We start from the raw sequence: 56,215 nt of genomic DNA, 5'->3' as shown, positions 1-56,215 counted from the left end.
CGGAATGCGTACGCCGGCGGGGACGGCCTTGTGCGGCTGCGCGTGGCAGCGATGGTGGCGGCAAGAGCGGGTCTATTGTGCGGCCTGCCCTCGCGCCGGGTACGTGGAGTGGATAACGCGCCGGGCGCCGGTTCTGTTGACGCGCCCGGTTGATTTTTTTGCCGGTCAGGCCGTGGTATTGACGTTCTTGCCCAGGTGTTCCGGCAGGTTCTGCGCCGGCTGCACGGCGTCCAGCAACTGGGTGGCGGTGGACGCCTGGAGCTCCTGCGCACGCTTGAGCATGGCGATGCTGACATCCTGGCGGATACCGGTGTCGGCAATGCTGGTGGAAAGCTTGGCAATTCCCATGACGTCCATGACGGTCTCCTGGTGGTGGGCCCAATGCGGGATATCCCTGTAACGGCAGGTCCGGCAAAAACTTTAGGGCGCGCTCGCCAGGCGTTGTTTTATCCAGTGCAATACCGCCGCCGGCTGGTCCAGGTCGAGCCAGGCGACATCCTTCGCCAGGCCGGGCGGCGCCGGGACGGTGGACGCCACCGCGGCCACATGGACGTCCTCCGGGTAGAGCGGCGTACGGCCGAGCTCGGGACGGAACACTTCGATCTTGGGAATCGCGGCCCACTTGTAGCCCTCCACCAGGGTCAGGTCGGCCGGCGCCAGGCGCGCCAGGAGTTCCTCGAGCGAAGGCTCGGCGGCGCCGCGCAGTTCGTGCTGGATCGCGAAGCGGAACGGCGAGGCGATCATCACCTCGGCCGCACCGGCCGTGCGCAGGCGCGCGCTGTCCTTGTGCGGCGGCTCGAGCACGATATCGTGGTGGCTGTGCTTGATGAGGTTGACGCGCAAGCCTTCGGCCGCCAGCTGGCCGACCAGGTATTCCAGCAGCGTGGTCTTGCCGCTGCCGGACCAGCCGACCACGCCCAGCACCAGGCCCTGCTCCGCCCGGCCGGCCGCGCCGCCCGCGTCAGTAAGCGACACGGTAGCGCACGCCGCGGTAATTCATCACCGCCGCCTTCGGCAGCAGTTTCTCCAGCACCAGTCCGGGCGCGACCTCCTCGCCTTCGTGGCGCAGGGCCTTGTCGACCAGCAGCAGGCGGTCGGCCGGGTTGGCCGAGTACATATAGCCGCCGAAGCTCACGCGCGGCACCTCGCGCTGGATCGCGTCGGGCAGCTGGTGCAGGTAGGGCAGGCTGTCTTCCGGCGCCGGAGCGGGCGGCGCGACCGCGGCGCGCGGCGCCGGGGCAGCCGGCGGCGGAACCACCCGCGCGGCGGCTGCTGCCGGAGCACGCGGCGGCGCGGCGGACGCCAGGCTGTCCGTCCCTGCCCTGCCGGCGGCCGGCGCTGCGGCGGGCGCGGACGGCTCGGCCGCATGTGCGGGACGCGGCGGCGCCGGCGGCGCGCTGACGATCAGCGTGTCCGCGGCGCCCGTCGCCGTCTTCGGAGCCGGAGCGCGGGCAGCGGGCATCGGGGCGGGAGCACCGGCTGGCGCGGCGGCGACCGCTGCGTCCGGCCTGGACTGGCCGGAAGGCACAAGCACCGCGGCAGGCGCTTGCCCACCCGCCTGCCCGCCCGCAGTACCGGCAACTGGCGCGGCGACCGGCGCTGCCGGCGACGGCCCGCGCTGCCACACGAACAGCGCACCGGCGGCAAGCACCAGCACACCCGCCCCCAGGCCGATCAGCAGCGGCTTGCGGCTGGCGCCCGGGCCCGGCTGGGCCGCCTGCGCCGGCTGCGGCGCGTGGATGGTCGGCGCGTTGCCCAGCTGGCGTTCGGCCTGCGCCTTCTTCAGGGCTTCGAGGATGTATGACATATTATTTTCCCGTTCCGGCAGCCAGCAGGCGCGGCTCGTCGACCCCGCTCAGCTGGTTCAGGCGCATATAGGTGCGCGGGCCGGCCACGCCGTCCGCCTTCAGATTCTGCCTGGCCTGGAAAGTGCGCAGCAGGCGGCGCGTGGCCTCGTCGAGCGGCTGGTCGGTGCGCGGCGGCGCCGCATCGTTCAACTCCGCCAGGCGGCCGGCGATCCAGTCGGCGTCGGGACCGGCGTCGCCGGGATGCACTTCCTCGCGGAAGGCGCGCGGCACTTTCCATAAAGTCGTGTACTCGCCGTCGAAGCGGGTTGCCAGCGCGCCCAGGCTGACCGTCTGGCGCTGGCCGTTGACGCTCAGGGTGGCGCTGTTCTCGTCGATCGCCGTGAGCACCGCGTAGCCCAGCTTCTGGCCGTCGTGCAGGGCGATGATGGCCGGACGGTCGAGCAGGCGCAGTTCGTACAGGCCGCCGCGCCCCTGGTAGCAGCGCAGGTTCAGCTTCGGCGCGCCCTGGCAGGGTTCCTCGGTCGGCAACTGCTGGCCCCACAGCGTGCCCAGCTCGCGCAGGGCTTCGGTCTGGGTGGCCAGCAGCAGCGGCCTGGCCGGCGCCGGCTCCGCCGGCCCGGGTTTGGCGATGGGCTGGGGACGCGGCTTGGCCGCGGTGGCGACAGCGGCGGGCGCGGGCGCCGGCGCATGCGGCACCGCCTGCCAGGCCGCCGCGCTGATCGCGGCCCCGGCCAGCACCCCGCCCGCCACCAGCGGCCAGCGCATCGGCGCGCGCTGTGGAGCGGCTTCGCCGGCGAACACTTCCTGTGCGGCGCGGCGCAGGATCTTCGGCGTCACCTCGCGGCTGTTCTCGACATAGGCGCCGAGCAGCGCGCGGTCGCACAGCAGGTTGATGCGGCGCGGCACCCCGTTCGTGAGGCGGTGGATCAGCGGCGCCAGCGCGCCCGGGATCGGATTGCCCGGATGCGCACCCGCCACCGTCAGGCGGTGCGCGACGTAGGCGCCGGTCTCGGAAGCGGTGAGCGGGCCGAGGTGGTAGCGCGCGATCACGCGCTGGGCCAGCTGTTCCAGTTCGGGCTGGGCCAGCATGGTGCGCAGCTCGGGCTGGCCGATCAGGATGATCTGCAGCAGCTTGCGCTCGCTGGTCTCCAGGTTGGTCAGCAGGCGCAGCTGCTCCAGCACCTGCGGCGACAGGTTCTGCGCCTCGTCGATCACCAGCACGTTGTTGTTGCCCTGGGCGTGGCTGTCGAGCAGGTAGCCGTTGATGGCGTCGACGTAGCCCTTGACGCCCAGCGTGCCGGCGGACGCCGGCGGCAGCGCGATGCGGAACTCGTCGCAGATCGTCAGCAGCAGCTCCTCGACCGTCAGCTTCGGGTTGAAGATGTAGGCCAGGCGGCAGTTGTCGGGAATCTGCTCGATGAAGCAGCGGCACACGGTGGTCTTGCCGGCGCCGATCTCGCCGGTGAGCAGGACGAAGCCGCCGCCGCTGCCGATCCCGTACAGCAGGTGGGCCAGCGCCTCGCGATGGCGCTCGCTCATGAAGAGGTAGCGCGGATCGGGCGCGATCGAGAACGGCTGTTGCTTCAGGTTGAAGTAGTCGGTGTACATGCTAGCGCCCCTGCGGCAGCGGTTTGAACTTCGCGCAGTATATTTTGCTTTTGCCATTGTAGTAGGCGATCGTGCTGCCGGGGGCGGATATGCGCAAGGGATAGGGAGATCCATCCGCCGCCAGGTGGCGCACGCCGGCGGCGGCGCGGATCGCCTGCTCGAGCTGGTCCGGCGGCGCCTCGGCCACCGCGGCCACGAACACCGTTTCGCTGGTGTCGTCGCCGACCATCACCTCGGTGACGGGCGTGCCCCACAGCGTGGCCTCGCCGGTGCGGAACCAGTAGGCCCCGCCCTCGTGCCTGTACGGCGCCCCGAAATGGGCGGCCAGCCAGGAATGAAAATACCGGTTGTCGATCTGGTCCCGGCACAGCAGCGCGTTGCCGATCACGGTGCCGAAGGTGGATGGCTGCTTGTCCTGGGCGGACGCCAGGCCGGGCGCGCATGCAAGGAGCAGCGACAGGAGCGCCGTCCTGGCCGACAGGGTCACAACCTGGACAGCCATGCCCGATTGGCGGCGATCTTCGCCTTCACCGATGCCGGCAGCGCATCGTAGCAGCCGGGATGCTGCTTGAGGGCGTGCTCGCGCACTTCCTTCTCCATGCCGTTGACGATGAATACATAAACGGAGGCACCTTCCGCATTCTTGCGCGTGCCCAAATAGCGAATCACTTGTGGTCTCCTTGCACTAGCCATCCATTATGACATTCGCACCGGAATCCGGCCACGGGCGGCACGCCAGCGGCTTCAGGCCGGCGTGCTGCCGATCTCCCGGACGGCGGCGTCGTTGCGCTCGAGCCACATCTGCAGGAGGGCGCGATTGTCATGCTGCCAGGGATGGAAGCGCGGCGACAGGTAGTCCAGCCCCGGCTTCAGCAGGTGCCAGATCAGGCCCCGGCGCCCGAACCAGGTGCGCGCCGCGCTGGCCCAGGTGCTCCGGCGCAAGGCCGCGCGGTCGCGCCGCAGGTTGTGGATGGTCTGGCGGCCGCTGTCCCAGAAAAAGATCAGGCAGACGTGCAGGTACCAGAGCACCCGCTTCCGGTAGCCTCCTCCCGCGGCGCGGTAGACGTCGAACGCCACGGCCTTGTGCTCGCTCTCCTCGGCCGCGTGCCACGTCCACAGGGTGCGCATGTTGGCGTCGGCGCCGTCGAACCAGTCCGGATGGCGCAGCACGTAGTCGGCCAGCATCGCCGTGAAATGCTCGAAGGCGCAGGTGATGGCGAGGCGGTCGAGCGGCGGCAGCTTCGAGACCAGGTCGATGCGCCTGCGGATTTCCGGCTCCAGCGTGTAATCGTAGCCCTGGCGCGCCAGTTCCGCGTTGACCTGCCGGTGGACGAAACGGTGGCTGGCTTCCTGGCCGACGAAGTCCTTCACCTCGGCACGCAGGGCCGGATCGCGGATGGCCTCCGGCGGCGCGGCGCGCACGCTGTCGATGAACATCTGCTCGTCGAGCGGGAAGCTCATCGACAGCGCATTCAGGAAGGCGGTGCGATAGATGTCGCCCGCCAGCCAGTGGCGCGCGAAGCCCCTGGAGAGGTCGACGTTCAGCTTGCGGACGGTCAGCGTGGACATGTGCCGACTATACACCGTTCAGCATCGCTCTTTTGCAGTTGATACCCCGTTTTTGCGCGTCCGTCGGTTTCCGCATGCAGACGCGCCGGGCTTGCCCTATCGTTCGGACTCCCGGCAGCGCCGACCATTCCTTCGATAACGACAAGAACGAGACCATGAAGACCGCCATCAAGCTCACCGCCATTGCCGCCGCCATCGCCTGCGCCAGCATCGCCAGCCACGCCAGCTTCGCCCAGCCGCAAACGCAGGCCCAGGGCACGAACATCGTCACCGAACAGCGCCAGGTGGGCGCCTTCAGCGCGATCGAGCTGTCCGGCCCCTACCACGTCGTGATCGATGCCCAGGCCCGCCAGGCGGTGCAGGTATCGGGCGAACGCAAGCAGCTCGACGAGATGGAAGTCGTGGTCCGTGGCGGCACGCTGGTCGTGCGCCCGCTCCAGAAGATCAGTTTCACCTTCGGCTTCAACAAGCGCCGCGAGATGGTCCCCACCGTCACCATCGGCGCCGCCGGCCTGAAGAGCCTGCGGATGAGCGGCAGCGGCGACGTCGAACTCGACCAGGCCAGCGGCGAGCGCTTCAGCGTCACCAGCACCGGCCCCGGCGACCTGCGCGCAAGCGGCGCGGTGCGCCAGCTGGCGCTGGAGAGCAGCGGCAGCGGCGACCTCGACCTGCGCCGCCTGCAGGCGGGCGACGTCGAAGTCGACATGCACGGCCCCGGCGACGTGCGCCTGTCCAACGTCGGCAACCTGCTGGCCGCGCAGCTGAGCGGCTCCGGCGACCTGACCGCGGACGGCCTGCGCGTGGCGAAGGTGACGGCCAGGATGCGCGGCCCCGGCGACCTGAAACTGTCCGGCACCAGCCGCGAACTGAACCTGGAGAGCAGCGGCTCGGGCGACTTCGAAGGCTGCGAGCTGCAGGTCGAAGGCGCGCGCACCGTCCAGCGCGGACCGGGCAATGCCTGCATCGCCGGGAACATCCGCAAGTTCGACGCCGAAGTCCATGGCTCCGGAGAACTGAGCGCGCGCGGCCTGCAGGCGGGTTCCAGCCAGGTGCGCCTCGGCGGCCCCGGCAACGCCCAGCTGGACGGCAGCATCGGCGACCTGACCCTCGAAGTGAGCGGCTCGGGCGACCTGAACGGCGAGCGGCTGAAGGTGAACAAGGCCGTCGTGCGCAGCCGCGGCCCGGGCGGCGTGCGGCTGCAGAACGTCGCCGACACCCTGGACGCCGAACTGCACGGCTCCGGCGGACTGGCCGCCAGCATGTCGGGCAAGCGCCTGCTGCTCAAGCTGGACGGCCCCGGCGACGCCCGCATCGACGGCAGCGTGGCCCAGGTGAGCGCGCAGATCAGCGGTTCCGGCAGCCTCGAAGGCCGCCGCCTGAGCGCGGGCCAGACCGACATCACGGTGCGCGGCCCGGGCAGCGCGTCGGTCAACGTGGTCGGCAAGGACGGCAAAGGCAACACCGACCTGCTGGTCGACCGCAGCGGTTCGCACCATATGGCGAACTGACGGCGGCGCTTTCCAGGCGCGTCCTTGTGCTAATGTATTGGTGGCAACACTTCGCCCCGCTACAAGACCAAGGACGCCCATGAAGTCACCCTGCACCCGTCTCGCCATCGCCTGCGCGCTGGCCTTCGCCGGCCTCGCCCACGCGCAGACGCCGCCACAAGCGGCCCCGGCCCCGCAGTATCCCGCCCTGCCCTCCGAGACGCCGGCCGAATTCACGGCCCCGACCGAAGGCTTCAACTACGTCAAGCGCAGCGTGATGATCCCGATGCGCGACGGCACCCGCCTGAACACCGTCATCATCGTGCCGAAGGGCGCGAAGAACGCGGCGATCCTGCTGACCCGCACGCCCTACGACGCGGCCAGCCTGACCAGCCACGCCGAGAGCTCGGACATGGAGAGCATCCTGAGCGGCTACGACAACGCCGCCGACGTGATCGTCCAGGGCGGCTATATCCGCGTGGTGCAGGACGTGCGCGGCAAGTACGGTTCGGAAGGCGACTACGTGATGAACCGCCCGCTGCACGGGCCGCTGAACCCGACCCCGGTCGACCACTCGACCGACACGTACGACACCATCGACTGGCTGGTCAAGAACATCCCCGAGACCAACGGCCGGGTCGGCATCATCGGCATTTCCTACGACGGCTTCCTGCCCCTGATGGCGCTGGTGAACCCGCACCCGGCGCTGAAGGCGGCGGTGCCGATGAACCCGATGGTCGACGGCTGGATGGGCGACGACTGGTTCCACCACGGCGCGTTCCGCCAGATTAACCTCTCGTACATCATGGAGCAGGTGGTCACGCGCGGCAATTCCGCGAAGTGGTATACGACGAACTACGACGACTACGACATGTACATGCGCGCCGGTTCAAGCGGCGAGCTGGCGCGCCGGCGCGGCCTGGAACAGAGCGGCTTCTGGCGCAAGGTGGTGCAGCATCCGGCCTACGACGACTTCTGGCAGCAGCAGGCGATGGACAAGATCCTGGCCAGGCAGCCGGTGACGGTGCCGACCCTGCTGGTGCACAGCCTGTGGGACGCCGAGGACATCTACGGCCCGGTCGCCGTCTACAAGGCGATCAAGCCGAACGACAAGGACAACCTGGTGCACCTGTCGCTGGGCCCGTGGAACCATGGCGGCGCGATCGGCGACGGCAGCAGCCTGGGCGCCCTGAAGTTCGGCAGCGACACCGCCCTGTACTGGCGCCAGGCGGTGCTGCGCCCCTTCCTCGAGCGCCACCTGAAGGGCATGGAATCCACGCCCGAGATCCCGACCGTGACCGCGTTCGAGACCGGCACCAACCAGTGGCGCCAGCTGGCGTCCTGGCCGAGCGGCTGCGCCGGCCAGGCCGGCGGGGCCTGCACGATCACACCGACGGCGCTGCGCCTGACGTCCGGCCAGAAGGCGGTGCTGGGCGCCGCCGCCGATGCGAAAGCCTATGACGAATACGTGTCCGATCCGGCCAAGCCGGTGCCCTTCCGCCAGCGCCCGATCCCGCCCTACGGCTACGACGACGCCAAGGGCCAGACCTGGCCGCGCTGGCTGGTCGACGACCAGCGCGAAGCCTCGGGCCGCACCGACGTCGCCACCTTCGTCTCCGATGTCCTGACCGCGCCGGTGAAGATCAGCGGCGAACCGGTCGCCAACCTGATCGCCTCGACCAGCGGTACCGATTCGGACTGGGTGGTGAAGCTGATCGACGTGTATCCGGACCAGGTGGGCAGCCAGCCGGCGATGGGCGGCTACCAGCTGATGATCTCGGGCGACATCTTCCGCGGCCGCTACCGCGAAGGCTACGACAAGCCGAAAGCCCTGGCCGCCAACAAGCCGCTGTCCTACCGCTTCGGCCTGCCGACCGCCAACCACGTGTTCCTGCCGGGCCACCGCATCATGGTGCAGGTGCAGTCGAGCTGGTTCCCGCTGTACGACCGCAATCCGCAGACCTTCGTGCCGAACATCTTCCTGGCCAGGCCGGAGGATTACAAGAAGGCGACCCAGCGGATCTACCACAGCAGCTACATCGAGCTGCCGCTGGTGCAGGACAGGTCCGCGGCGCGCTGACGATGGCCGCCCTCCAGACCCGGCGCGGCAGCTGCCATTGCGGCGCGGTCCGCTTCGAGGCCGATATCGACCTGTCCCAGGGGACGATCCGCTGCAACTGCACGCTCTGCACCAAGCAGCGCAACTGGGCGGCGATCGTCCCCACGGATTCTTTCCGCCTGCTGCAGGGCGCCGACGCGCTGTCCGAGTACCGCTGCAATACGCGCACCGAGCAGCACTTCTTTTGCGCGACCTGCGGCGTACGCCCCTTCGGCAAGGGCGCATCAAAGCGCTGGGGTCCCTACGTGGCGGTCAGCGTGCACTGCCTCGATGACGTGACGGCCGACGAACTGGCGGCGGCGCCGGTCCGCCACCTCGACGGCAGGAACGACAACTGGGACCTCTAGCGCATCGCCATGCCTTTGTCGCTGCCGTTCAGGGCCGGATCGAGGTAACGGACCTTGCTGCGCACGTAGAAAGGCCGCATGTGCACCGGATCGGTGTAGATCGGTTCGCCGGCCGTGTTCACGGTCGGGCAGATGCCGTCCTTGCAGATGGTGTCGACCGGGTCGATGGGAATCGCGCCGGTCGCCTGCGCGATCTGCAGCAGGCGCTGGCGCGGCGCCGCGTTGTCCTTGTAGAAGCGGTCGACGCGGAACGGCTCCATGTCGGTGCGCGGCTTCATCTCGCCGAAGCGCGAACCGGTGATCATCGAACGCGGATCGAACAGGTTGCCCGAAGGCGGCTGCAGGATCAGGTAGACGCGCTTGCCGGCGCCGACCAGGCGTCCGATCGACTGTTCCAGCGTGGCGTAGGCCGCCTGCTGCGCGCCTTTGGCGGGGAAGGCCTGCAGGCTGCCGCCGACCGGCATCTGGACGTCCACCTGCCAGTCCGCAAAATAGCCGTACCACGAGGCCGCGATCACGACGGTGTCGACGTCCGCCGATGCCGCCAGCCGGTAGGCGTCGCCGACGGACGTCGTGCAGGTCGGATAGCGCAGCCGCGGCAGGCGCACCGCGCCCTCGATCGGCAGGCAGCCGCCCTGGGTGGCGAAGATCACCTTGCCGCGGTCGAAGCGGGCGTCGCGCAAGCCTTCCGAGACCAGCGGCGCATACTGCTCCATGACCGAATCCCCGATCAGCACCGTGGTGCCCCTGCCCTGCCCGGCGAGCTGCTGGAACAGCGAGCCGTGGTAGCGCAGCGGCTTCATCGCCGGATCGGGGAAGCCGAGATCGTTCAGCGCCCCCATGTAGCGGGCCACGCCGGTGGCCTGCATGCGCTCGTGCAGCAGGCCGGCCTTGACCATCATCCCGAGCACCCCGAAGCAGGCCATCGCCACGACCAGTCCCTGGATCGCGCGTCTCCGGTCCGGCGCCTTCTGCACCGGCCGCTCCACCAGGTGCCAGGTCAGGAAGGCCAGCGCCAGCGCCGCCAGCACCAGCGTGGCCTTCATGGCCGGATGCGGCTTCTCGCCTTCGATGATGTAGCCGAACGAGAGCAGCGGCCAGTGCCACAGGTAGAAGGGATAGCTCACCAGGCCGATCTTCACCATCAGCCGGTTGCCGAGCAGGCGCCGGTTGATGAAGGAGGTATTGCCCGCGGCGATCAGGGCGCAGGTGCCCAGTACCGGCAGCAGCGCCCAGGCTCCGGGAAAATCGGCCTGCCCCTTGATGAAGACCGCGCCCAGCGCCAGCAACGCCAGGCCGATCGCCGACACCAGCCAGGGCATCGGCAGCAGCGGGCTTTTCTTGGTCATCGCATACGCCACCAGGCCGCCGGACGCCAGTTCCCAGAACCGCGAGACCGGCGAAAAATAGGCTTCGGCCGGATGATGGAAGGTGGCGTACAGCCCGTACAGGAAGGACCCGGTCAGGGTCAGGGCCAGGAAGGCCAGGATGCCGAAGCGCACGCGAAAGCACAGCGCCAGCATGACCGGCCACACCAGGTAGAACTGCTCCTCCACGCCCAATGACCACAGGTGCAGCAGCGGCTTGGTGACGGATTCGTTGTCCCAGTAGCCGGCCTCGCTCCACAGCACGAGATTCGACAGGAAGGCCGCCGCCGCCGCGATGTGCTTGCCCAGCTGGCTGAATTCCTGCCGCAGCAGCACGTACCAGCCGAAGGCCAGGGTCGCGAGGACGACGGTGATGAGGGCCGGGAAGATGCGCCGGACGCGGCGCACGTAGAAGCCGCGGATGGTGAACTCGCGGCGCTTCAGGTCCTTCAGGATGATCGAGGTGATCAGGAAACCCGAGATGACGAAGAACACGTCGACGCCGATGAAGCCGGAGCGCAGCCACTTCGGCCAGGCATGGAACAGCACCACCAGGCCGACGGCGACGGCGCGCAAGCCGTCGATGTCCGGCCGATAGGTGATCGCGTGTGCGGCGCCTGCTTGAAAGACTCCCGTGCTGTCCCGGCGAACATCCATGTTTCACCCCCACGTGACGCATCGTCGCAGTCTTGCTCAACGATTATGTGGTGTCAAACAAACTGTCTATCGTGCGCGTCAGCCTGTTGGTAACAACTATCGCTGGCACAGGTGGCGATAGCGAATCTCGACCCGATCAGTGAGCAGGATCGGGTACGTTCGAAGGGCATGGCGTGTCTCTGGATTTTGTTGGCAAGTGTAAGATGCATAAGATAACCCATCCCTCGCCACGACCGAACCATGAGCCTGAACACCTCCGCCACCCTGCGCCACGTCGTCCTGTTTGCGTTCAAGGACAGCGCCACCGTCGAACAGACCGATGCCGTCGTCGCCGGCTTCGGCCGACTGAAGGATCTCATTCCCGGCATCACTGCCTATGAATGGGGCACCAACGTGAGCCCCGAAGGCCTGAACCAGGGTTTCACCCACTGCTTCACGCTGACCTTCGCCAGCGAAGAGGACCGCAACGGTTATTTGCTGCATGCGGCGCACCAGGCCTTCGTCGACACGCTGGGCGCCTGCCTCGAGAAGTCGCTGGTGGTCGACTACTGGGCGCAATGATCGCCCGGGCGGCGCCGGTGGCTGACGCCGGCGCCACCTGAACTTCGGTTTTTCCGAAGTCACCATTCCAAAAACTTCCATTTTTCCGATAGCCAGCTTGCCTTATGCTTCCGCCTTGGAAACATAACCTCCATGGGTAAGCAATCATGAAACGCATCTTTCTTTTTCTCGCTACCAACCTTGCCATCATGCTCGTGCTGGGCATCTCGGCAAGCCTGCTCGGCGTTAACCGCTACCTGAGCGCCAGCGGCCTGAACCTGGGCGCCCTGCTCGGCTTCGCGGCCCTGATGGGCTTTGGCGGCGCCTTCATTTCGCTGTGGATGTCGAAGCCGATCGCCAAGTGGTCGACCGGCGCCCGCGTGATCCAGCAGCCGTCCAACGCGACCGAGCTGTGGCTGATGAACACGGTCGCCGCGCAGGCCCAGCGCGCCGGCATCGCCATGCCGGAAGTCGCCATCTACGAGGGCGCGCCGAACGCCTTCGCCACCGGCGCGACGAAGAACGCGTCGCTGGTGGCGGTGTCGACCGGCCTGCTGCAATCGATGACGCACGAGGAAATCGAAGGCGTGCTGGCGCACGAGGTGGCGCACATCGCCAACGGCGACATGGTCACGCTGACCCTGATCCAGGGCGTGGTCAACACCTTCGTGGTGTTCCTGGCGCGCGTGGTCGCCTACTTCGTCGACAGCTTCCTGCGCCGCGACGAGGAAAGCAGCGGCCCTGGCATCGCCTTCACGATCACCTCGGTGGTCTGCGACCTGCTGTTCGGCCTGGTGGCCAGCATCATCGTGGCCTGGTTCTCGCGCCAGCGCGAGTTCCGCGCCGACCGCGGCTCGGCCAAGATCATGGGCACTCCGCGCCCGATGATCGCGGCGCTGCGCCGCCTGGGCGGCCTCGAGCAGGGCGAGCTGCCGCGGAATATGGCGGCCTCCGGCATCGCCGGCGGTGGTATGCTGTCCCTGTTCAGCACCCACCCGTCCTGCGAAGAGCGCATCGCGGCCCTGCAGCGCGCGTAAGACGGGCTCACGAAGGAGACCAGGAAACACATGCGGTATTCGCCACTCGCGCAGTCCGCGCTGCCCTTGCTGTTTGCGATCGGACTGGCGCTCGTGCTCCAGCACTTCCTGGGCTCCCTCGCCTGGGCCGGCCTGCTGGCGGTGATCACCTGGCCCCTGCACGAGCGCCTGCTGCGGCGCGGCTGGCCGCGGCCGCTCAGCGCCGCCTTCCTGGTCCTGCTGCTGGTGGCGGCCTTCGCCGGTCCGTCGATCCTGCTGTTCAATTCCCTCAGCAGCGAGCTGGCGGGCGTGCAGAACCTGCTGGTCCACCTCAACGCGGACGGGGTCCCGGTGCCGGCCTGGCTGGCCCGCCTGCCGCTGGTGGCCGAGCCGGCGATCAAGTGGTGGAACGAGCACCTGGCCCAGCCGGGCGGGATCAGCATCCTGGCGCGCAGCACGGTCGGCGACATCATGCCGCACCTGACCGGCGCCGCCCGCACCTGGGGCTCGAACATCCTGGCGAACGCCCTGTACCTGTTCCTGGCCCTCCTTACCCTGTTCATGCTGTACGTGCACGGCCCGTCCGTGGTGCGCTACGTCGACCGCGCCGGTGAGCGCCTGCTGCCGGCCCACTACGCCACGCTGCGCTGGGTGTTCCCGCTGTCGGTGCGCGGCACCGCGCTGGGCCTGTGCTCGGTCGCCATCCTCGAAGGCGTCGTGCTCGGCATCGCCTATACCCTGGCCGGGGCGCCGGCGCCGGCCCTGCTGGGCGTGCTCACCGGCTACATGGCCCTGGTGCCGGGCGGCGCGCCGCTGTCCTTCACCCTGGTTTCCCTGCTCCTGCTGGGACAGGGCCACTCGGGCGCCGCGCTCGGCCTGTTCAGCTGGGGCGCCATCGAGCTGTTCATGGTCGACAAGTTCATCCGTCCCAAGCTGATCGGCCACCGCGTCAACCTGCCCTTCCTGGCCGTGCTGTTCGGCCTGCTCGGCGGCGTCTCCACGCTGGGCGTGATCGGCCTGTTCGTCGGACCCTTCATGATGGCGATCCTGTTCGGCTGGCTGCGCGCCGGCCGCCCGGACAATACCACTGACAATACCAGTCACCCCCTTAAGGATCAGCAACTTAGCTGATACGTGCACGGGATCGGTGCATACCACTTAAATACCTGTTGACAAGCTTGACAGCCACTCCTATAGTGCGCTGACCTTCCCGGCACAAGCATCAACATGATCGACTTTATTCTCGGCGTCGACGGCGGCGGCACCGGTACCCGGGTGCGCCTTGCACGTGCCGATGGTACGGAAATCGCCCAGGGCGCCGCCGGCCCTTCCGGCCTGGGCCTGGGCATCGCCCGCGCCTGGGACGCCGTCCAGCAGGCTGCCTCCGCGGCCTTCGCGGCGGCCGGCCTGCCGCAACCTTCCCTCGACCGCGTCGCGATCGGCCTCGGCCTCGCGGGCGTGCACAACAAACAATGGGCCGCCGAATTCGTGGCCGCCAATCCCGGCTATGCGGCGCTCCGCCTCGAGACCGACGGCTTCACGACCCTGATCGGCGCCCATGGCGGCGCGCCCGGCGCCATCGTCGCGATCGGCACCGGCAGCGTCGGCGAAGCGCTGTACCCGGACGGCAGCCGGCGCGAAGTCGGCGGCTGGGGCTTCCCGGCCGGCGACGAAGCCAGCGGCGGCTGGATCGGCCTGCGCGCCATCGGCCACATCGAACAGGTGCTGGACGGCCGCCGCGTACGCACTCCCTTCGCCGACAGCGTCATCGAGGCCTGCGGCGGCCATCGCGACGCGATCCAGGCCTGGCTCGGCAAGGCCACCCAGACCGCCTACGCCAGCCTGGCCCCGCTGGTGCTGCAGCACGGAAGCACCGAGGCCGCCGACCCGGTCGCGCGCGCCATCCTGCTCGACGCCGGCAGCGAAGTCGCCGCCATCGCCCATGCCCTCGACGCCGAAGGCAAGCTGCCGCTGGCCCTGTGCGGCGGCCTGGGCGCCGCCCTGCGCGACTTCCTGCCCGCCCTCCTGCTGGCCCGCACCACCGCGCCGCAGGGCGATTCGGCGGCCGGCGCACTCCGCATGATCATGAAAGAGATCCAATGAAAGGCAACATCCTTACTCCCAACGGCTGGATCCGCGGCGAAGTCCGCCTCGCTCCCGGCGAACCCAACACCATCGCCGCCATCGACGGCCAGGCCTGCGACCCGGCGGATAACGGCGACGACTACATCCTGCCCGGCTTCATCGACCTGCACGTGCACGGCGGCGCCGGGCGCGACATGATGGAAGGCGGCGACGCCCCGCACGTGATCGCGCGCCTGCACGCGAAGCACGGCACCACCAGCCTGCTGGCCACCACCATGACCGCCCCGGTCGAGGACATCGAGCGCGCCCTGGGCGCCATCGGCGCCGCCTGCAAGGAGCGCGGCAAGAACGAAGCCCGCATCCTCGGCGTGCACCTCGAAGGCCCGTACATCAACTCGGGCAAGCTGGGCGCCCAGCCGCCGTTCGCGCGCGAAGCGTCGATGGAGGAGGTGAACCGTTTCAACGACCAGGCGCCGATGCGCCTGATTACCGTGGCGCCGGAGATCGACGGCCACCTGGCCCTGGTGCGCCAGCTGGCCGACGCCGGCATCCGCGTGCAGATCGGCCACACCACCGGTTCCTACGAGGATGGCGTCAAGGCGCTGGAGCACGGCGCCGCCGGCTTCACCCACCTGTTCAACGCCATGCCCGGCCTGCACCACCGCGAACCCGGCATGGCCGGCGCCGCGCTGGCGCATGGCGAATATGCCGAGATCATCCCCGACCTGTTGCACGTGCACCCTGGCGCGATCAAGGTCGCGCTGCGCAGCATCCCGAAGCTGTTCTGCGTGACCGATTCGACCGCCGCCGCCGGCATGCCGGACGGCGAGTACATGCTGGGCCGCCAGGTCGTCCACAAGTGCATGGGCGGCGTGCGCCTGGCCGACGGCACCCTGGCCGGCAGCACGCTGACCATGGACCAGGCGCTGCGCAACCTGGTGTCGATCGGCCTGTCGATCGAAGACGCCTCGCGCCGCGTGTCGACGAACGCCGCTGATTATCTAGGCGAAAGCCGCCGCGGGCGCCTGGCGCCGGGCTGCTTTGCCGACCTGGTCGTCCTCGACCGCAATTTGAACCTCAAAGCCGTTTATATCGAAGGAGAAGTGTGTGAGCCTTGATGCCACCTCGCTGATGCTGGAAGAAGCCGTATCCGCCGCCCATTGCGTCGCCCTGCAACTGTCGAACGACGTCGAACGCTATGCGGAGCTCGGCCGGCGCCTGCGCTCGACCAACTTCCACAACGTGGTGACGGTGGCGCGCGGCAGCTCGGACCACGCTTCCAGCTACTTCGCCTACCTGACCATGGCGCGCCTGGGCCGCCTGGTGACCTCGCTGCCGATGTCGCTGGTGACGCTGTACAAATCGCCGCTGCAGACCAGGGGCACGCTGGCGGTGTCGATCTCGCAGTCCGGCCAGAGCCCGGACGTGGTCGAGCCGATCCGCTACTTCCGCGACGGCGGCGCCACCACGGTCGCGCTGGTCAACGACGTGGAGTCGCCGCTGGCCAAGGCCGCCGAGTGGGCGATGCCCCTGCACGCCGGCAAGGAACAATCGGTGGCGGCGACCAAGAGCTTCATCACGAGCCTGACCGCGGGCGCGCGCCTGGTGGCCGAATGGCAGGGCGACGACGAACTGCGCGAGGGCCTGCAGGCCCTGCCCGATGCCCTCGGCCGCGCCGCGCAAGCCGACTGGTCGAAGGCGATCGAGGTCCTGGCCCCGAGCCGCAACATCATGGTGGTCGGCCGCGGCATCAGCTTCCCGGTGGCGCTGGAGTCGGCCCTGAAGTTCAAGGAAACCTCGGCCCTGCAGGCCGAAGCCTTCTCCGGCGCCGAGATCAAGCACGGCCCGATGGCGCTGATCGAGGAAGGCTATCCGCTGTTGATCTTCGCGACCCGCGGCCCGGCCCAGGCCGGCCTGGTGGCGCTGGCCGACGAGATGCGCGGACGCGGCGCGCGCGTGCTGCTGGCCGCGCCGCAGGACGTGCCGGGCCGCGACCTCGACCTGCCGGTGGCGAGCACGCCCGACCTCGACCCGATCGTGGCGATCCAGGCCTTCTACGTGATGGCGGCGCATTTGTCGAAGGCGCGCGGCCTGAACCCGGACCAGCCGCGCCACCTCAGCAAGGTCACCAGGACGAATTGAACACCATGAGCGATTACAGGAAACTCGCCGGCCGGCTGGTCATGATCCGGCTGTTCGGCACCGAACTGGACGAAGCCACCGCCGCCTTCATCCGCGACAACAAGGTGCGCGGCGCCTGCCTGTTCCGCCAGAACATGACGGATGCGGCGCAGCTGACCCGCTTCACGGGCGAGCTGCGCGCGGCCATGGGCCCGCAGGCCCTGATCGCGCTCGACCAGGAAGGCGGCGCCGTGGTGCGCTCGCTGTGGGTGCCGCCGCCGCCGTCGGCGATGGCGCTGGGCGCGGCCGACGATCCGGCCCTGGCGCAGGAAGTAGGCGCCGCCGTCGCCCGCGCCGTGAAATCGATGGGTTTCAACTGGAACTTCGCGCCGGTGCTGGACCTGAACAACAACCCGCTCAACCCGGTCATCGCCGAACGCTCCTTCGGCGCCGACCCGGTGCGCGCGGCCGAACTGGCGATGGCCTGGATGGAAGGCAGCGAATCGGAAGGCGTGGCCTGCTGCGTCAAGCATTTCCCCGGCCACGGCGACACCCACGTCGATTCGCACCGCGACCTGCCGACGGTCGACAAGGAACTGGCCGAGCTGGAACGCTTCGAGTTCGCGCCCTTCCGCGCCGCCGCCCCGCATGCGCCGGCCGTGATGACCGCCCACATCGTCTATCCGGCGCTCGATCCGCACCACCCGGCCACCATGTCGCGCGCCATCCTGACCGACCTGCTGCGCGGGACCATGGCCTACGAGGGCGTGATCATCACCGACGGCATGGACATGCATGCGATCGCGCACCGCTACGGCGCCGGCCAGGCCGCCGTCAACGCCCTGGTCGCCGGCGCCGACATGGTGATGGCGATCGGCAGCCGCGAGACGCAGGAAGAGACGCTGATTGCCATCGCCGCCGCGATCGCCGACGGCACCCTGCCGCTGGCCGAGGTGGAGCAACGCCTGGAGCGCCTGGACAAGCTGGCGCAGGCGCATCCGGCCGCCAGCGTCCCGTATGCCACCGAAGCGGAAGACCGCGCCCTGATGGCGCGCGCCTGGCGCCGCGCCCTCACCGCGCGCGGCACGCCGCCGCGCCCCGCGCCGGGTACCAGGTTGCGCCTGGTCGCACGCCAGGACGTGGTCAGCGACGGCGTGTCCGAAGCCGGCGTGCCGGCGGCGCACATCGCCGCTTCGCTCGGCAAGCTGTACGACGTCGAGCTCACGACCTTCGCCGACCCGGAAAGCTTCGACTGGGATTCCCTGCCGCAGGACGGCCGCCTGGCGGTGCTGGCGTCCACCTCGCGCCGCCGCTACGGCCCGCATGCGCGCGCCACCTGGCGGCCCGACCTGCACCTGGCCCTGTGGAACCCCTACCAGGCGCTCGACTTCGCCGCACCGGCCCTGATGACCTACGGCTTCGCGCCGCCGGCGCTGGAGGCGGTGAACGCCTGGCTGGCGGGCGAGATCGAGGCCGAAGGCGTCTGCCCCGTACCCGGGTTTTGATCGCTTGAAATTGCTGAAATGCAGCTGCGGTAACGCATTGTAACGACGCGTCCGCCGCTGCTTCGGCTGAGGCACAATTGTCCGGCCCCCTACTGCGGTTTGTGGGACAATGCGCACTTTGTCAGAGTTACATTAAAGAGAAGGATTATTCATGTCCCAATTCCGCTTTGCCCGCCTTGCCCTGATGCTGGCCGCCATCGGCCTGAACGCCGCGCCGGCACTCATGCACAGCGCCACCGCGCAAGACAAGAATGCCCAGGCCGCCGCCCAGCCGAAGCCGGATACGGTCCGCCCGGACTTGTTCAAGCTGCTCGACCCGGCACAGATCAAGCCGCTGATGGATGCGAAGAACTACACGGAAGTGCAGAATCGCGTCACCCAGGCCGAAGCCTTCCCGGACAAGACCCCGTACGAAACCTATGTGCTGAACCGCATGAAGCTGTCGCTGGCCACCGCCACCGGCAACGAGCAGGCGCAGATTGCGGCTCTGGAAGCGATCCTGTCCTCGGGCAAGCTGCCGGATGCCGACAAGCCGCAGTTCACCCAGGCCCTGGCCGGCATGTACTACAACGCCAAGAACTATCCGAAAGCCATCGAATGGTTCAAGCGCTTCCAGGCTGAAAACCCGAATTCGGACGCCGCGACCTCGCCACTGATCCGCTCCTACTACCTGAGCAACGACTTCGCGAACGCGATGAAGCTGCTGCGTCCGCAACTGGAAGCCGCGGCAAAATCGGGCAAGGCGCCGTCGAACGAAGACCTGCGCCTGTACGCCTCGGCCGCCAACCGCGTCAAGGACGAGAACGCCTACCTGTACGGCCTCGAACAGCTGATCACCTACTATCCGAACGACGATTACTGGATGGACACGATCCACCGCGGCGTCGTGCGCAAGGCGGGCTTCCAGGAAGCCAACATCACCGACGTGCTGCGCCTCGAATTCGCGGCCGTCAAGGTGATGACGCCGGAGATGTACACCGAGCTGGCCGAACTGGCCCTGAAGGACGGTTTCCCGACCGAAGCCAAGAAGGTCATGGACGCCGGCTTCGCCGCCGGCGCACTGGGCACCGGCAGCTCGGCCGCCCAGCACCGCCAGCTGCGCGACCGCGCCACCAGGGAAGCCGCCAACGACGCCAAGAACATCGCGTCCGGCGAAGCCTCGGCCGCCAAGTTGAAGACCGGCGCCGGCCTGGTCAACCTGGGCTGGGCCTATGTCACCATGGACCAGTTCGACAAGGGCATCGGCTTCATCGAGCAGGGTATCGCCAAGGGCGGCCTGAAGTCGCCTGACGAAGCCAAGGTACGCCTGGGCATGGCCTACCTGCGCGCCGGCCAGAAGGACAAGGCGATCGCCACCTTCCAGAGCGTGAAAGCGGGCGGCGGCCTGTCCGACATCGCCAAGTACGCGATCGTGCTCGCGAACCACCCGAATCCGGGCGGCAGCAGCAGCAAGTAAGGCAAGGAACGAGGCGCCGGGCAGTATCGGCGCCTTTTTCATTCCAGTGTTAGTTCGCGAACCGGCCGGACCGGATTACCGCTCCATAATCGGGGCGGGACTTCATCCGAAAGGCCAATCATGACCACCGTACGCAAGGGCCAGGCGCCCGCAAAGCTCAACCGCGACGAATTCCGCCTGCGCTTCTCGCGCAATTTCTTCGATCCGCTGTACGAGAACGTCGGCCACGAACTGGCCGCCGTCGAGGAAATCGCCTGGCAGGCCTACGTCCAGTCGCACAAGGCGCCGTTGACGGTGAAGGCGGGGCCGGGCTTTGCCGATCCGGACTACGACCTCTCGGTCGAGTGGAAAGAGGCGCACGACCGCCTGCTGGCCGCCGAAGCGAAGCAGAAGGATCTGGCAACGCTCAGCCGCATCCTGCTGATCAATGGCGCCGCGCGCAACGACGGCACCTGCCCCAGCGAAATCTCGAAGACCTGGCGCCTGGCCAAGCTGTGCGAAGAGGTCCTGCTGGCCGAGGGCTTCGACACCGACCTGCTCGACCTGTCCCGCATCATTTCCGATTTCGACCGCCACATCCATCCCTGCAAAGCCTGCGTGTCGACCGCGATGCCGCTGTGCCACTGGCCGTGCAGCTGCTACCCGAACCACTCGCTGCACCAGAACAACGACTGGATGAACGAGATCTACGAACGCTGGGTGTCGGCGCACGCGGTCATCATCCTCTGCCCCGTCTATTGGTACCAGGCGCCGTCCATCCTCAAGCTGATGATCGACCGCCTGGTCTGCGCCGACGGCGGCAATCCCGACCCCAGCTCGACCCACGGCAAGAAGGCCGAGGAAGCGAAGGCGCTGGAAAAGGACTGGCATTATCCGAAACACCTGGCCGGACGCGCCTACGGCCTGGTGGTGCACGGCGACGTGGCCGGCATCGAGGCGACCCGCCGTTCGCTGGCCGACTGGCTCGACTGGATGGGCCTGGTCTCGGCCAGCCCGACTGCCGAGCTCGACCGCTATGTCGGCTACTACGAATCGTATGCCGAAAGCCACGAGGCGCTGGACCGCGACACCGCCTTCCAGGAAGAGGTGCGCAACGTCGCGCGCGCGGTGGGCGCGGCCGTGCGCGACATCCGCTCGGGCAAGCTGGTGCAGGCGAACCGCGGGCTGGCCAATCCGCGGCCAAAATAGAGGGTCGGGCAAGCGGTCTTTTTTTGGTATTATCGGCGGGTCCACGCCACCATAGCCGCCGCATGTCCTCTCTCGCGCAGTTGATGCACCACCTTTCCGCCACCAGCAACCTGCCGCTCTACCAGCAGCTGCAGCGCGCCCTGCGCGAGGCGATCGAGCGCGGCGTCTACGGGCCCGCCGAGGCCCTGCCGGCCGAGCGCCAGCTGGCGTCCGAACTGGACATCTCGCGCATCACGGTGCGCAAGGCGATCGACGGGCTGGTCGAGGAAGGCTTGTTGGTGCGCCGCCCGGGCTCGGGCAACTTCATCAACACGCGCATCGAAAAGAATTTCGCCAAGCTGACCTCGTTCTCCGAGGACATGCGCTCGCGCGGCAGGACCCCGCGCAGCGTCTGGCTCAAGCGTTCGGAAGGACAAGTGACGCCGGAAGAAGCGCTGCGGCTGGGCCTGTCGCCGGGCGCGGCGGTGTACCGCTTCAACCGCATCCGCTACGCCGACGACATGCCGATGTGCCTGGAATACGCGACCATCGCGGCCTCCGCCCTGCCCTCGCTGGATGCGGTCGACACCTCGATGTACGAAGCGCTGGAAGCGGCCGGCAAGCGCCCGGTGCGCGCCCTGCAGAGGCTGTCGGCCCTGCTGCTGAACGCCGAGCAGGCCAAGCTGCTGCAATCGAAGGAAGGCGATGCCGGGCTGTGCGTGGAGCGGCTGGGATTCCTGCCGGATGGGCAGGCGGTGGAGTTTTGCCGGTCCTACTTCCGCGGCGACATGTACGATTTCGTGGCGGAGTTGAGCGCCGCGTAAGGCGTGGGTTTTGAGGCCGGGGGCCTCAAAACGGGCCCCTCGCCTCCTGTTACATCGCGGTCAGCCCGCCATCCACGGCCAGCTGGTGGCCGGTAACGAACGACGCCTGCTCCGAGCACAGCCACAGGGCCGCGCTGGCCACTTCGGCCGGCTCGGCGATGCGGCCCATCGGGTGCGCGGCCTTGAGTTTCTTGTCGCGGCCCGGCTCGCGCTCGAGCGCGCGGGCCAGCATCGGGGTCTTCACGGCGCCCGGGCACAGGCTGTTCACGCGGATGCCGGACTTGGCGTACTCCACGGCCGCGGTCTTGGTCATGCCCACCACCGCGTGCTTCGAGGCCGCGTAGATGGCGCGGTGCGGGGCCGCCACCAGGCCGCCGGCGTCGGCCACGTTGCAGATCACGCCGCCGCCTTCCTGGTTCAGCATCTGGCGCAGCTGGCTCTTCATGCACAGCCAGACGCCCTTGACGTTGACGTTCATGATGCGGTCGAACTGCTCGTCCTCGCCCTCGGCCAGCGGCAGGCATTCGTCCTCGATGCCGGCGCCGTTCACGGCGACGTCGATGCGGCCGTAGTGCGACACCGCCTTGTCGATCAGCGCTTCGACTTCATTGGCCGACGTTACATTCGTTTTAACGAACAAGGCCTTGCCGCCGGCCTCGACGATCAGCGCGGCCGTCATGTGGCCGCCGTCGACCGACACATCGGCGACTACCACGCAGGCGCCTGCGCGCCCGAATGCCAGCGCCATCGCGCGCCCGATGCCGCTGGCGGCGCCCGTTACCAGTACCACCTTGCCAGCGTAGGAAATCCCGCTCGGCGCCGGCTTGGTCATGCCCTTCATGATGCTTCCCTCACAATATTTCAGCGCAATGTTTACTACCTACCAGCAACACTGCCTCGAGGCAACATCATAGCGCCAGCACCGGGCATTGACCAAGTTTCTCAGCGTTTTCTTTAAATCTTGAACGGCTGAGTGTTGCATTCATGCGTGTTCGTATCGGCTTCTCAATGCGCCGGCTTCGCCTTGGCTTGATCGCCTGCCATCACGACCGACAATCTGGCCGGATCGATGGCCTTGCGGAAAGCCGCGTTCAACTGCGGCAGCGTGACCGCCATCAGGCGTTTTTCGAACTCGGCCGACCACTCATAGGTCTTGCCACGGTAGATATACGAGGTCCAGCCGGACGCCAGCGCACCGTCGTCCGCGCGGTTCTGGATCCTCTGTTGCATGAGACCGGATTTGGCGCCAGCAAGTTCCGCAGCCGTGAAGCCATCCTTGAGGGCGCGCGCCAGTTCCTCGTGCACGGCAGCGTCGACTTTGGCAAGGTTCTGCGGCGCGGCGATGGCGCTGACCGCGAACATGCCGGCGCGGTCGAGGTCGCCCGCCACCAGCTGGGTGCCGCCGCCGTAGGACAGGCCTTCCTTCTGGCGGATACGGTCCAGCAGGCGCGACTTCAACCCGCCCCCGCCGCCGAAGATGTAATCGGCCAGCATCAGGGGCGGGTAGTCCGGGTCGTCGATGTTCAGGTCGAGATTCATACGGGCGGCGTAGAACCCGTTCTCTTTATCGGGCGTGTTCAACGTTTTGCGTATGGGCGCGATGTCCGCATATTTGCGCAGCACCGGCGCCACGTGCATCGGCGCCTTCCAGTGGCCGAACAGCTCGTCGATCAGCGGCACGACTTCCCTGGCGTCGAAGTCGCCGACGATGGCCAGCTCGGCCGGGTTGCTGCCGTAGTAGTCGCGGTGGAAAGCCTTGACCTGGTCGAGCGTCGCGGCCTTCAGGTCGGCGATGTCCTCGTCGAGCGTGGTCTCGTGGCGGATGTCGCCCTTCGGGTAGATGTCGAAATGCTCGTTCAGCGCGCGCGAGGCGAGGCTGGTCGGCTCGCCGCGGCTGGCATCCAGCGCCACCAGCGACTGCTGGCGCAGCTGTTCGAATTCGGCGGCCGGGAAGCCCGGCTCCTTCAGCACGTGGGCGACCAGCTTCAGGGCTTCCGCCAGGTGCTCGCGCGTGGTCTGGAAATGGGTCAGGCCGCCGGACACCTTCAGCTTGTCGAAGGCGTCGGCCAGCTGCACACGGTCGTAGCGGGTCGTGCCGCGCGCCAGCATGGCGGCGGTCAGTCCGGGCACCGCGCCCTTGCCGAACAAATTCTGCTCGTCGCCGAAGTGCTGGCGCAGGTCGACCGTGACGACCTGGCCGCGGTTCTTCTTCGGCAGCAGGGCCAGCTTGACGCCGCCCGCCGTGGTCAGCGTGGTGCGCTTCACGATGTTGGCCTGGGTCGGCTCGAAGTCTTCCGCGCTCAGGGTCGAGGCTTGCGGCTTGAAGTCCTTCAGCAGGCTTTCCACGCTCGGGGCCGGCGGGACCACGGCGCGCTGCGGGGCGTCGTCCGGCAGGAAGGTGCCGGTCACGCGGTTGTCGCGCTTGAAGTAGCGGCCGGACGCCGCCGCCACCTGCTCGGCGGTGATGTTCTTGACCTTGTCCCGGCCGACGAAGAACAGGCGCCAGTCGCCCAGCGCGATGGTTTCGGACAGCGCCACGCCGACCTGCTGCGGATCGTTCAGGCTGCGCTCGAAGCCGTTCAGGTAGCCGCGCTTGGTGCGCTCCATCTCTTCGGCGGTGGGCGGATGCTGGGCGAAGCTTTCTACCGCTTCGGTCAGCGCCGCGCGCACCGGTTCGATCGGTTCCCCCTTCTTGACCACCGCGCCGAAGTACTGCAGGCCGGGCGCGTAGCCGGTCTGGGCGAAGGAAAACACCTGGCTGGCCTTGCCGCTGTCGACCAGCAGCTTGTGCAGGCGGCCGGTCGGCACGTCGCCGAGGATGGTCGAGGAGAAGCTCAGCACGTCGCTGTCGTCGTGCAGGCCGGACGGCACGTGGTAGGCCACGGCGACGATCTGGACGTCGCCCTGGCGCCGCACCATGAAGCTGCGTTCGCCGTCCTGGGTCGGCTCGACGGTCCAGAAATCGGGCAGCGTGCGCTTGGGCTTCGGGATCGCGCCGAACAGCCTGCTGATCGAGCGCAGGGTCTGGGCGGGGTCGAACTTGCCGGCCACCAGCAGCACCGCGTTATCGGGCTGGTAATACGTGTGATAGAAGTCCTGCAGGTTCTTGATGCGGACGTTCTCGATGTCGCTCTTGTTGCCGATCGTCGAACGGCCATAGGCGTGCCAGTCGTAGGCGACGCTCTGCATGCGCTTCATCAGCACCGAGGCCGGCGAGTTCTCGCCCTCCTCGTACTCGTTGCGCACGACCGTCATCTCGGAATCGAGGTCCTTCTTCGCGATGAAGGAATGGGTCATGCGGTCGGCTTCCATCTCCAGCGCCCACTGCAGGTTGTCCGGCGAGGCCTGGAACACCTCGTAGTAGTTGGTGCGGTCCAGCGAGGTGGTGCCGTTGAACTGCATGCCGCGGTCGGAGAACTGGGCCGTGATGTCGCGGTGCTTCGGCGAGCCCTTGAACATCAAGTGCTCCAGCAGGTGCGCCATGCCGGTCTCGCCATAGTTCTCGTGGCGCGAGCCGACCAGGTAAGTCACGTTGACGGTCACGGTCGGGCGCGAGGAATCCGGGAACAGCAGCACTTTCAGGCCGTTCGGCAGGCGGTACTCCGTGATGCCCTCGACCGAGGGCCCCTGCACCACGCCCTTCGGCAGCCCGGCCGGCGCGGGCCGCGCACCGGGCGCACGCTGGGACCAGGCCGGGCCCACGCTGAGGGCGGCCATGCCGCCGACGATCACATATGCGGCTGCGCCGCGCTGCAGGAAGCTCGAGCTCATGTCACCTCGTCCGTTCATGTCTGAAGATGCCGTGCAAACATTGCACGACAGCGCAGCATGGTAACAGAGCGAGGCTTAGGGCTGGCTTACCGTCGGTCAACCCACGCTTCCACGTCGGTTAGTTGCAGTTTTCCGGACAACGACGCGGCGAAGTGCGGCCCGTTACTGCCGGGCCCGCCTTTCGTGCTGTTGCTGGTAGGGGCTGATGCGGGACAGGTCTTCCATCTCTTCGGCCAGAAAGGTCAGCAGGTCGTCGGCGCTGACGATGCCGACCAGCGCCCCGCTGCTGGACACGACCGGCACGCGCCGGATGCCGCGCAGGCGCATCCGTTCGATGGTGGCGTAGACGTCGTCGTTCTCGCCCGCCGTGAGCAGGTCGTCGGTCATGATGTCGCCCACCTGCAGGCCGAGCGGGTCGAGGCCGAGGGCGATGACGGAAACGACGATGTCGCGGTCGGTGACGATGCCGACGGGAATGCGCTCGCCGTCCGGTTCTTCCACCACGATGAGGTCGCCGACGTGGTGTTTACGCATGAGGAATGCCGCGCCCTGCACGCTCTCGTCGCGGGAGCAGCAGACGGTATCCGTGGTGCTGAGCTTGCCGACTTCCATGGTCTCCTCCATTTGGCAGCTTTGAGTATAGTAAAACAAAGCTGCGATGGAAGATCAGGCGGAAGGTTTCTTTTCGCCGGGCGGCGGAACGTAGCAGGCGTCGACCACTTGCAGGTCGTTGTCTTTGGCGAAATTCACCACGAAGTGATAAGCCAGCGGCTCGACGTTCTTGAGGGCGTTGTTCACCACCACCGACTTGACCCCGTTGACGACGGTCGGGTGCACGTAGGGCGAAAACTTCAGGTGGGCGTTCGGGCCGCCGCTGCCCGCGGGACGGAAGCAGGACATGACCCCGCACAGGCGCTCGGCCCAGTCACTCGGACGGAACTGCCGGCCCTTGCTCGTAACGCCGAGAATGAAGAATTCGTCGGCGTGTTCTTTCCCGGTTTGCGGTAAATCGGCCATAGTGCTGCTTACTGAAACATGAGGCGTGGATGAGAACAACCCCAGTATTATATCTTATAGAAGACCTGCGGACGAGTCCTCAATCGACCATCGGGACTCGCCCTCTTCCGGGATGTTCAACCAAGCAATACCGCGCCGGAAAGCAGGAGCAGGAGCAGCATCCATAATAACAGCGCGCGCCAGACCAGGCCGACGGTGCTCTGGAGTGCGCGCACGTTCGGCTCCTCGCCCGGCAACACATCGGCTTCGCTGTCGGACAGGTCGACGGTCGCGGCATCGACGGGAACGATGCGCGGCGCGGTTTCAAGCGGCGAACCGAGGCGCACGCCCATGGCGCCGCCGCCGGCCGCCAGGATGATGCCTTTCGACTCGTCGGCCCAGCGGCTGGCGAAGTTGCGCCAGGCGTAGATCGCGTCCTCGAAATTGCCGACCACGGCGAAGGCGATTGCTGTCAGGCGCACCGGGATCCAGTCGATCCAGTAGAAGGCGCGCGCGGCGAACTGGCCGAAGGCTTCGTTGCGCATGTGATCGGGTTCGTTCCAGGCGCGCGCCAGGTATTCGGACACCCGGTACATCACGGCGCAGGCCGGGCCCAGCGGCATCAGGAACCAGAAGAACACGCCGAACACGTTGCGGTGGGTGGTGATCAGCGATTTTTCGACGGCCAGGCGGGCGATCTCGGTGCCGTCCATGCCGACCGTGTCGATCTTCATCCATTCCGCGAGGAGCGTGCGCGCGGTGGCCTCGTCGCCGGCGTTCAGGGCGAACTGGATCGAGGTGAAATAATGGCTGTAGTGGCGGAAGCCGAGGGTCAGGTAGACGATCAGCACGTTCCAGGCAAAGGCCGCGAACACCCAGCCGTAGTACATCAGCACCCAATAGATCACCGCGGTCGGGACCATCAGGCTGCCCATCATCAGGAACCAGCCCAGCCGGCCATGGCTGACCTGGCCGGCGTTGAACCAGGCCTCGATGCGCATGGCGAAGCGCTTGATCTCGGCGTAGATCTGGTTATCCGCGCGCAGCGGCTTCAACTGCTCGATGAGCAGCGCGCACAGAATGGAAAAGAATGTCATTCACGGTCCCTTATTGTTGCCAAACTTCGTGTTGCTTTACTTCACTTGCCCGCTACGATAGCGCAGAGGGCCGTTGGAAGCAATCCGACGCTGGCGGGGAACCGGGTTTCAAGCCCGCAGGACGTGAAACAGATTGCGCAGCATCCCCGCCGTCGCGCCCCAGATGAAGAAGCGCTCGTAGGGCATGGCGTAGAAATGGCGCCGCCCTGCCCCTTCCGGCAGCTCGAAGGACATGCGCTGGTGGTGCATGCCGTTCATCAGGAAGGCCAGCGGGACTTCGAAGATCTCGGCGACTTCGCTCGATTCGGCCGTCAGGTCGAACGGCGGCGTGACCAGGCCGACCACCGGGGTCACCAGGTAGCTGGAGGCGGTGATGTGGTCGGGCAGCACGCCGACGATCTCGACGTGGCTGCGCGCCAGGCCGATCTCTTCCTCGGTTTCGCGCAGGGCGGTTTCGATCGCCGAGGAGTCCAGCTCTTCGGCGCTGCCGCCGGGGAAGCTGATCTGGCCGGCGTGGTTGTTCAGGTGGGCGGTGCGCTGGGTCAGCAGGACCGTCAGGCCTTCCGGGCGCTGCACGATCGGCACCAGCACGGCGGCGCGGCGCAGCACGGGGAAACGCTCGCGCAAGTCCTTCGGCAGTTCCGGCTCCCAGGCGGGCGGATGGGCCAGGCGTTGGCGCAGCCAGGCGGCCTGCAGGCGCTCGGGCGGCAGGGCGGCTTCGCCGGCGATCGCGTCGACGGGCAAACGCTGGGGATCGAGATGCAGTTTTACCAAAGCCACCTCCTGAAAAGAAAAAGGCATCCGTGCGGATGCCTTTTCCATGCTACTGGCGCGATTACTGAGCGGCAGCGGCGGTCTTGCGGGTCGGCAGCTTTTCTTTGATACGTGCCGATTTGCCCGAACGCTCACGCAGGTAGTACAGCTTCGCACGGCGCACGTCACCACGACGCTTCACTTCGATCGAAGCGATCAGCGGCGAGTACAGCTGGAAGGTACGCTCGACGCCTTCGCCCGACGAGATCTTACGAACGATGAAGTTCGAGTTCAGGCCGCGGTTACGACGCGAGATGACCACGCCTTCGTATGCCTGGGCGCGCTTGCGGTTGCCTTCGACGACGTTGACGCTGACGACAACGGTGTCGCCCGGTGCGAAATCAGGGATATTGCGGCCGAGGCGCGCAATTTCTTCTTGCTCGAGTTGCTGGATCAGATCCATTTGATGACTCCTGTAACCATCTTGCCGGCGCTGTACTAGTTGCCCGGTAGAGGATGGGATTAAAACATACGGGCTGTTACACCCGTCTTTGCGCCAACATGGCGCAAATGCTATTCGGCGGCCTGCTCCAGGCTCGCCAGGAACTTCTCGTCGGCCTTCGTCAGCTGACCAGCGCTGCGCGCCTTGTCCAGCAGGTCGGGCCGTTTCTTCGCGGTCGCTTCCAGCATCCGCTGGCGGCGCCACTTCATGATCTCTGCGTGGTTGCCGCCCATCAGCACCGGCGGCACGGCCACGCCTTCGTAGACTTCCGGACGCGTGTAATGCGGCGAATCCAGCAGGCCGTTGACGAAACTGTCTTCGACCGCCGAGGCGTCGTCGCCCAGCACCCCCGGCAATTGCCGCACCACGGCATCCATCAGCGCCATCGCCGGCAATTCTCCGCCGGACAGCACGAAGTCGCCCAGCGAAATCTCTTCGTCGACGCAGCGGTCCAGCAGGCGCTGGTCGACCGCTTCGTAGCGGCCGCACAGCAGGACCAGCCCGGGCTCGTCCTTCAGCGCCATCACGCGCTCATGCGTCAGCGGTTTGCCCTGCGGCGACATGAACACCACGCGCGGCGCCGGCAAGCCCTGCTCGACCTGGCGCTGCTTTGCCGCATTGATCGTCGCTTCGAGCGGTTTGGCCAGCATCACCATGCCGGGACCGCCGCCATACGGGCGATCGTCCACGGTGCGGTGGCGGTCCTGCGTGAAATCGCGCGGATTCCAGATCGACAGGTTCCACAAGCCCTGCTCGTGCGCGCGCCGGGTCACCCCCGACTGCGTCAGTGCGGCAAACATTTCGGGAAACAAGCTCACGACGTCAAACTGCATCGGGACCTCGCTTCAATGGGACGGGGTCAATAATCCAGGCCCCAGTCCAGGGTAATCAGTCCGGCCTTCAGGTCGACGGTCTTGACGAACTGGTCCACGAACGGCACCAGGCGCTCCTCGAGCTTCGCTTCCGGCGCATTGACGTCAGGGGGAGGCACGATGCGCAGGATCGATTGCGGACCGTTGCTCATCATGTCGACGACCTTCCCGAGGGCTTCGCCCTGCAGGTTCACGGCTTCCAGGCCGATCAGGTCCGACCAGTAGTATTCGCCTTCCGGCAGTTCCGGAAAATCCGCCCGCGACACCTGCACCGCTGCGCCCTTCAGCGCTTCGGCCTCGTTGCGGTCGGTGACATCGACCAGGGTGGCGGTAACGTCGCCGCTATGGTACTTCGCGCTGCGCACCTGGACGGGACGCAGCGCCGGCTTGTCGAGCCACCAGGTTTTCACGTTCAGCAGCGCATCGGCATCCGTCGAATACGGCGAGACGCGGATGCCGCCCCGGATCCCGTAGGCGCCGGTGATGTGTCCGACCTGGACCAGGTCGTCGGGGATCTTGTCCCCCATTGCTGCTGAATCGGTCAAACCAGTAAAACTTTCGCGCTGATAAAAATTAAGCAGCGACTTTCTGGCCAGCGACCAGGCGAGCAACGGTCGGCGACAGTTGTGCGCCAACGCCTTGCCAGTAAGCCAGACGGTCAGCGGTGATGTTCAGGCCAACTTCCTTGCCCGAAGCCATCGGGTTGTAGAAGCCGATGCGCTCGATGAAACGGCCATCGCGACGGTTGCGCGAGTCGGTTGCAACGATGTTGTAGAACGGGCGCTTCTTGGCACCACCACGAGCTAAACGAATAACGACCATAATATTTCCAAAAAATTGTGCTGGACGGAGAAAGCCGACGATTATAGCGCGCCGCGCCGTGCCTCAGCAAGCGTTTGTATAAAAAACAAAGAACCCGGCGCGCAGACCGGCCGAATCCAGCATTATCGCTTATTTTTGTCGCCAGCGCCACCATCGGCGACCGGGCGATGACGCCGGATGGCGCCGCCAGCCGTTTTGGACGATACTGCCATCTTTCCTTTCCGCAAAGAAAAGCCGAGTCCAGCTTGAAGCCGCCCCACAAAAACAAGACCCTCGCCACCGCCCTCGCCTTCCTCCTCGGCGGCCTGGGCATCCACCGCTTCTACCTCAGGGGCGCCGTCGACCGGCTCGGCCTGCTGCATGTCTGCAGCCTGCCGGTAGCCGGCCTGGTCTACGGCCTGGGGCACGCGCCGAATCCCTTCTGGGTGCTGCTGCCCATCCTCGTCTCCTGCATCGCCGGCTGCATCGAGGCGCTCGCGATCGGCCTGACGCCGGACGAGAAATGGGATGCCAGGTTCAACCCGGCATCCGGCCGGCAATCACGCTCGAACTGGATGCTCGCCGTGCTGCTGGTGCTGACCATGCTGGTCGGCGCCACCGTCGTGATCGCGACGATCTCGCGGCTGTTCGACCTGCTCTACACCGGCGGCGCCTACGGCTGAAGCGTCACGAGCCGCCGCATCACAGCCCGCTTGTGCTCCAGTGGAAGCGCGGGATCTCCGCGGGCGGCGTGCCGGTGACGATCACGATCTCCTTGTGGCCTTCGAGGGTGATGTCGTCGGGGTTGCCGGTCACCTTCGTGACCTGTTCATTCTGCACCGCATAGAAGGTCGGCGCGTCCGGCAGGCCGGCCACCTCGGCCGGGCTCAGGGTCTGGCCCCATAGCGAGAAGAACTGCCCCAGCGTGAAGGCCTTGGGCGCCGCGGTTTCGACGTGGATGATGCCGGTGCCGTCATGGGTGTGCATGTCGTAATTGCAGGCGCTGCGGCCGATGTTCTTCGGCAGCGCCAGGCGCGTTCCATTCCGGTAGATCGAGACCATCGCGTGGATGTGGTACGCCTCGCTGCTAGCGCAGGCGACGCCGTCGATCGGCGCCGTTCCCGTATAGCTCCAGTCCGCCCAGTAGGGCGTGCTCAGGGCCTCGGCGGCCTGGATTTCGGTATAGCCTGCGGCCAGTTTCAGCTCGGGCGGCGGCGCCGGATCGGTCGGCGGTGGCGGCGGGGCCGGGTCGGTTGGCGGTGGCGGTGGCGGCGGCGAGGGCTGGGCCGGCGGCGTGGGCGCATCCGGGCCGGCGACCTGCGGCGGCGGCGGATCGTCGTTGCCGCCGCAGGCGCCCAGCGCGGACAACAGCGCCAGGCTGATCGTCATCTGCAACACTCTTCTAGGCTTCATGGTGAACATGGGCACTCCTTTTTGTCAGGCCATGCGTGGGAAACGTGGAATCGGTGCGGATGAGACGATTCTATGCAGGGTGCATCAACTGAAAGTTTAAGGAAGCTCAAGTGCTGCGGGATACACGCAGCGGGGTCTGTGTGGCACAACAATTTGCCGGGGACGGCCCCCACGCGGTGACGAGAAACCGGCGGGGGCCGCGGCCGCGTTCAGTCGCAGTCCCGGTCGTGGCCCTTGTCGTGGCCCTTGTCGTGGTCCTTGTCGTGACCCTGGTCGTGGTGCTTGTCGTGCTCCTTGCCGATCTTCTTGCTGTCGTCGACGAGGTCATCGAGCAGGTGATCCAGCTTGCGCACGGCGGCGGCCAGGCGCTCCAGCGCCTCCTTCAGGAAGTCCTTGTATTCGTCGCGCTCCTTCCTGTACTTCCAGGCCGCTTTCTTCCACTCCTCGCGCTCCTTCTTGTACTCGTCGCGCTCCTTCCTGTACTCGTCACGTTCCCTCTTGTACTCGTCGCGCTCCTTCTTGCACTTGCAGTACTTGTGGTGACAGTCGTCGTGGTCGTGGTCGTCGTCGTGATCCCGGCACTCCTTGTCGTGGTCGTGATGGCGGTCGTCCTCGTATTCCCCGGTACCCATGGTGCTTCTCCTCATCGAGCCGACTCAGGTCAGTGGGCCGTGCGGCTCAAGCGCGGCTTGAGGACAAGTTAGTTCCCTCTGGATGGGGCGGCTTTGCGCCAAACTAAATCCTTATGCACATGGCATAAGAGAAATCATCCGGGAGGACAATAAAAAAGCGGCCCGCAAGCCGCTTTTCCAGGGTGACGATACGCCGCTCAGAACTGCTCGACGTCCAGCGCCAGCACGCCGGCACTGCCCTCGACGATCGCGTGGCGCAGGCCATCCGCCTGCGACAGGATATGGTCGGCAAAGAAGCGCGCCGTGCCGATCTTGGCGCGGTAGAAGGCGGCATCGCCCTCGCCCGCATCCAGCTTCTGCTGCGCGACCAGGGCCGCACGCGCCATCTGCCAGCCGCCCAGCACGATGCCGGCCAGCTTCAGGTACAGCACGCTGCCGGCGAACACGGCGCGCGGGTCGGCCTTGGTACTGGCCACCACGAAATCGACCACGCTTTCCAGGGCCGCGCTGCCGGCCGCCAGTTGCGAGCGGATCGCAGCGAAATCGGCGCCATGGGTGGCGCCCTGCTTTTCGGCCAGCGCGGCGTCAAGCGCGCGGACCTGGGCGATGATGGACTTCGCCACGGCGCCGCCGTCACGGGCGGTCTTGCGGCCGACCAGGTCGTTGGCCTGGATCGCGGTCGTGCCTTCGTAGATGGTCAGGATCTTGGCGTCGCGGTAGTGCTGGGCCGCGCCGGTCTCTTCGATGAAGCCCATGCCGCCATGCACCTGCACGCCGTCGCGCGCCACGTTCTCGGACATCTCGGTCGACCAGCCCTTGATCACCGGGACCAGGTATTCGTAGATCGCCAGGTTGGCCTTGCGCGTGGCCTCGTCCGGGTGGCTGTGGGCGATGTCGCTGTAGGCCGCGCCGACGTAGGCCAGCGCGCGCGCCGCCTCGGTCTGCGAGCGCATCGACATCAGCATGCGACGCACGTCCGGGTGGTTGATGATGGCGACCGGGCCGCTCGAGCCTTCGACGGCGCGCGACTGCACGCGCTCCCTGGCGAAGGCGACCGCCTGCTGGTAAGCGTGCTCGGCCAGGCCGACGCCCTGCATGCCGACCCCGAAGCGGGCCGCGTTCATCATGATGAACATGTATTCCAGGCCGCGGTTCTCTTCGCCCACCAGGGTGCCGATCGCGCCGCCGTGGTCGCCGAACTGCAGCACGGCCGTCGGGCTGGCCTTGATGCCCAGCTTGTGCTCGATCGAGACGCAGTGCGCGTCGTTGCGCTCGCCCAGCGAGCCGTCTGCGTTGACCAGGAACTTCGGCACGATGAACAGCGAGATCCCCTTCACGCCCGGGGGCGCGTCCGGCGTGCGCGCCAGGACCAGGTGGATGATGTTCTCGGCCATGTCGTGCTCGCCGTAGGTGATGAAGATCTTGGTGCCGAAGATCTTGTAGGTGCCGTCGCCCTGCGGCACGGCGCGGGTGCGCACGGCGGCCAGGTCGGAACCGGCCTGCGGCTCGGTCAGGTTCATGGTGCCGGTCCACTTGCCGGAGATGAGCGGCTCGATGAAACGGGCCTTCTGCTCTTCCGAACCGGCGGTCAGCAGCGCCTCGATGGCGCCGTCGGTCAGCAGGGCGACCAGCGCGAACGCCAGGTTGGCGCCGTGCAGCATCTCCACGCAGGGGGTGGCGACCAGCTTCGGCAAGCCCTGGCCGCCGAATTCGGCCGGGTGCTGCACGCCCTGCCAGCCGGCTTCGGCAAACCCGCGGAAGGCTTCCTTGAAGCCCTTCGAAGTGGTGACCTGGCCGTCGTGCCAGAAGCTGGGCTCCTTGTCGCCCGCATGGTTCAGCGGCGCGACGACGCCGCCGCAGAACTTCGCGCTTTCTTCGAGCACCGCTTCGACGGTATCCGGGGTCGCGTCCTCGCAGCCGGGCAGCTGGTTGATCTCGGCCAGGTTGGCCAGTTCGTTCACGACGAACAGCATGTCTTTCAGAGGGGCGTTGTAGCTCACCTTGGTCTCCTGATTTTTTCGTTTACGTAAACGTCAATCGTCGGTCGCAAAAAAGGCGGGAACCCAAGTTTGCCAGCATCCTGCCAGCCTCAAACGCCAGTGGTACGCGACGAACTTGGGTTCCCGCCTCCGCGGGAACGACGTTATGGATTAGCCCAGCTCTTTCACCAGCGCCGGCACGATCTCGAACAGGTCGCCGACGATGCCGTAGTCGGCCACCGAGAAGATCGGCGCTTCCGGGTCCTTGTTGATGGCGACGATGGTCTTCGAGTCCTTCATGCCGGCCAGGTGCTGGATCGCGCCCGAGATGCCGACCGCGATGTACAGCTGCGGGGCGACGATCTTGCCGGTCTGGCCGACCTGCCAGTCGTTCGGCACGTAGCCCGCGTCCACCGCCGCGCGCGAAGCGCCCATGGCGGCGCCCAGCTTGTCGGCCAGCGGCTCGAGGATCTTGAAGTTGTCGCCCGAGCCCATGCCGCGGCCGCCGGAGACGACGATCTTCGCGCCGGTCAGTTCCGGACGGTCCGACTTGGCCAGTTCGCGGCCCACGAACGACGACTTACCGGAATCGGCGACGGCCGGCACGCTTTCCACGGCAGCGGAACCGCCTTCGCTTGCCGCGGCGTCGAAGCCGGTGCCGCGCACGGTGATGACCTTGACCTTGTCGCCCGACTGCACGATGGCGATCGCGTTACCGGCGTAGATCGGACGCTCGAAGGTGTCGGGCGAATCGACCTTGGTGATTTCCGAGATCTGGGCCACGTCCAGCTTGGCGGCCACGCGCGGCAGGATGTTCTTGCCGTAGGCCGAAGCCGGGGCCAGGATGTGGGAATACGGGCCTGCCACCGCCAGGATCTGCTCGGCGACGTTCTCGGCCAGGCCGTCGGCGAAGTGCGGCGCGTCGGCGACCAGCACTTTCGAGACGCCCGCGATCTTCGCGGCCGCTTCCGCGACGGCGCCGCAGCCCGAGCCGGCGACCAGGACGTGGACTTCGCCGCCGCACTGGGCGGCCGCGGTCACGGTGTTCAGGGTAACGCCCTTCAGCGAGGCGTTGTCGTGTTCTGCAATGACGAGTGCGACCATGATTTTCTTATCCTAAATTAGATGACTTTGGCTTCGGTGCGCAGCTTGGCCACCAGGGTCGCCACGTCCGGGACCGTGATGCCGGCCGAACGCTTGGCCGGCTCCGATACCTTCAGCGTCTTCAGGCGCGGGGTCACGTCCACACCCAGGTCTTCCGGCTTGATGGTCTCGAGCGGCTTCTTCTTGGCCTTCATGATGTTCGGCAGCGTCACGTAGCGCGGCTCGTTCAGGCGCAGGTCGGTGGTGACGATGGCCGGCAGGGTCAGGGCCACGGTTTCCAGGCCGCCGTCCACTTCGCGGGTCACGGTCGCCTTGCCATCTTCCAGCACCACCTTCGAGGCGAAGGTCGCCTGCGGCCAGCCCAGCAGCGCAGCCAGCATCTGGCCGGTCTGGTTCGAATCGTCGTCGATCGCCTGCTTGCCCAGGATGATCAGCTGCGGCTGCTCCTTGTCGGCCAGGGCCTTCAGCACCTTGGCCACGCCCAGCGGCTCGATCTCCGCGCCGGTCTCGACCAGGATGCCGCGGTCGGCGCCGATCGCCATGCCGGTGCGCAGGGTTTCCTGGGCCTGGGCCACGCCGCAGGTCACGGCCACGATCTCGGTGACCTTGCCGGCTTCCTTCAGGCGGGTCGCTTCTTCCAGTGCGATCTCGTCGAACGGGTTCATCGACATTTTGACGTTGGCGATGTCGACACCGCTGCCGTCGGATTTGACGCGGACCTTGACGTTGTAGTCGACCACGCGTTTGACGGGTACCAGGACTTTCATAGTGGGCCTTTGGAAAATGGAATGAGACTGACTAAAAATGATCCGAATTATAAAAGCAAAACTGCTTCAGCACAGAATTAAAGCACGATCGTGCGTTTTTCAGTTAGAAGAAAGTCCCTAATTCTGAGGGAATCTTGATTTGTCAGATTGAGAAAACCCGCGGGGCTGCTGCCGACCTGCCCCGTTCGGTAAAACATGTGATGTTACTTGCGGCGCAGCCAGAAGGTGAATTCGCCGTTGATCTGGGTATGCGCCAGCAGCGCGTTGCCGGTCTGCTTGGCGAAGGCCTGGAAGTCGCGCACCGAACCGGTGTCCGTCGCGACGATGCGCAGCACTTCGCCGCTCGCCAGTTCGGCGAGGGCCTTCTTGGCCTTCAGAATCGGCAGCGGGCAATTCAAGCCTCGCGCATCCAGATCCTTCTGGATCTCGATAGTGCCGGTGTCGAGTATGGTTTCGCTCATCATTTGCCTGCGGTTTGGTGGGCAGATGCCCGCATGGTACTCCAATTCCGGGATTATGACGCGCCGCACCAAAATTTGGTATGCGTGTTGCGTTGTGACAACGGCAATAATTGACAGGAAAGGAAATTGCGGTAATGCAGGATGGATGGAAACCCATCCACCCTGCCCGGGCATTACACGCGCTCGCCAACCCAGCCGGCCACGCCGGCCAGCGCCTGCGGCAGCCCCGCCGGATCGGTACCGCCGGCCTGGGCCATGTCCGGACGGCCGCCGCCCTTGCCGCCCACCTGCTGGGCGACGAAGTTGACCAGCTCGCCGGCCTTGACCTTGCCGGTGGCGTCCTTGGTGACGCCGGCGATCAGGCTGACCTTGCCGTCCGCCACCGAGGCCAGCACGATGGCGGCGGTCTTCAGCTTGTCCTTCAGCTTGTCCATGGTCTCGCGCAGGGCGTTGACGTCCGCGCCATCCATGGTCGCGGCCAGCACCTTGACGCCATTGACCTCGACTGCCTGGCCGGCCAGCTCATCGCCCTGGCCCGCGGCCAGCTTCGACTTCAGCGCGTTGACTTCCTTTTCCAGCGCCTTGACCTGGTCCTGCACCTGGCCGATGCGCGCCGGCAGCTCGTCCGGGCCGGTCTTCAGGCTGGCCGCGGCTTCCTGCAGCTTGCGGGCGGTCGCCTGCACCCATGCCAGCGCGCCCTCGCCCGTCACTGCCTCGACGCGGCGGATGCCGGCGGCGACGCCGCCTTCCGAGACGATCTTGAACAGGCCGATGTCGCCGGTGCGGGTAACGTGCACGCCGCCGCACAGCTCTTTCGAGGAGCCGATGTCGAGCACGCGCACGGTGTCGCCGTACTTCTCGCCGAACAGGGCCATCGCGCCATGCTTGATCGCGTCGTCCATCGACATGTGCTGGGCTTGCGTCGGGTGGTTCTGCAGGATCTCGGCGTTGACGATCTGCTCGACCTTCGCGATCTCGTCCGCGGTCAGCGGCGCGTTGTGGGCGAAGTCGAAGCGGGTCTTGTCCGGATCGACCAGCGAACCCTTCTGCTGGACATGGGAGCCGAGCACTTCGCGCAGGGCCTTGTGCATCAGGTGGGTCGCCGAGTGGTTGCGGATGGTGCGCGCGCGCTTGGCTTCGTCCACCTGCGCGTCGACCGTGTCGCCCACCTTCAGGGAGCCCGACTGCAGCGTGCCATGGTGGCCGAACACGTCGGCCTGGATCTTCAGGGTGTCTTCGACTTCGAAGACGCCGCCAGCGGCCTTGATCACGCCCTTGTCGCCCACCTGGCCGCCGGATTCGGCGTAGAACGGGGTGGTGTCCAGCACCACGATGCCGTCCTGGCCGGCCTTCAGCTCCTGCACCGACACGCCGTCGGCATACAGCGCCACGACGTGGGAGTTGTGCACCAGCGACTCGTAGCCGACGAACTTGTTCTTCTCGCCCGAGTACTCGACGTTGGCGGCCATCTTGAACTTGCCGGCGGCGCGCGCCGTCTTCTTCTGCTGCTCCATGGCGACGGCGAAGCCTGCCTCGTCCAGCGTGACGTTGCGCTCGCGGCAGATGTCCGCGGTCAGGTCCAGCGGGAAGCCGTAGGTGTCGTACAGGGTGAAGGCGGTGGCGCCGTCCAGGTTCTTCGGATCCCTGGCCAGCTGCGCTTCCAGGATCTTCATGCCGTTTTCCAGGGTCTCGCCGAAACGCTCTTCCTCGGCCTTCAGCACCTGCATCACGCGCGCCTTGGCGTCGCGCAGTTCCGGATAGGCGTCGCCCATCTCGATGTCCAGGTCTTCGACCAGCTTGTAGAAGAACGGCTTGGTCTGGCCCAGCTTGTGGCCATGGCGCAGCGCGCGGCGGATGATGCGGCGCAGGACGTAGCCGTGACCTTCGCTGCTCGGGATGATGCCGTCGACGATCAGGAAGCTCGATGCGCGGATGTGGTCGGCGATCACGCGCAGCGACTTCGACTCGAGGTCGGTCGTGCCGGTTTCGCGGGCGGCGGCCTTGATCAGGGCCTGGAACAGGTCGATCTCGTAGTTCGAGTGCACGTGCTGCAGCACGGCGGCCAGGCGCTCCAGGCCCATGCCGGTGTCGATCGACGGCTTCGGCAGCGGGGTCAGCACGCCGGCTTCGTCGCGGTTGAACTGCATGAACACCAGGTTCCAGATCTCGATGAAGCGGTCGCCGTCTTCTTCCTTAGATCCCGGGGGGCCGCCCCAGATGTCCGGGCCGTGGTCGTAGAAGATCTCGGTGCAGGGGCCGCAGGGGCCGGTGTCGGCCATCTGCCAGAAGTTGTCGGAGGCGTAGCGCGCGCCCTTGTTGTCGCCGATGCGGATGATGCGCTCTTTCGGCACGCCGACTTCATTGGCCCAGATGTCGTAGGCTTCGTCGTCTTCGAAGTAGACGGTGATGGTCAGCTTCTCGGCCGGCAGCGCGTAGACCTTGGTCAGCAGCTCCCATGCGAAGTGGATGGCGTCGCGCTTGAAGTAGTCGCCGAAGCTGAAGTTACCCAGCATTTCGAAGAAGGTGTGGTGGCGCGCGGTGTAGCCGACGTTTTCCAGGTCGTTGTGCTTGCCGCCGGCGCGCACGCAGCGCTGCACGGTGGTGGCGCGCTTGTACGGGCGGGTGTCCAGGCCCAGGAACACGTCCTTGAACTGCACCATGCCGCTGTTGGTCAACAACATCGTCGGGTCGTTGCCCGGCACGAGCGGGCTGGAGCGGACAATCGTGTGGCCTTTGGACTCAAAGAACTTGAGGAACTTTTCGCGTATTTCGGTGGATTTCATGGCGTAGGGGCGAGTGAGGGCAGCGTGCTATATAAAAAAATGATTATAGCGTAGCTGCTGGAAGGAATTGGGGTAGGAAATGGCAGTGTTGCAGTATTTACAATGGAATCCAGAAGACCGTCGTCCCCGCGCAGGCGGGGACCCAAGTTTGTTCGCGCTAACGTAACGCACGCAGAACCTGGATCCCCGCCTTCGCGGGGACGACGGAATGAAGGCCGCGGGACGACCTTAGCGCAGCAAGGCCAGCACCGCATTCGCCTGCCCGTTCGCCTGCGTCAGCATCGCCGACGCCGCCTGCTGCAGGATCTGGGCGCGCGTGAGCCTGGCCGTGGAGCTGGCGTAGTCGATGTCCTGGATGCGGCTCTGCGATGCCGCCAGGTTGATCGAGGAGGTGCGGGTATTCGCGGCCGCCATGTCGAGCCGGTTGCTGGCCGCGCCCACCGAGACCCGCTGCCTGTCGACGAAGTCGATCGCCTCGTCGATGTGCAGCAGGGCCACCGCCGTCCTGCGCATGTCCAGGTCCGCCAGCCCGAGGGCGGAAGCATTCATGGCCGAGAACTGCAGTTCGATCAGGTCGTTGGCGCTGGTGCCGGGGCCGGCCTGGATCTGCACCCGGCGCACGCCGGTGTCGCCGCCGATTTCGGGGAGCTCCATCCTGAAATGCCGGAGCGGCTGGTCGGCCGGGGTGGCGCCGACGTCGGGGACCACGTCGCGGGCATTGCGCGACGGCCCGCCGTCGGCATCCAGGCCGCCGATCGCGCCGGTGTCCGCATTGGTGAGGTTCATCTTCGTGGCGATGAAGGCCGCGCCGTTGGCATGGAAATCGTCCAGGAAGGCCGTGCTGCCGGCGATCTGGCCGCCGGTGACCGCGGTCAGCGCCGTGTCGAGGGTCGCGCCCTGGTTCTGGTGCAGGTAGGTCATCAGCCCCTTCATGCCGCCCTCGACGCCGAGTCCCTTCAGCTTGTCGTGCAGGTAGCGCGCGGCCGCGTAGGCGCCTTCGTAGCTGAAGCCGCCGCTGGTGACGCCATTCACGACGGCGGTCGCGCTGCTGCCGGCGATCGCGTTCGCCAGGCGCTCGTCGGACCCCTGGATCAGTTCCGCCGTCCCTTCCTTGAACCAGTCCGGCAGCGCGGCCATGTTCATCGAGCGGTCCATCACGGCGTGCACCATCTCGTGCGCGACGGTGCGGTCGTTGTACAGGAAGGCCGCGCCGCCGTCGGCCGTGCCGCCGCCGCCGAAGTCCGCCATGTCGAGGTTCAGGCTGAGGTTCCCGACCTTGCCGTTCGATTCCGTGCTGCCGGACACCGAGGCCAGCACGTTCCACTGGCCATCGGTGGTGCCGAGGTTCAGCTTCAGGGTCGCGCCATCGCCCTGGATCCCGTAGTACTTCTCGATCATGGATTCCGCGGACGCCAGCCAGCCGGTCCGGAGGCCGTCGATCACGTTGCGCTTCCTGCTGTCGCCGCCGATGCTGGTGGTGTCCTGCGCGAAGATGGCCTGGCCGTTGAACGCGGTCTCGGTGCCGACCTGGGAAATCTGCGCCAGGATCTGCATCGCTTCCTGCTGCATGGCGTCGCGGTCGCTGTCCGAGTTGGCGGCCGATCCGGACTGCACCGCCAGCTCGCGCAGGCGCTGCAGGCTGTCGCCGACGCTGGCCATGGCGCTGTCGGCCACCTGCAGCATCGAGGTCGCGTCGCCGATGTTGCGCATCGCCTCGCTCATGCCGCGCAGGTGGGACGACATGCGCGCCGCAATCGCCTGCCCCGCCGGATCGTCGACGGCGCCGTTGATGCGCGCCCCCGACATCATCTTCGCGATCGCCTGCGACGCTTCGGCCGTATGCTCGGCAAGCCGCCGCTGGGTAAACAGCGACAGGGTATTGTTATTGATCGACAGGGACATGGGGTCGTCGTTGGGCCGAAAGGCAGTAATCAGTCCTTAACGACAACCGGTTGTGCTTCTGAAGGGCTGGCTTGTATTTATTTGAAGAAGTCGGGACCGACCAGGTCGATGCGGTCCGTGCAGAAGGCATCCACGCCCCAGGCCAGCAGTTCGCGCGCACGGGCCGGCTCGTTGACGGTGTAGCAGAACAGGCCGAAGCCGGCCGCCTTGACGTCTGCTGCCAGGCGCGGCGTCAGGTGGCGGTGGTTGACGTGGATCGCGACCGCGTCCACCGCGCGCGCCCGGCGCTCCCAGTCGGGCGGCAGTTCGCGCATCAGGCAGGCGCGCGGCAGTTGCGGCGCCGCCTCGCGCGCGGCTTCCAGCGCCGCCTGGCTGAACGAGGACAGCAGCGGCGCCCGCTCCAGGCGCCCGTCCGCGATCTCGCCGGCGAACAGGGCGGCGGCGATGCGCGCGACCACCGCGCCGGTCTCGCTCTCGTAACCGGGCGCCGGCTTGAGCTCGATGTTCATCCACACGCCGTGCGCCTTGCAGAATTGCGCGAACTCGACGAACAGCGGCACCGGCTCGCCCTCGAAGGCGCGGCCGAACCAGCCGCCGGCGTCCATGCCGGCCAGCTCCAGCGCATCGTAATCGACAACATGGCCGGAACCGGCCACGGTGCGGCCCAGGAAGGGGTCGTGCATCACGACCGGCACGCCGTCGCGCGCCAGCATGACGTCATACTCGATGGCGCGAAAACCCGCCTGCATGCCGCGCCGCAGTCCGGCCAGGGTGTTTTCCGGGGCCAGGGTGCCGCCGCCGCGGTGGGCCAGGACTTTCGGGTAGCGCCACATCTCGTCTCCTCCTCGCGTGCTATGCGAACCGCGCCAGCCACAGGAAGGCGACGACGTTCACCGCGATCGTGAACCAGAACATCTGGCGGAACGGCTGCTTCACGGTCTTGTGGCGCAGCCATTGCTGGGCCAGCACGGCGCCCGGCCAGCCGCCGAACAGGCCCAGCATCAGGAGCGTGCTCTCCGGCGTGCGCCGCTCGCCGCGCCGCGCCGCCGATTTGTCGATGGCGTAAGCGATGAAGCAGGCCAGGCTCATCGCCAGGTAAGCGGCTCCGGCCAGCGGCGTCAGCCCCCACGCAAAGGAGGCTGCGGCATAAAGGAGGGCGAACAGCAGGATCGGCAGGTAGGGCATCATGGCGGCAGCTTACGCCCTGCCGTCCTGGGTGTCCACCGGGCAACCGTCTCAGTTGCGCAGGAAGTCCACCACATCCCGCGTGAAGCGCTGCGGCGCATCCAGGTAGGGGAAGTGGCCGGCGCCCGCGTACTCGAGCAGCCGTGCCTTCGGCAGCTGCCTGCCCAGCGCGCGCTGGGCCGGCAGGCCGATCGCATGATCCTCTTCGCCTGCCAGCACCAGCACCGGCATTGTCAGGCGCTCGAAGCGCCCGAAGCGGTAGGACAGGAAACCGTTGTTCCACATCGCCCCGCCCAGCTCGCCGGTATTGCGCAGGCCGCTCTTCGCATCGACGGCGCGCTGCTCCTCGACCCGTTTCATGTCGGGGAACATGGTCTCGTCGTTGACCCTCTCGCGGATGTCGTCCGGCACGGAATTGAACGCGAAGAAGCAATCGTCCGGCGTTTCCTTGCGTTCGCGGGCGGCGGCGCGCGCCTTGTCCAGCTCGGCCGGATAGCGTTTTGCCAGGAAAGCGACCCGGGCCGCGCAGGCATCCGGGATGCTCGAGGCCGCGCTGACCAGCACCAGCTTCGCCACGTGCTGCGGATAGGCGGCGGCATACTCGAGCGCCAGGGCGCCGCCGAAGGAATGGCCCATCAGCGCCAGTTTCGGCACGCCGAGCTGCCTGCGCAGGGCTTCGATGTCCTCGACCATGAGCGGGAGCGAGTAGGCGCCGTCCCAGGGACGCTCGGAACGGCCGCTGCCGCGCTGGTCGAGGTAGATCATCCTGAGCTTGCCTTCCAGGGCCTTGCCGGCCTGGGCCTCGAAGCTGTAGCTGTTGTAGCCCGGACCGCCGTGCAGGAACAGCAGCGGCGGCATACCCGGCGCTGCCTGGCCGGCGACCTTGTACCACAGGCGCACGCCGTTGACGACAGCCTGGTGCTCGCCGGCCTGCATGGCGGGGTTGGCGGACTGCGCGGTGGTCGCGGTATTCGCGGAAGCGGCCGCATGGGCGGCCGGCAGGCAGCAGAAAGCCGCCAGGGCCGCTGGCAGGATCAGGCTGGAACGCATCATCTCTCGGATCGTTGTAGTTGTAATTACGTAATTATAGAGAGGATATCCACGCCTGCGAAGCCGGGTCCCTGTCCAAGCTGTCCGCACTGTCCGTTAATGAACGTACGGAGGGATCCGGCCAAAGGGCCTACCCTCCTCCTTCGACTGTCTCAACATCGGAGGAAATCATGGGCTTTGATTTAGGCAACCTGCTGCAGCAATACCTGGGCGGCGGCGCCAACGCCAACCAGGCGCAGGCGACGGACGACTTCGACCGGGTGGCGCAACAGGCGCCGCGCGAAGAGGTGGCGCGTGGCGTGACCGAGGCGCTGCGCTCGGACCAGACGCCGCCGTTCCCGCAGATGGTCGGTCAGTTGTTCGGCCACAGCGACCCGAACCAGCGTGCCGGCATGCTCAACCAGCTGATCGCCAGCCTCGGGCCGCAGCTCCTGTCCGGCGTGGCCGGCGGCGCGCTCGGCAACCTCCTCGGCGGCGGGCAGAACCGCGTCACGCCGGAACAGGCTTCCCAGCTGTCGCCCGAGCAGGTGCAGGACATCGCCGCCCATGCGGAGCGGCAGAACCCGGGCATCGTCGACCAGATGGGCAATTTCTATTCCGAGCATCCGACCCTGGTGAAAGCCCTCGGCGGCGCCGCGCTGGCGATTGCACTGGGCCACATGGCGCAGGGCATGCAACGTCGTTAAATCCAGAATCATCCACAAGGAGAACAGCATGGGCATTCTAGGCGACATCTTCCACAAGATCTTCCCTGGCCGTCATCCGGCCAACACGCAGGCGCAGACCGGCGGCACCGCGGCGCCATCCGGCGGCGCCCCGCAGGCCGCGCCGGCCCCGGCCCCGGCTCCGGCGCCGGCGCCACAAGCGCCAGCGCCTTCCGCCGGCACGGCCGCCGCCGCGCCGCCGATGCAGGAGGTGGACGTCGAAGAGGTCCTGACCAATATGCAGAAGCAGTCGGGCCAGCAACTGAACTGGCGCACCTCGATCGTCGACCTGCTGAAACTCCTGAACCTGGACAGCAGCCTGCAGGCGCGCAAGGAACTGGCCGCCGAGCTGCACTACACCGGCGACACCAACGATTCGGCCAGCATGAACATCTGGCTGCACAAGCAGGTGATGAACAAGCTGGCGCAGAACGGCGGCAAGGTGCCGGCCGATTTGCGGGATTGAGAGCGATTGCAGGGCGCAGGCTTGCGGCGCCCTGCGCGCCCCATGCGGGACGGTTTTGTTAAGATCAGGAAATCGGCCCGCTGCACTTTTGTGATGATGCTTTCGACAAACCAACAATCCAGCACCAAGGACTTATCCGAACAATCCAGGAAGGTGCTGGCCATCCGCGACGAGGTCTTCGCCGAATGGGAGCAGCGCGTGCGCAGCCTGATCCGGGGCGCGGATGAGGTCAGCCATCCCGTGCTGCTGGATACCCTCCCCCTGTTCTACGGGAATATCGCGGAAGCGCTGAGTCCTGGATTCGACCGGGAAAACGCGGCCAGCGATTCGACCGCCGCCACCGGCCATGGCAGCGAACGCGCGCGCACGACCGAATACAAGGCCGTCGAGATCGTCCACGAATACCAGCTGCTGCGCGACGTCCTGCTGGAGGTCGCCCGGCGCCACGGCATCCTGTTCACCGACGACGAGTTCCGCATCATCGGCTCTTCCTTCGACCAGGCGATCCGCGATGCGATCGAAGAATTCACCGCCCTGCAGCGGGCCTTCCGCGAACGGGTCGCCGCATCGCTCACGCACGACATGCGCAGCCCGCTGTCGGTGATCGTGTCGGGTGCGGAACTGCTGCTGGCGACCCAGCCGGGCACCTCGGAAAAGATCCTCCAGAAGATCCTCGAAAACGGCTTGCGCCTGGAGCAGATGATCCAGGAGCAGCTCGACGCCATCAGCCAGCCGGCGGCGCAGTCCGCGCCGCTGTCGCTGGCGTCGCTGGACGCGCTGGCGCTGGCCAGGGAAGTCGCCGAGCACGTGAACGATACGACGCCGGCGCACTGCGCAGCGGGCGGCGAATCCGTGATCGGCTGGTGGGACGAGCGCGCGCTGCGGCGTGCCCTCGAAAACCTGGCCTCGAACGCCGCCAAGTACGGGGATGGCCGCGAAGTCATCCTGAACGTCGCCCAGACCCACGGCCGCGTGATCATGTCGGTCCACAACGACGGCAACCCGATCCCCGACGAGCGGCGCAAGGACATCTTCGAATACCTGAACCGCGGCGAACAGTCCGACAAGATCGGCTGGGGCATCGGCCTGCCCTTCGTCCAGGAAGTCGCGAAGCGCCACGGCGGCACCGTGGTGGTCGACAGCTCGGCCCAGTCGGGGACCACCTTCACCATCGATATTCCGATCGACGCCCGCGCGTTCAACGGGCCCGGACTCAGTCCGCCAGGCTGACGTTGGCCGGCGTGCCGCAGGAGAAGCAGTAGCGCGTCAGCGCGTTCTTGCGCACCGTGCACACCGGGCAGCGGTCGAACAGCTGGAATCCGCAGTGCGGGCAATGGGCCAGGGTCTCGTCCTGGTAGTTGGTGGGCCGCTCGCAGGACGGGCACAGGCCCTTGCCGATGCGTCCCATCACGAGGTCGTAGCGCATGCCGGTCTTGCGCTGCTGCTCGGGCAGCGCCTCGATGGTCTTCTGGCGGGCCAGGTAGGCCTGCAGCCAGCGGATCGCATAGCGGCCGCAGACCACGGTCAGCGCGATCCCGACGATATAGCGCACATAGCCGCCGTAGCTGGGCAGGTAGGGCACCAGCTCGACGAAGAAGGCGAACAGCGCGAACAGGATGAAACCCCAGGCGAACGGCCAGTAGGTGCCGTTGCGCTTGTGCTTGAACAGCCATCCGGCCACCAGCAGCAGCGGCAGGGTCAGCGCCAGCCGGTACCCGAACACATGCAGCTCGGCACGGCGCGCCGCCTGCTCCGCCTGCTCCTGCGCCGGCACCAGCGCCGCCGCATGCTCCTGCCGCGCCTTCTGCTCGGCCTGGACCGCATCCAGCCGGGCCTGCTGCTGGGCCTCGACCGCGGCCAGGGCCGTGCGTTCGGCGAGCGCCAGGTCGTCGAGCGCGCGGGTGCGCGCGATCAGCTCGGCATCCTGCTCCGGGCGCACGGTGGCGTGGCGGGTCGCAATCCAGTTGTCGAAGGTGGCGCGCGCGCTGCGCGTGTTGGCCTGCGCCACTTCGTATTGGTGCTGCGCCTGTTCGAGCGCGCGGTCGGCCTCGATCCGCGCACTGGACGCGCGGGCGATCTCGGCACGGTACTGCGCGGCGGCGTCCGGGTCGAGCATGGCCTGCGCGGTCGGCGCAGGGTCGAGCCCGCCCAGGCTGTCGATCACCTTCCCTCCGAGGCCGATCAGGAAGCCGGCGAAGATGATGGCGACCAGCCACAGCGCGCGGTGCATCCAGGTTTCGGTCAGGCGCAGGCCTTTGTTCATGATGGCTTTCTCCTTGGCGTCGGTGGGAACGATCGCAGATTGCCATCGCCGGAGACGCCATGCCAGATCAAAACCGGGATGCCTGCGGGGTGCTACCGCGGGTAGCGGATGGCGCTACCCGGTCACGATGAGGTGGCCCAGCGGCGGCAGCCCTCGACGCTGCGCTCCGGGTTGGTGCCCCATTGCTCCCTGTCGATCCGCTTCTCGATTTTGGCGAACTGCTTGAGGAAGGTGTCCTTGTCTTTCGCCAGGCAGGCCATGTAGGCGTAGCTGTTCAGGCGCGAGGGACTGTCGGGATAGCGGGCCATCAGGTCTTCGAAACCCTGTTTCATCTTGTCCCAGTCGGCATGGCTGTTCTGGAACAGCAGATGGCCGAACTGGTCATCCGCTGCGGTCAGGTACAGGCGGGTGTACATGCCCTGGCCGAACCGGTCGCGCGTCTGCTCCGTGGCGCGCTTGATGAAGTCGTCGACCATCCGCGGGCTGCCTCCCCATTTCGGCAGCAGGCTTCCCAGGACCTCGAAGTAGAGGTTGGTGTCGTCCGGATTGCGCTTCAGGCCGTCCTCGGCAATGGCCAGCATCTGCTCCCGGCGAAAGCCCAGGCCCCGGCCGATCTCGAGCAGGACCTCGTGCGCATAGCTGTCGGCCAGGGTGACCTCGGCATGGGCGTTGATGTAGTCCGCCGCGCGCCGCAGGTAGGCCTCGAAGTCCTTCCACGCTTCCGGCGGCACGTCGTTCACATACCCGCCACCGCGGTAGGACCATGCGTGCCTCACCAGCGACTCGGCATGCAGGGCGTGCGCAAACGCCGACTTCGGATGTTCGTTGGCCCACTGCAGCGTGAGGATGTCCAGCTCCTTGTGGTAGGCCTCGGCATTCTCCACCTTATTGTTGAGCACGAGGTACAGCCCCTTGCGGAACAGGGAGATCTGGGAGAGCCCGCTCGGTTCGATACGGCCCGGCTGCCTGAAGTTGGCGTTCTGCCTCTCGATTTCGTCGAAGTCTCCGGCCCAGAATGCGTCCCGCGAGGCGACCGTGACGGGCGACAGGACCGGTTCGGCCGCGCGCGCCAGTCCGCCGGACGCCGCCAGCGCCAGCGTCACGGACAGCACGACACGGCGCCAACCTGCGATCGATGCCTGCGGGTTCATGGTTTCTCTCCTTTCGGTGGGTCCAGCGTCCAGACCATCTGGAATACGGGAGACAAGGCGGCGCCGGGCCTGGCCGCTTCGCTGCCCTGCCACCCCTGGTGGAGCGACAGCGCATCGAAGGTGTTCTCGAAAGCGACCGGACGCACGCCGCGGATGCCGGGCACCGTGATCTTGCGTTCCACGACATTCACCTCGACGGGCTTGCCCGCCGCGTCGAAGCGGCGCGAGATCGTGGTCGTCCCCGACACGTCGAAGCGCTGGGCCAGCCTGGGATAACGCGGCGCGGCTCCGGCTTCCTGTTTCGACGTGTCTTCGGCCTCCGCTTCGAACGCGGGGCCGTAGCGGTCCATGGCGCCGATCAGGCTGGCGTAGCGGAAAGCGTTGAGCGCCGCCGCGGGGCTCGTCCCTTGCGCCAGGCTGACGAGCATCCACCAGCGTTTGAGCTCGCATTGGCTCTCCCCTGCCAGGTCCTTGTACTTGACGCCATTGCCCAGCAGCTCAGAGGCTAGATCTGGCGGCAACGCCAGCGGAGGCCGTTCGCCACCGGCCTGGATCTTCTCGACGGCGGCCATGGCGGCGTCCTGGGGAAGCGGGCTCGGCCACGGCGGGAGCTGGAGTGCGGGACGCGGCTTGCCCCAGTGCTCGAGCAGGCGGCGCTCGGCCGCCAGGGCTGCCTGGCGCTGCCCTGGCGGCATGGCCTGGATGCGCATGATCCTGCTCGCGAAATCGTTGAAGCGGCGATCGCCGGAATACTGGCAGGCGGCGGGCGTCGCCTTCAGGACGTCGAGCGTGGCCTTTTCGTAGGCCGGATCGCCCGGCTCCAGCTGCCAGAGCGCCAGTTCGTTCAGCACACGGGCAAAGACCGCGAAGAACACGTAGCCGTCAGAAGGCTTCCCGTCCTTGGCGCGCTGTACGCGTCGCTCTTCCTCGATCCAGTCCGGCAGCAGTTGCTGGATCCGGGCCAGATGGGCAGAGGCGATGCTTTTCGCCTCCGCGCGCAGGTCCGCGTCGAGATGCACCTGGTCCGGCAAGCGGAACGGCAGGGCCAGTTCGGTGCGGATCTTCGCCGCCATTTGCATGGCAGAGTCGTCGGCCTTGGTGGGCGCCGCACCAGCCTGGCAGGCAGCCCCCATGAAGAGTCCGACGACGAACAGCTGTCCAAGTCTTACCCTGAAATCTGCCACGTTGTCCTCCAGAAAACTTCACTATACGAAGTTCTTAGAAGTATGACAACCCCAGCGCCTTGCGCACCTCATCCATGGTCTGCGCCGCCACCTCGCGCGCCGTCGCCGTGCCCTGCTTCAGGATCTGCAGGACCTGGCCCTTGTCCTTGGCAAACTCCTCGCGGCGCGCGCGGATCGGCGCCAGCATCTCCTGCAGGATGCCTTCCAGGCGCTTCTTGACGACGGAGTCGCCCAGGCCGCCGCGCACGTAGTGGGCTTTCATTTCGGCCAGGCCTTCCTTGTCGGTGTCGAAGGCGTCGAGGTAGATGAAGGCGACGTTGCCTTCCAGGTGGCCCGGGTCGGACACCTTCAGGTGCAGCGGGTCGGTGTAGACCATCTTGACGGCGGCGCGGATCTCGTCGGCGCTGGCGCCCAGGTTGATGGTATTGCCCAGCGACTTGCTCATCTTGGCGCGGCCGTCGGTGCCCGGAAGGCGGCCGACTTCCGGCACGATCGCCTTGCACTCGACCAGGATGTCCTTCTCCGGGGCATAGGTGCGGTTGAACTTGCGCACGATCTCGTTGCACTGCTCGATCATCGGGATCTGGTCATCGCCCACCGGCACGATACTGGCCTTGAAGGCGGTGATGTCGGCGGCCTGGCTGGCCGGGTAGGTCAGGAAGCCGGCCGGGATGTCGCGCTCGAAGCCGCGTTGCACGATTTCCGCCTTGACGGTCGGGTTGCGCTCCAGGCGGGCGACCGTCACCAGGTTCAGGTAATAGAAGGTCAGCTCGGCCAGTTCCGGGATCTGCGACTGGATCAGGATGGTCGATTTGGCCGGATCAATCCCTACGGCAAGGTAATCGAGCGCCACCTCGATGACGTTCCGGTGTACCTTACCTATGTCATCCATGTTGTCCGTGAGCGCCTGGGCGTCCGCGAGCATGATGAACTGGCGATATTGATCCTGGTAAGTTACCCGGTTGCGCAGGCTGCCGACGAAGTGGCCGAGGTGCAGCGGCCCGGTGGGCCGGTCGCCAGTCAGGATGACAGATGCGGTTGCGGTGGGGGTTTGCAGACTCATCGGGGTTCCTTTTTATCCTTGCCCCGATCCCGCCGCGCCATTGACAACGCCACCTTGAATCGAGGCGGCGTTCATTGATTCACATTCAACTCTCTGGCCGCACGCTGTTAGCGGCGCCACCAGGAAACGAGAACGGAATGTGTATTCGAAAAATTCATGGATGGCATGGTTGCAGGTTGCTGCATCGCTGTCAACCGCTGGCTTACCCGCCGGTCGGCCATCGCACGCCCGACATCATGGACTGGAGAGCGCCTCCATGAATTTTTTATTGCAATAAAATTAATAAATTGGTGATTTATGGATTCTACGAAGAGCACGAACAGCCAACACCGACCGCTTGAACTCTGGGGCGGCCTCGAATGCACCGTCAATCGCGTCCGCGATGACTATTTCCACCAGCTCGATCGCAACGGCCACGCCACCCGCCCGGCCGACATCGAGCGTTTCGCCTCGCTGGGCATCCGTGCGATCCGCTATCCCGTCATCTGGGAGCGCACCGCTCCCGACGGCATCGAGCATGCCGACTGGCGCTGGGCCGACGAGCGCCTGAACGCGCTGCGCGACACCGGCGTGACGCCGATCGCGGGCCTGATCCACCACGGCAGCGGCCCGCGCCACACCAGCCTGGTCGACCCGGCCTTTGCGGAACAGCTGGCCGAATATGCCGGCGCGGTGGCCGCGCGCTACCCGTGGCTGGAGTACTACACCCCGGTCAACGAGCCCTGCACCACGGCCCGCTTCGCCGGCCTGTACGGCGTCTGGTACCCGCACGGGCGCGACGACCGCACCTTCATCCAGGCCCTGCTGAACCAGTGCCGCGCGGTGGTGCTTTCGATGCGCGCGATCCGCGCGGTCAATCCGGATGCGAAACTGGTGCAGACGGACGACCTCGGCAAGACCTACAGCACGCCGGAGCTGGCCCACGTGGCCGAGTTCTATAACGAGCGCCGCTGGCTGGCCTGGGACCTGCTGTGCGGCATGGTCGGCCCGGAACACCCGCTGTGGAACTACCTGACCAGGACCGGCATCGACGAAGCCGAGTTCCTGTGGTTCCGCGACAACCCCTGCCCGCCCGACATCATCGGCGTCAACTACTACGTGACCAGCGAGCGCTGGCTGGACCACCGCCCGGACCGCTACCCGCCGCACCACCGCGGCATGGCCGACGGCATCCCCTGCGCCGACATCGAAGCCTCGCGCGCGCTGGCGACCCCGACCGCCGGCATCGCCCCGCTGCTGTCCGAGATCTGGGAACGCTACCGCATCCCGCTGGCCATCACCGAAGCCCATATCGACGCCAACCGCGAAGACCAGCTGCGCTGGCTGCTGGAAATCTGGGAAGCGGCCAAGGAAGTGCGCAGCAACGGCGTCGACCTGCGCGCCGTGACCGTCTGGTCGCTGCTCGGCTCCTTCGACTGGAACAGCCTGGTGACCCAGAACCGCGGCTATTACGAGCCCGGCCCCTTCGACGTGCGCGCGCCCGAGCCGCGCCCGACCGCGCTGGCGCGCATGATGCGCGAGCTCTCGCTAGGTGCCCCGCTGTCGCATCCGGTGCTGCGCGGCCAGGGCTGGTGGCGCCGCCCGGGCCGCTTCCTGTGCCCGCCGGTGGCGACGCCCGCCGCCGTCACGTCCATTACGGCCGACGGCCACACCCTGGTCGGCACCGGCAGCCGCCCGATCCTGATCACCGGCGCCAGCGGCACCCTGGGCCGCGCCTTCGCCCACCTGTGCCGCAAGCGCCACCTGGCCTTCCGCCTGCTGTCGCGCCAGGAGATGGACATCACCGACGCCGACTCGGTCGAGCGCGCGCTGGCCCATCACAAGCCGTGGGCAGTGATCAATACCGCCGGCTATGTGCGGGTGGACGAGGCCGAGACCGACGTCGAACGCTGCATGCGCGAAAACGCGATCGGCCCGGCGATCCTGGCCGCCGCCTGCGCCCGCCACGGCGTGCACCTGACCACCTTCTCCAGCGACCTGGTGTTCGACGGCCGGCAGGACAGCCCGTACCTGGAGAGCAGCAGCGTCGCGCCCTTGAACGTGTACGGCCGCAGCAAGGTGGAAGCCGAGCAGCGCGTGCTGGACAAGCATCCGGGCGCGCTGGTAGTGCGCACCAGCGCCTTCTTCGGCCCTTGGGACCGGCACAACTTCGTGACCCTGGCCCTGCAAGCGCTGGAGCGCGGCGAACCGTTCACGGCGGCCAGCGACCTGACGGTGTCCCCCACCTATGTGCCGGACCTGGTGCACGCCTGCCTGGACCTCGCGATCGACGGGGAGTGCGGCATCTGGCACCTGGCCAACGCCGGCGGCGTGACCTGGGCCGGGCTGGCTCTCAAAGCGGCCGAGGCGGCCGGGGTGGATGCCAGCCGACTCGATGCGAGGCCGGCCTCTGCCTACGGTTTCGCCGCCGCCCGTCCGGGCTACGCGGCAATGAGCAGCGAGCGCGGCATCCTGCTGCCCGCGCTGGACAATGCCCTGGCCCGCTACCTCGAGCTGCGCAAGCAGGGCGATCCGGAGATGGAGGAACTGATCAAGTCGATGGAGACGCGCCAGCCGCTGGCGGGCGAGCACCGCCAGCAGGAGGAAACGCCGGTCGAGGCGTTCCAGGCGCAGCGCTCCTGATGCCGGCTGGCGCGTAAAAAAACGCCACCCTCGCTGGGGTGGCGTTCCGGTGCCGGCGTGCGGTGCGCCCGCTTGCCTTGCTTACTTGCTGGCGACCTGGGTCGGCACTTTGGCCGGTTCCGCCTTCGGTTCGGCGGATTTCACTTCTCCGTCCCACCAGCGCTGCGCCGCTGCGCGGTCGAATGCCGGCAGGGGCGCCGTCTCGATGGCCACGTCCTTCAGCACCGGGAAGGCGGCGCGGAACACGCCGATGTCCCTGTCGGCGGCGTTATCGATCGACACGTCCCAGGTGCCGCCGGACATGCCGGTCACGGCCTGGTCGATCAGCGGCACCACCGGGCCTGCGCGGAACTCGTTGCCCACGCGCTCACGCAGCTTGGCGGTGATCCGGCCGACATAGGTCACCGAATTCGGCTTGACCTTCAAATCGGCGACCAGCGGCACCGAAAACAGGCTGTTGATCGGAAATGCGCTGGCTTTGCCGGTCACGTCCATCAGCCTGTATTCGCCGGCGACCAGCGCCATGCGGACCAGGTACAGGTCGTGGCCATTTTCCTGGAGCGAATCGGTGTCCTTGCTGAACTTGAAGTTCTGACGTTCTTCCTTGTTCTGGGCGCCCGGCTTTTCGAGCTTGACGACGAACGGCTCGGGGACATAGCGGCTGCCATCGGAACGCGACACGTCGACGGTCATGAGGACGATCGATTTTTCCTTGGTATCGATGGCTTTGGTCTGCTTGTCGAATGCCATCGGATTGACGGTCGCGCAGCCGGTAACGACAAGGCCTGCGAGGGCGGTGGCTGCAATACGGATCAGTTTATTCATCATTTTTTATCCCAGTCTTAGAAGTAAAGATTTGCTGAAACGCCGACGTGGCTGCCGTCGACGTCCTTGTAGCCGCGCGCCTTGAAGGTTTCGTTCACGTAGCGCAGCTTGACGCCGAACCTCGGGTTGACGAAATACTCGGCCTCCGCCACGGCACTGGTGGTGTTATCGAAACTCACGTCGATGCCGTTAGCGACCCCGCTGCCGCTCAGTTTCGGGCTGCTCGTGTAGCGCACGCCACCGCCCACGCGCCAGGACGGATTGGGCTGGTAGTAAGCGATCAGCTCGACCGGAAAGCGCTCGAACTTGACGTCGCCATTCCTGGCGTTGGCGCGGTCGACGTGGTAATTGACGGTGCCCTGCACCGAGAATTCGGGGGTGAAGCGGTAATCGACACCGGCCGTGAAATACACCAGTCCGCCGGCATGGATGTTGACGTTGATGCCGTCCTCATAGTGGGCGCTGGCGAGTTCGTCGCCACCGCCGCTCAGGCCCATCCCGAGGAGGAAACGTGCCGGCGAAGCCGCCGGCGCCGGCGCAAGGCTTTGTGCGTGGGCCGCGCCGGTCGCGAACAGGCAGGTGAAAGCGATAAGAAGTCTTTTCATGCACATCTCTCATTATTGTTATCAAGAGTGCATGAGTATAGGAGTCGGTTTCCGCAGCGAAATGTAAAGACGAAAATAAAGTTGCAAGTGTTGCATTAAAACAACCGGCTCGAGTGCTCAGGCCAGCCGTTGCGCGACCATAACGAGATGCTTTTCGGGATACTGGTCGAATTCGAGATGCCTGCATGCGCATCCGGCCTCCGCGATGACGTCGAGCAGCCCCGGTATCCCGAGCGTGCCGTAGTAGACCTCCGGACCCATCGTGGCATCGACGTGGGTGTCCTCGGCATCGAGTCCGCCGGCGCTGAAGATGAATACGCCGCCGGGTTCCAGCGCATGCATCAGTTTCAGCATCAGGGGACGCTGTTCTTCGAGCCTGACGTGCCAGATGCTGTCCCAGGCCGAGATGAAGCGATAGGCGCGCCGGGGCTGCCATGCGCACACATCCGCATGGTGAAGAAGAACGTCCGGATCGGCGTCCCTGGCCAATGCGATCATGCATTCGGAGATGTCGATGCCTTCGATCCGCAATCCGTGCCCACGCATCAGCGCGTTGAATCGGGTATTGCAGCCGCAGCCGACGTTCAGCGCCCATCCGTCGGCGCCGCCCTGGACAAAGCGCAGCGCCTGCTCATGCTGGCGAATGCCGTTGGCCGGGTTGAACCGGCCGTCCAGCCAGCGTTCGGCGATGCCGTCGTAGGCGGATGCGATGGCGGAGTGGTCCATTCGTCGGGTTTCCTTGCGTGGGCTGTCAACTATGTGCGACTCCGAACGGACTGCGCCGCCCGGCATGCGTAAATATGGATCACTCGTCAAGAACAACTCGCCATCCAGGCAAACAGGAGATTGACATGGGCAACCTCGACTCACAGACATCCACCATGCTGGCCGTTGTTGTGGTTCTCGTTCTGATTGCGCTAGCCGCATGGTACTTCGTCCAGAAAAAACAATCCGAGAGATTGCAGCAACGCTTCGGATCCGAATATAGCCGAACCGTGGAGGCACTTGGAAGCCGGGCAAAGGCCGAATCGGAGCTCAAGGCGCGGGAAGAGCGTGTCGGAAAGCTGAATATCGTGCCCTTGTCGCAAGCCGACGCTGCCAGGTTCACGCAGGCGTGGGCGAACCTGCAGATCAGTTTCGTCGATAATCCACAGGGCGTCGTCGCCCAGGCCGACCAGCTGGTTCGCGAGCTGATGGCGAAACGCGGGTATCCCGTGGCCGATTTTGAACACCGTGCGGCCGACATCTCGGTCGATCACCCGGCCGTCGTGGAGAATTACCGCGCCGCGCAAATCATCGCCGCACGCGATGCACGCGGCGAAGCTACTACTGAAGACCTGCGCAATGCGGTGGTGCATTACCGGGTTCTCTTCAATGAGCTGCTCGAGGTCGGGTAAGCAAGGCCGGGGCAAGGGGTGGCCCTGACTTTCCAGCGACAACCTGCCGAGTGACGGCTGCGCCGGCTGCTCGCCACCAAGGGCGTTATAAAAGGTTCTACGCGTTTGCTGGGAGAAGTTGGGATTGACGATCTGAGCAGATAGTGGTGGCGGTGGTTTGGAGTTGGTAGATTGATAGTCGCCAAACAAGT

General features: G+C 66.6%; 55 protein-coding genes. 19 read left to right on the top strand and 36 right to left on the bottom strand.

Annotated elements, in window-relative coordinates:
- Positions 1–165: 165 nt before the first annotated feature.
- From AC3A6M_RS23500 to AC3A6M_RS23470, 7 genes are all read right to left on the bottom strand, one after another.
- Positions 166–357 carry a YjfB family protein gene (locus tag AC3A6M_RS23500; protein WP_487855139.1) on the bottom strand — a complete coding sequence of 64 codons (192 nt, stop codon included), beginning with the start codon at positions 355–357 and terminating at the stop codon, positions 166–168.
- 63 nt (positions 358–420) lie between these two features.
- Entirely contained in the window at positions 421–975 is a 555-nt protein-coding gene (mobB, locus tag AC3A6M_RS23495) for a molybdopterin-guanine dinucleotide biosynthesis protein B (protein WP_487855138.1), read from the bottom strand.
- On the bottom strand, positions 962–1,807 hold the full coding sequence (locus tag AC3A6M_RS23490; protein ID WP_487855137.1) for a general secretion pathway protein GspB: 846 nt from the start codon (positions 1,805–1,807) through the stop codon (positions 962–964). Before AC3A6M_RS23490 ends, mobB begins: the two co-directional genes overlap by 14 nt.
- Position 1,808: 1 nt before the next feature.
- The gene (locus AC3A6M_RS23485) at positions 1,809–3,416 is read right to left on the bottom strand and encodes an ExeA family protein (protein WP_487855136.1); all 1,608 of its coding nucleotides are present in this window, start codon (positions 3,414–3,416) and stop codon (positions 1,809–1,811) included.
- A 1-nt stretch (position 3,417) separates the two neighbouring features.
- Positions 3,418–3,918: a hypothetical protein gene (locus AC3A6M_RS23480; protein ID WP_487855135.1), complete on the bottom strand. Its 501-nt coding sequence runs from the start codon at positions 3,916–3,918 to the stop codon at positions 3,418–3,420.
- A complete protein-coding gene (locus AC3A6M_RS23475; RefSeq protein ID WP_487855134.1) occupies positions 3,900–4,085 on the bottom strand; it encodes a hypothetical protein in 186 nt (61 codons plus the stop codon). The genes AC3A6M_RS23480 and AC3A6M_RS23475 overlap by 19 nt, the downstream gene beginning before the upstream one ends.
- A 75-nt stretch (positions 4,086–4,160) precedes the next feature.
- Entirely contained in the window at positions 4,161–4,985 is an 825-nt protein-coding gene (locus AC3A6M_RS23470) for a metal-dependent hydrolase (RefSeq protein WP_487855133.1), read from the bottom strand.
- 155 nt (positions 4,986–5,140) lie between these two features.
- Here AC3A6M_RS23470 and AC3A6M_RS23465 point away from each other — a divergent pair, with 155 nt between their 5' ends.
- From AC3A6M_RS23465 to AC3A6M_RS23455, 3 genes are all read left to right on the top strand, one after another.
- On the top strand, positions 5,141–6,493 hold the full coding sequence (locus tag AC3A6M_RS23465; RefSeq protein ID WP_487855132.1) for a GIN domain-containing protein: 1,353 nt from the start codon (positions 5,141–5,143) through the stop codon (positions 6,491–6,493).
- Positions 6,494–6,572: 79 nt separating this feature from the next.
- Positions 6,573–8,552 carry a CocE/NonD family hydrolase gene (locus AC3A6M_RS23460; protein ID WP_487855131.1) on the top strand — a complete coding sequence of 660 codons (1,980 nt, stop codon included), beginning with the start codon at positions 6,573–6,575 and terminating at the stop codon, positions 8,550–8,552.
- 2 nt (positions 8,553–8,554) lie between these two features.
- The gene (locus AC3A6M_RS23455; RefSeq protein ID WP_487855130.1) at positions 8,555–8,938 is read left to right on the top strand and encodes a GFA family protein; all 384 of its coding nucleotides are present in this window, start codon (positions 8,555–8,557) and stop codon (positions 8,936–8,938) included.
- Here AC3A6M_RS23455 and AC3A6M_RS23450 read toward each other — a convergent pair.
- Positions 8,935–10,962, bottom strand: coding sequence for an acyltransferase family protein (locus tag AC3A6M_RS23450; RefSeq protein ID WP_487855129.1), 2,028 nt, complete (start codon positions 10,960–10,962; stop codon positions 8,935–8,937). The genes AC3A6M_RS23455 and AC3A6M_RS23450 overlap by 4 nt on opposite strands.
- Positions 10,963–11,202: 240 nt before the next feature.
- Between AC3A6M_RS23450 and AC3A6M_RS23445 the strand changes: the two genes are divergently transcribed.
- From AC3A6M_RS23445 to AC3A6M_RS23400, 10 genes are all read left to right on the top strand, one after another.
- A complete protein-coding gene (locus tag AC3A6M_RS23445) occupies positions 11,203–11,523 on the top strand; it encodes a Dabb family protein (RefSeq protein WP_487855128.1) in 321 nt (106 codons plus the stop codon).
- Between the two features lie 146 nt (positions 11,524–11,669).
- Positions 11,670–12,539: a protease HtpX gene (gene htpX, locus AC3A6M_RS23440; protein WP_487855127.1), complete on the top strand. Its 870-nt coding sequence runs from the start codon at positions 11,670–11,672 to the stop codon at positions 12,537–12,539.
- A gap of 30 nt (positions 12,540–12,569) precedes the next feature.
- Entirely contained in the window at positions 12,570–13,649 is a 1,080-nt protein-coding gene (locus AC3A6M_RS23435) for an AI-2E family transporter (RefSeq protein WP_487855126.1), read from the top strand.
- Positions 13,650–13,745: 96 nt separating this feature from the next.
- Entirely contained in the window at positions 13,746–14,621 is an 876-nt protein-coding gene (locus AC3A6M_RS23430; RefSeq protein ID WP_487855125.1) for a glucosamine kinase nucleotide-binding domain-containing protein, read from the top strand.
- Entirely contained in the window at positions 14,618–15,721 is a 1,104-nt protein-coding gene (gene nagA / locus AC3A6M_RS23425) for an N-acetylglucosamine-6-phosphate deacetylase (protein ID WP_487855124.1), read from the top strand. The genes AC3A6M_RS23430 and nagA overlap by 4 nt, the downstream gene beginning before the upstream one ends.
- Positions 15,722–15,734: 13 nt before the next feature.
- Positions 15,735–16,745, top strand: a complete 1,011-nt coding sequence (locus tag AC3A6M_RS23420; RefSeq protein WP_487855148.1) for an SIS domain-containing protein — start codon at positions 15,735–15,737, stop codon at positions 16,743–16,745.
- 5 nt (positions 16,746–16,750) lie between these two features.
- Entirely contained in the window at positions 16,751–18,229 is a 1,479-nt protein-coding gene (gene nagZ / locus AC3A6M_RS23415; protein ID WP_487855123.1) for a beta-N-acetylhexosaminidase, read from the top strand.
- Positions 18,230–18,380: 151 nt separating this feature from the next.
- Positions 18,381–19,685, top strand: a complete 1,305-nt coding sequence (locus tag AC3A6M_RS23410; RefSeq protein WP_487855122.1) for a tetratricopeptide repeat protein — start codon at positions 18,381–18,383, stop codon at positions 19,683–19,685.
- Positions 19,686–19,805: 120 nt separating this feature from the next.
- The gene (locus AC3A6M_RS23405; RefSeq protein ID WP_487855121.1) at positions 19,806–20,873 is read left to right on the top strand and encodes a flavodoxin family protein; all 1,068 of its coding nucleotides are present in this window, start codon (positions 19,806–19,808) and stop codon (positions 20,871–20,873) included.
- A gap of 62 nt (positions 20,874–20,935) precedes the next feature.
- On the top strand, positions 20,936–21,676 hold the full coding sequence (locus AC3A6M_RS23400; protein ID WP_487855120.1) for a GntR family transcriptional regulator: 741 nt from the start codon (positions 20,936–20,938) through the stop codon (positions 21,674–21,676).
- Between the two features lie 49 nt (positions 21,677–21,725).
- Here AC3A6M_RS23400 and AC3A6M_RS23395 read toward each other — a convergent pair whose 3' ends face one another.
- From AC3A6M_RS23395 to rpsP, 10 genes are all read right to left on the bottom strand, one after another.
- On the bottom strand, positions 21,726–22,517 hold the full coding sequence (locus AC3A6M_RS23395; RefSeq protein WP_487855119.1) for an SDR family oxidoreductase: 792 nt from the start codon (positions 22,515–22,517) through the stop codon (positions 21,726–21,728).
- A 164-nt stretch (positions 22,518–22,681) separates the two neighbouring features.
- Positions 22,682–25,447, bottom strand: coding sequence for a M16 family metallopeptidase (locus tag AC3A6M_RS23390; protein WP_487855118.1), 2,766 nt, complete (start codon positions 25,445–25,447; stop codon positions 22,682–22,684).
- Between the two features lie 162 nt (positions 25,448–25,609).
- The gene (locus tag AC3A6M_RS23385) at positions 25,610–26,059 is read right to left on the bottom strand and encodes a CBS domain-containing protein (protein ID WP_487855117.1); all 450 of its coding nucleotides are present in this window, start codon (positions 26,057–26,059) and stop codon (positions 25,610–25,612) included.
- Between the two features lie 54 nt (positions 26,060–26,113).
- Positions 26,114–26,464 carry a DUF3579 domain-containing protein gene (locus AC3A6M_RS23380; RefSeq protein ID WP_487855116.1) on the bottom strand — a complete coding sequence of 117 codons (351 nt, stop codon included), beginning with the start codon at positions 26,462–26,464 and terminating at the stop codon, positions 26,114–26,116.
- A 116-nt stretch (positions 26,465–26,580) separates the two neighbouring features.
- On the bottom strand, positions 26,581–27,540 hold the full coding sequence (locus tag AC3A6M_RS23375) for a CobD/CbiB family protein (protein ID WP_487855115.1): 960 nt from the start codon (positions 27,538–27,540) through the stop codon (positions 26,581–26,583).
- 108 nt (positions 27,541–27,648) lie between these two features.
- On the bottom strand, positions 27,649–28,341 hold the full coding sequence (locus tag AC3A6M_RS23370) for a CoA pyrophosphatase (protein ID WP_487855114.1): 693 nt from the start codon (positions 28,339–28,341) through the stop codon (positions 27,649–27,651).
- 34 nt (positions 28,342–28,375) lie between these two features.
- The gene (gene rplS, locus AC3A6M_RS23365) at positions 28,376–28,756 is read right to left on the bottom strand and encodes a 50S ribosomal protein L19 (RefSeq protein ID WP_258844539.1); all 381 of its coding nucleotides are present in this window, start codon (positions 28,754–28,756) and stop codon (positions 28,376–28,378) included.
- A 110-nt stretch (positions 28,757–28,866) separates the two neighbouring features.
- On the bottom strand, positions 28,867–29,628 hold the full coding sequence (gene trmD, locus AC3A6M_RS23360; protein ID WP_487855113.1) for a tRNA (guanosine(37)-N1)-methyltransferase TrmD: 762 nt from the start codon (positions 29,626–29,628) through the stop codon (positions 28,867–28,869).
- Between the two features lie 26 nt (positions 29,629–29,654).
- A complete protein-coding gene (gene rimM, locus AC3A6M_RS23355) occupies positions 29,655–30,194 on the bottom strand; it encodes a ribosome maturation factor RimM (RefSeq protein ID WP_487855112.1) in 540 nt (179 codons plus the stop codon).
- Between the two features lie 46 nt (positions 30,195–30,240).
- The gene (rpsP, locus tag AC3A6M_RS23350; protein WP_258844542.1) at positions 30,241–30,489 is read right to left on the bottom strand and encodes a 30S ribosomal protein S16; all 249 of its coding nucleotides are present in this window, start codon (positions 30,487–30,489) and stop codon (positions 30,241–30,243) included.
- A gap of 245 nt (positions 30,490–30,734) precedes the next feature.
- On the opposite strand from rpsP, the gene AC3A6M_RS23345 reads away from it, so the two are divergent.
- Positions 30,735–31,151 carry an NINE protein gene (locus tag AC3A6M_RS23345; RefSeq protein ID WP_487855111.1) on the top strand — a complete coding sequence of 139 codons (417 nt, stop codon included), beginning with the start codon at positions 30,735–30,737 and terminating at the stop codon, positions 31,149–31,151.
- Positions 31,152–31,170: 19 nt separating this feature from the next.
- Here the strand turns inward: AC3A6M_RS23345 and AC3A6M_RS23340 are convergent, their stop codons facing one another.
- The 11 genes from AC3A6M_RS23340 to AC3A6M_RS23290 form a co-directional block, all read right to left on the bottom strand.
- Positions 31,171–31,890 carry a hypothetical protein gene (locus AC3A6M_RS23340; RefSeq protein WP_487855110.1) on the bottom strand — a complete coding sequence of 240 codons (720 nt, stop codon included), beginning with the start codon at positions 31,888–31,890 and terminating at the stop codon, positions 31,171–31,173.
- A gap of 200 nt (positions 31,891–32,090) precedes the next feature.
- Positions 32,091–32,513 carry a hypothetical protein gene (locus tag AC3A6M_RS23335; RefSeq protein WP_487855109.1) on the bottom strand — a complete coding sequence of 141 codons (423 nt, stop codon included), beginning with the start codon at positions 32,511–32,513 and terminating at the stop codon, positions 32,091–32,093.
- Positions 32,514–32,710: 197 nt separating this feature from the next.
- Positions 32,711–34,513, bottom strand: a complete 1,803-nt coding sequence (locus AC3A6M_RS23330) for an acyl-CoA dehydrogenase (RefSeq protein ID WP_487855108.1) — start codon at positions 34,511–34,513, stop codon at positions 32,711–32,713.
- Between the two features lie 150 nt (positions 34,514–34,663).
- Entirely contained in the window at positions 34,664–35,596 is a 933-nt protein-coding gene (locus AC3A6M_RS23325; protein WP_487855107.1) for an electron transfer flavoprotein subunit alpha/FixB family protein, read from the bottom strand.
- A gap of 17 nt (positions 35,597–35,613) precedes the next feature.
- Complete coding sequence (locus AC3A6M_RS23320) at positions 35,614–36,363, bottom strand: electron transfer flavoprotein subunit beta/FixA family protein (RefSeq protein WP_487855106.1); 750 nt, start codon at positions 36,361–36,363, stop codon at positions 35,614–35,616.
- Positions 36,364–36,566: 203 nt separating this feature from the next.
- Positions 36,567–36,794, bottom strand: a complete 228-nt coding sequence (locus AC3A6M_RS23315) for a sulfurtransferase TusA family protein (RefSeq protein WP_435570236.1) — start codon at positions 36,792–36,794, stop codon at positions 36,567–36,569.
- A gap of 203 nt (positions 36,795–36,997) precedes the next feature.
- Positions 36,998–39,607, bottom strand: coding sequence for an alanine--tRNA ligase (gene alaS / locus AC3A6M_RS23310; RefSeq protein WP_487855105.1), 2,610 nt, complete (start codon positions 39,605–39,607; stop codon positions 36,998–37,000).
- Positions 39,608–39,835: 228 nt separating this feature from the next.
- Entirely contained in the window at positions 39,836–41,509 is a 1,674-nt protein-coding gene (locus AC3A6M_RS23305) for a flagellinolysin (protein ID WP_487855104.1), read from the bottom strand.
- Positions 41,510–41,586: 77 nt separating this feature from the next.
- A complete protein-coding gene (gene ugpQ / locus AC3A6M_RS23300; RefSeq protein ID WP_487855103.1) occupies positions 41,587–42,342 on the bottom strand; it encodes a glycerophosphodiester phosphodiesterase in 756 nt (251 codons plus the stop codon).
- 19 nt (positions 42,343–42,361) lie between these two features.
- Positions 42,362–42,697 carry a DUF1294 domain-containing protein gene (locus tag AC3A6M_RS23295; protein WP_487855102.1) on the bottom strand — a complete coding sequence of 112 codons (336 nt, stop codon included), beginning with the start codon at positions 42,695–42,697 and terminating at the stop codon, positions 42,362–42,364.
- Positions 42,698–42,745: 48 nt separating this feature from the next.
- Positions 42,746–43,747 carry an alpha/beta fold hydrolase gene (locus tag AC3A6M_RS23290; RefSeq protein WP_487855101.1) on the bottom strand — a complete coding sequence of 334 codons (1,002 nt, stop codon included), beginning with the start codon at positions 43,745–43,747 and terminating at the stop codon, positions 42,746–42,748.
- 167 nt (positions 43,748–43,914) lie between these two features.
- Here AC3A6M_RS23290 and AC3A6M_RS23285 point away from each other — a divergent pair, with 167 nt between their 5' ends.
- The 3 genes from AC3A6M_RS23285 to AC3A6M_RS23275 all read left to right on the top strand — a co-directional run bounded on the left by AC3A6M_RS23285 (position 43,915) and on the right by AC3A6M_RS23275 (position 46,144).
- Positions 43,915–44,430, top strand: coding sequence for a hypothetical protein (locus AC3A6M_RS23285; RefSeq protein ID WP_487855100.1), 516 nt, complete (start codon positions 43,915–43,917; stop codon positions 44,428–44,430).
- Between the two features lie 28 nt (positions 44,431–44,458).
- The gene (locus AC3A6M_RS23280; RefSeq protein ID WP_487855099.1) at positions 44,459–44,914 is read left to right on the top strand and encodes a DUF3597 domain-containing protein; all 456 of its coding nucleotides are present in this window, start codon (positions 44,459–44,461) and stop codon (positions 44,912–44,914) included.
- 93 nt (positions 44,915–45,007) lie between these two features.
- Positions 45,008–46,144, top strand: a complete 1,137-nt coding sequence (locus AC3A6M_RS23275) for a sensor histidine kinase (RefSeq protein WP_487855098.1) — start codon at positions 45,008–45,010, stop codon at positions 46,142–46,144.
- On the opposite strand, the gene AC3A6M_RS23270 is transcribed toward AC3A6M_RS23275, so the two are convergent.
- From AC3A6M_RS23270 to trpS, 4 genes are all read right to left on the bottom strand, one after another.
- Positions 46,128–47,177: a serine endopeptidase gene (locus AC3A6M_RS23270; RefSeq protein WP_487855097.1), complete on the bottom strand. Its 1,050-nt coding sequence runs from the start codon at positions 47,175–47,177 to the stop codon at positions 46,128–46,130. The two genes, AC3A6M_RS23275 and AC3A6M_RS23270, sit on opposite strands and share 17 nt — an antisense overlap.
- A 122-nt stretch (positions 47,178–47,299) precedes the next feature.
- The gene (locus AC3A6M_RS23265; protein WP_487855096.1) at positions 47,300–48,328 is read right to left on the bottom strand and encodes a DUF4034 domain-containing protein; all 1,029 of its coding nucleotides are present in this window, start codon (positions 48,326–48,328) and stop codon (positions 47,300–47,302) included.
- Positions 48,325–49,512, bottom strand: coding sequence for a hypothetical protein (locus tag AC3A6M_RS23260; protein ID WP_487855095.1), 1,188 nt, complete (start codon positions 49,510–49,512; stop codon positions 48,325–48,327). The genes AC3A6M_RS23265 and AC3A6M_RS23260 overlap by 4 nt, the downstream gene beginning before the upstream one ends.
- Before the next feature lie 34 nt (positions 49,513–49,546).
- Positions 49,547–50,575, bottom strand: a complete 1,029-nt coding sequence (gene trpS / locus AC3A6M_RS23255; protein WP_487855094.1) for a tryptophan--tRNA ligase — start codon at positions 50,573–50,575, stop codon at positions 49,547–49,549.
- Between the two features lie 297 nt (positions 50,576–50,872).
- Here trpS and AC3A6M_RS23250 point away from each other — a divergent pair, with 297 nt between their 5' ends.
- On the top strand, positions 50,873–53,197 hold the full coding sequence (locus tag AC3A6M_RS23250; RefSeq protein WP_487855093.1) for a family 1 glycosylhydrolase: 2,325 nt from the start codon (positions 50,873–50,875) through the stop codon (positions 53,195–53,197).
- A gap of 81 nt (positions 53,198–53,278) precedes the next feature.
- Here the strand turns inward: AC3A6M_RS23250 and AC3A6M_RS23245 are convergent, their stop codons facing one another.
- The 3 genes from AC3A6M_RS23245 to AC3A6M_RS23235 all read right to left on the bottom strand — a co-directional run bounded on the left by AC3A6M_RS23245 (position 53,279) and on the right by AC3A6M_RS23235 (position 55,353).
- The gene (locus AC3A6M_RS23245) at positions 53,279–54,025 is read right to left on the bottom strand and encodes a hypothetical protein (RefSeq protein WP_487855092.1); all 747 of its coding nucleotides are present in this window, start codon (positions 54,023–54,025) and stop codon (positions 53,279–53,281) included.
- 14 nt (positions 54,026–54,039) lie between these two features.
- Positions 54,040–54,627 carry an outer membrane beta-barrel protein gene (locus AC3A6M_RS23240; RefSeq protein ID WP_487855091.1) on the bottom strand — a complete coding sequence of 196 codons (588 nt, stop codon included), beginning with the start codon at positions 54,625–54,627 and terminating at the stop codon, positions 54,040–54,042.
- Between the two features lie 117 nt (positions 54,628–54,744).
- A complete protein-coding gene (locus AC3A6M_RS23235; RefSeq protein ID WP_487855090.1) occupies positions 54,745–55,353 on the bottom strand; it encodes a class I SAM-dependent DNA methyltransferase in 609 nt (202 codons plus the stop codon).
- A gap of 125 nt (positions 55,354–55,478) precedes the next feature.
- Here AC3A6M_RS23235 and AC3A6M_RS23230 point away from each other — a divergent pair, with 125 nt between their 5' ends.
- Entirely contained in the window at positions 55,479–56,024 is a 546-nt protein-coding gene (locus tag AC3A6M_RS23230; RefSeq protein WP_487855089.1) for a hypothetical protein, read from the top strand.
- Positions 56,025–56,215: the final 191 nt, after the last annotated feature.

The sequence above is a fragment of the Telluria sp. Soil_C_11 genome (genome assembly GCF_057657395.1).
The sequence above is the reverse complement of the archived record's forward strand: the minus strand, read 5'-3'. Positions and strand labels throughout refer to the sequence as shown.

Coding starts and splice junctions, on each gene's coding strand:
- AC3A6M_RS23500 (WP_487855139.1), bottom strand. CDS start 357: ATGGACGTCATGGGAATTGCCAAGCTTTCCACCAGCATTGCCGACACC.
- AC3A6M_RS23490 (WP_487855137.1), bottom strand. CDS start 1,807: ATGTCATACATCCTCGAAGCCCTGAAGAAGGCGCAGGCCGAACGCCAG.
- AC3A6M_RS23485 (WP_487855136.1), bottom strand. CDS start 3,416: ATGTACACCGACTACTTCAACCTGAAGCAACAGCCGTTCTCGATCGCG.
- AC3A6M_RS23480 (WP_487855135.1), bottom strand. CDS start 3,918: ATGGCTGTCCAGGTTGTGACCCTGTCGGCCAGGACGGCGCTCCTGTCG.
- AC3A6M_RS23470 (WP_487855133.1), bottom strand. CDS start 4,985: ATGTCCACGCTGACCGTCCGCAAGCTGAACGTCGACCTCTCCAGGGGC.
- AC3A6M_RS23465 (WP_487855132.1), top strand. CDS start 5,141: ATGAAGACCGCCATCAAGCTCACCGCCATTGCCGCCGCCATCGCCTGC.
- AC3A6M_RS23460 (WP_487855131.1), top strand. CDS start 6,573: ATGAAGTCACCCTGCACCCGTCTCGCCATCGCCTGCGCGCTGGCCTTC.
- AC3A6M_RS23455 (WP_487855130.1), top strand. CDS start 8,555: ATGGCCGCCCTCCAGACCCGGCGCGGCAGCTGCCATTGCGGCGCGGTC.
- AC3A6M_RS23450 (WP_487855129.1), bottom strand. CDS start 10,962: ATGGATGTTCGCCGGGACAGCACGGGAGTCTTTCAAGCAGGCGCCGCA.
- AC3A6M_RS23445 (WP_487855128.1), top strand. CDS start 11,203: ATGAGCCTGAACACCTCCGCCACCCTGCGCCACGTCGTCCTGTTTGCG.
- htpX (WP_487855127.1), top strand. CDS start 11,670: ATGAAACGCATCTTTCTTTTTCTCGCTACCAACCTTGCCATCATGCTC.
- AC3A6M_RS23435 (WP_487855126.1), top strand. CDS start 12,570: ATGCGGTATTCGCCACTCGCGCAGTCCGCGCTGCCCTTGCTGTTTGCG.
- AC3A6M_RS23430 (WP_487855125.1), top strand. CDS start 13,746: ATGATCGACTTTATTCTCGGCGTCGACGGCGGCGGCACCGGTACCCGG.
- nagA (WP_487855124.1), top strand. CDS start 14,618: ATGAAAGGCAACATCCTTACTCCCAACGGCTGGATCCGCGGCGAAGTC.
- AC3A6M_RS23420 (WP_487855148.1), top strand. CDS start 15,735: ATGCTGGAAGAAGCCGTATCCGCCGCCCATTGCGTCGCCCTGCAACTG.
- nagZ (WP_487855123.1), top strand. CDS start 16,751: ATGAGCGATTACAGGAAACTCGCCGGCCGGCTGGTCATGATCCGGCTG.
- AC3A6M_RS23410 (WP_487855122.1), top strand. CDS start 18,381: ATGTCCCAATTCCGCTTTGCCCGCCTTGCCCTGATGCTGGCCGCCATC.
- AC3A6M_RS23405 (WP_487855121.1), top strand. CDS start 19,806: ATGACCACCGTACGCAAGGGCCAGGCGCCCGCAAAGCTCAACCGCGAC.
- AC3A6M_RS23400 (WP_487855120.1), top strand. CDS start 20,936: ATGTCCTCTCTCGCGCAGTTGATGCACCACCTTTCCGCCACCAGCAAC.
- AC3A6M_RS23395 (WP_487855119.1), bottom strand. CDS start 22,517: ATGAAGGGCATGACCAAGCCGGCGCCGAGCGGGATTTCCTACGCTGGC.
- AC3A6M_RS23390 (WP_487855118.1), bottom strand. CDS start 25,447: ATGAGCTCGAGCTTCCTGCAGCGCGGCGCAGCCGCATATGTGATCGTC.
- AC3A6M_RS23385 (WP_487855117.1), bottom strand. CDS start 26,059: ATGGAAGTCGGCAAGCTCAGCACCACGGATACCGTCTGCTGCTCCCGC.
- AC3A6M_RS23380 (WP_487855116.1), bottom strand. CDS start 26,464: ATGGCCGATTTACCGCAAACCGGGAAAGAACACGCCGACGAATTCTTC.
- AC3A6M_RS23375 (WP_487855115.1), bottom strand. CDS start 27,540: ATGACATTCTTTTCCATTCTGTGCGCGCTGCTCATCGAGCAGTTGAAG.
- AC3A6M_RS23370 (WP_487855114.1), bottom strand. CDS start 28,341: ATGCCTTTTTCTTTTCAGGAGGTGGCTTTGGTAAAACTGCATCTCGAT.
- rplS (WP_258844539.1), bottom strand. CDS start 28,756: ATGGATCTGATCCAGCAACTCGAGCAAGAAGAAATTGCGCGCCTCGGC.
- trmD (WP_487855113.1), bottom strand. CDS start 29,628: ATGCAGTTTGACGTCGTGAGCTTGTTTCCCGAAATGTTTGCCGCACTG.
- rimM (WP_487855112.1), bottom strand. CDS start 30,194: ATGGGGGACAAGATCCCCGACGACCTGGTCCAGGTCGGACACATCACC.
- rpsP (WP_258844542.1), bottom strand. CDS start 30,489: ATGGTCGTTATTCGTTTAGCTCGTGGTGGTGCCAAGAAGCGCCCGTTC.
- AC3A6M_RS23340 (WP_487855110.1), bottom strand. CDS start 31,890: ATGTTCACCATGAAGCCTAGAAGAGTGTTGCAGATGACGATCAGCCTG.
- AC3A6M_RS23335 (WP_487855109.1), bottom strand. CDS start 32,513: ATGGGTACCGGGGAATACGAGGACGACCGCCATCACGACCACGACAAG.
- AC3A6M_RS23325 (WP_487855107.1), bottom strand. CDS start 35,596: ATGGTCGCACTCGTCATTGCAGAACACGACAACGCCTCGCTGAAGGGC.
- AC3A6M_RS23320 (WP_487855106.1), bottom strand. CDS start 36,363: ATGAAAGTCCTGGTACCCGTCAAACGCGTGGTCGACTACAACGTCAAG.
- alaS (WP_487855105.1), bottom strand. CDS start 39,607: ATGAAATCCACCGAAATACGCGAAAAGTTCCTCAAGTTCTTTGAGTCC.
- AC3A6M_RS23305 (WP_487855104.1), bottom strand. CDS start 41,509: ATGTCCCTGTCGATCAATAACAATACCCTGTCGCTGTTTACCCAGCGG.
- ugpQ (WP_487855103.1), bottom strand. CDS start 42,342: ATGTGGCGCTACCCGAAAGTCCTGGCCCACCGCGGCGGCGGCACCCTG.
- AC3A6M_RS23295 (WP_487855102.1), bottom strand. CDS start 42,697: ATGATGCCCTACCTGCCGATCCTGCTGTTCGCCCTCCTTTATGCCGCA.
- AC3A6M_RS23290 (WP_487855101.1), bottom strand. CDS start 43,747: ATGATGCGTTCCAGCCTGATCCTGCCAGCGGCCCTGGCGGCTTTCTGC.
- AC3A6M_RS23285 (WP_487855100.1), top strand. CDS start 43,915: ATGGGCTTTGATTTAGGCAACCTGCTGCAGCAATACCTGGGCGGCGGC.
- AC3A6M_RS23280 (WP_487855099.1), top strand. CDS start 44,459: ATGGGCATTCTAGGCGACATCTTCCACAAGATCTTCCCTGGCCGTCAT.
- AC3A6M_RS23275 (WP_487855098.1), top strand. CDS start 45,008: ATGATGCTTTCGACAAACCAACAATCCAGCACCAAGGACTTATCCGAA.
- AC3A6M_RS23270 (WP_487855097.1), bottom strand. CDS start 47,177: ATGAACAAAGGCCTGCGCCTGACCGAAACCTGGATGCACCGCGCGCTG.
- AC3A6M_RS23265 (WP_487855096.1), bottom strand. CDS start 48,328: ATGAACCCGCAGGCATCGATCGCAGGTTGGCGCCGTGTCGTGCTGTCC.
- trpS (WP_487855094.1), bottom strand. CDS start 50,575: ATGAGTCTGCAAACCCCCACCGCAACCGCATCTGTCATCCTGACTGGC.
- AC3A6M_RS23250 (WP_487855093.1), top strand. CDS start 50,873: ATGGATTCTACGAAGAGCACGAACAGCCAACACCGACCGCTTGAACTC.
- AC3A6M_RS23245 (WP_487855092.1), bottom strand. CDS start 54,025: ATGATGAATAAACTGATCCGTATTGCAGCCACCGCCCTCGCAGGCCTT.
- AC3A6M_RS23240 (WP_487855091.1), bottom strand. CDS start 54,627: ATGAAAAGACTTCTTATCGCTTTCACCTGCCTGTTCGCGACCGGCGCG.
- AC3A6M_RS23235 (WP_487855090.1), bottom strand. CDS start 55,353: ATGGACCACTCCGCCATCGCATCCGCCTACGACGGCATCGCCGAACGC.
- AC3A6M_RS23230 (WP_487855089.1), top strand. CDS start 55,479: ATGGGCAACCTCGACTCACAGACATCCACCATGCTGGCCGTTGTTGTG.